This is a genomic window from Pseudolysinimonas kribbensis (assembly GCF_039531715.1).
Lineage (GTDB): Bacteria > Actinomycetota > Actinomycetes > Actinomycetales > Microbacteriaceae > Pseudolysinimonas > Pseudolysinimonas kribbensis.
The window spans coordinates 1-55,797 of the sequence record NZ_BAAAQO010000003.1; the positions used below are offsets into that span (position 1 = coordinate 1).

56 protein-coding genes, 2 tRNA genes, 1 pseudogene and 1 riboswitch (1 of these 60 only partly in view) are annotated in these 55,797 nt (G+C 71.2%); of the genes and pseudogenes, 42 read left to right on the top strand and 17 right to left on the bottom strand.

The window, feature by feature from the left end; translation table 11 throughout:
- Positions 1-63: 63 nt before the first annotated feature.
- A complete protein-coding gene (locus tag ABD285_RS06605) occupies positions 64-603 on the bottom strand; it encodes a PaaI family thioesterase (RefSeq protein ID WP_284253338.1) in 540 nt (179 codons plus the stop codon).
- A gap of 92 nt (positions 604-695) precedes the next feature.
- On the opposite strand from ABD285_RS06605, the gene ABD285_RS06610 reads away from it, so the two are divergent.
- From ABD285_RS06610 to ABD285_RS06645, 8 genes are all read left to right on the top strand, one after another.
- The gene (locus ABD285_RS06610) at positions 696-1,451 is read left to right on the top strand and encodes an HAD-IIB family hydrolase (protein ID WP_284255614.1); all 756 of its coding nucleotides are present in this window, start codon (positions 696-698) and stop codon (positions 1,449-1,451) included.
- 47 nt (positions 1,452-1,498) lie between these two features.
- On the top strand, positions 1,499-2,764 hold the full coding sequence (locus ABD285_RS06615; protein WP_344201317.1) for an aspartate kinase: 1,266 nt from the start codon (positions 1,499-1,501) through the stop codon (positions 2,762-2,764).
- 67 nt (positions 2,765-2,831) lie between these two features.
- A complete protein-coding gene (locus ABD285_RS06620) occupies positions 2,832-3,896 on the top strand; it encodes an aspartate-semialdehyde dehydrogenase (protein WP_284253337.1) in 1,065 nt (354 codons plus the stop codon).
- Between the two features lie 133 nt (positions 3,897-4,029).
- Positions 4,030-5,361 carry an ABC transporter substrate-binding protein gene (locus ABD285_RS06625; protein ID WP_284253336.1) on the top strand — a complete coding sequence of 444 codons (1,332 nt, stop codon included), beginning with the start codon at positions 4,030-4,032 and terminating at the stop codon, positions 5,359-5,361.
- Between the two features lie 3 nt (positions 5,362-5,364).
- Positions 5,365-6,732 (top strand): carbohydrate ABC transporter permease, encoded by a 1,368-nt coding sequence (locus tag ABD285_RS06630; protein WP_344201320.1) that lies wholly within the window; start codon positions 5,365-5,367, stop codon positions 6,730-6,732.
- Positions 6,729-7,610 carry a carbohydrate ABC transporter permease gene (locus tag ABD285_RS06635; protein ID WP_344201323.1) on the top strand — a complete coding sequence of 294 codons (882 nt, stop codon included), beginning with the start codon at positions 6,729-6,731 and terminating at the stop codon, positions 7,608-7,610. The genes ABD285_RS06630 and ABD285_RS06635 overlap by 4 nt, the downstream gene beginning before the upstream one ends.
- A 48-nt stretch (positions 7,611-7,658) precedes the next feature.
- On the top strand, positions 7,659-8,150 hold the full coding sequence (locus tag ABD285_RS06640) for a VanZ family protein (RefSeq protein ID WP_284253332.1): 492 nt from the start codon (positions 7,659-7,661) through the stop codon (positions 8,148-8,150).
- A 9-nt stretch (positions 8,151-8,159) separates the two neighbouring features.
- Positions 8,160-9,632 carry a malate:quinone oxidoreductase gene (locus ABD285_RS06645; protein WP_284253331.1) on the top strand — a complete coding sequence of 491 codons (1,473 nt, stop codon included), beginning with the start codon at positions 8,160-8,162 and terminating at the stop codon, positions 9,630-9,632.
- 23 nt (positions 9,633-9,655) lie between these two features.
- On the opposite strand, the gene ABD285_RS06650 is transcribed toward ABD285_RS06645, so the two are convergent.
- The gene (locus tag ABD285_RS06650; RefSeq protein WP_284253330.1) at positions 9,656-9,994 is read right to left on the bottom strand and encodes a histone-like nucleoid-structuring protein Lsr2; all 339 of its coding nucleotides are present in this window, start codon (positions 9,992-9,994) and stop codon (positions 9,656-9,658) included.
- A gap of 113 nt (positions 9,995-10,107) precedes the next feature.
- Between ABD285_RS06650 and ABD285_RS06655 the strand changes: the two genes are divergently transcribed.
- Genes ABD285_RS06655 through ABD285_RS06670 form a run of 4 tightly spaced genes read left to right on the top strand, consistent with a single transcriptional unit; the run spans position 10,108 to position 13,937 of the window.
- A complete protein-coding gene (locus ABD285_RS06655) occupies positions 10,108-11,223 on the top strand; it encodes an Rv2578c family radical SAM protein (RefSeq protein WP_344201328.1) in 1,116 nt (371 codons plus the stop codon).
- Between the two features lie 26 nt (positions 11,224-11,249).
- Positions 11,250-11,927 (top strand): response regulator transcription factor, encoded by a 678-nt coding sequence (locus ABD285_RS06660; RefSeq protein WP_344201330.1) that lies wholly within the window; start codon positions 11,250-11,252, stop codon positions 11,925-11,927.
- The gene (locus tag ABD285_RS06665; RefSeq protein ID WP_284253329.1) at positions 11,927-12,592 is read left to right on the top strand and encodes a thymidine kinase; all 666 of its coding nucleotides are present in this window, start codon (positions 11,927-11,929) and stop codon (positions 12,590-12,592) included. Before ABD285_RS06660 ends, ABD285_RS06665 begins: the two co-directional genes overlap by 1 nt.
- Before the next feature lie 52 nt (positions 12,593-12,644).
- Positions 12,645-13,937, top strand: coding sequence for an LCP family protein (locus tag ABD285_RS06670; RefSeq protein WP_344201335.1), 1,293 nt, complete (start codon positions 12,645-12,647; stop codon positions 13,935-13,937).
- A gap of 74 nt (positions 13,938-14,011) precedes the next feature.
- On the opposite strand, the gene ABD285_RS06675 is transcribed toward ABD285_RS06670, so the two are convergent.
- The 3 genes from ABD285_RS06675 to ABD285_RS06685 all read right to left on the bottom strand — a co-directional run bounded on the left by ABD285_RS06675 (position 14,012) and on the right by ABD285_RS06685 (position 17,730).
- Positions 14,012-14,085, bottom strand: a tRNA-Pro gene (locus ABD285_RS06675).
- Between the two features lie 55 nt (positions 14,086-14,140).
- Positions 14,141-15,094 (bottom strand): metallophosphoesterase, encoded by a 954-nt coding sequence (locus tag ABD285_RS06680; protein ID WP_284253326.1) that lies wholly within the window; start codon positions 15,092-15,094, stop codon positions 14,141-14,143.
- Positions 15,094-17,730 carry a transglycosylase domain-containing protein gene (locus ABD285_RS06685; protein ID WP_344201340.1) on the bottom strand — a complete coding sequence of 879 codons (2,637 nt, stop codon included), beginning with the start codon at positions 17,728-17,730 and terminating at the stop codon, positions 15,094-15,096. The genes ABD285_RS06680 and ABD285_RS06685 overlap by 1 nt, the downstream gene beginning before the upstream one ends.
- A gap of 53 nt (positions 17,731-17,783) precedes the next feature.
- On the opposite strand from ABD285_RS06685, the pseudogene sp36 reads away from it, so the two are divergent.
- A pseudogene (gene sp36, locus ABD285_RS06690) lies at positions 17,784-17,927 on the top strand (Sp36 family protein); the annotation flags it as partial.
- An 11-nt stretch (positions 17,928-17,938) separates the two neighbouring features.
- The gene (locus ABD285_RS06695; protein WP_284253322.1) at positions 17,939-18,397 is read left to right on the top strand and encodes a RidA family protein; all 459 of its coding nucleotides are present in this window, start codon (positions 17,939-17,941) and stop codon (positions 18,395-18,397) included.
- Positions 18,398-18,462: 65 nt separating this feature from the next.
- Here ABD285_RS06695 and acs read toward each other — a convergent pair whose 3' ends face one another.
- Complete coding sequence (gene acs, locus ABD285_RS06700; RefSeq protein WP_344201343.1) at positions 18,463-20,430, bottom strand: acetate--CoA ligase; 1,968 nt, start codon at positions 20,428-20,430, stop codon at positions 18,463-18,465.
- Between the two features lie 528 nt (positions 20,431-20,958).
- On the opposite strand from acs, the gene ABD285_RS06705 reads away from it, so the two are divergent.
- The 21 genes from ABD285_RS06705 to ABD285_RS06805 all read left to right on the top strand — a co-directional run bounded on the left by ABD285_RS06705 (position 20,959) and on the right by ABD285_RS06805 (position 40,040).
- Positions 20,959-21,933 (top strand): TadA family conjugal transfer-associated ATPase, encoded by a 975-nt coding sequence (locus ABD285_RS06705; RefSeq protein ID WP_425564968.1) that lies wholly within the window; start codon positions 20,959-20,961, stop codon positions 21,931-21,933.
- Entirely contained in the window at positions 21,930-22,853 is a 924-nt protein-coding gene (locus ABD285_RS06710; protein WP_284253321.1) for a type II secretion system F family protein, read from the top strand. The genes ABD285_RS06705 and ABD285_RS06710 overlap by 4 nt, the downstream gene beginning before the upstream one ends.
- A gap of 92 nt (positions 22,854-22,945) precedes the next feature.
- Positions 22,946-23,158, top strand: coding sequence for a DUF4244 domain-containing protein (locus tag ABD285_RS06715; protein ID WP_425564969.1), 213 nt, complete (start codon positions 22,946-22,948; stop codon positions 23,156-23,158).
- The gene (locus ABD285_RS06720; RefSeq protein ID WP_344201347.1) at positions 23,136-23,522 is read left to right on the top strand and encodes a TadE family type IV pilus minor pilin; all 387 of its coding nucleotides are present in this window, start codon (positions 23,136-23,138) and stop codon (positions 23,520-23,522) included. Before ABD285_RS06715 ends, ABD285_RS06720 begins: the two co-directional genes overlap by 23 nt.
- The gene (locus ABD285_RS06725) at positions 23,519-23,851 is read left to right on the top strand and encodes an Rv3654c family TadE-like protein (protein ID WP_284253318.1); all 333 of its coding nucleotides are present in this window, start codon (positions 23,519-23,521) and stop codon (positions 23,849-23,851) included. Before ABD285_RS06720 ends, ABD285_RS06725 begins: the two co-directional genes overlap by 4 nt.
- A gap of 69 nt (positions 23,852-23,920) precedes the next feature.
- Complete coding sequence (gene topA, locus ABD285_RS06730) at positions 23,921-26,656, top strand: type I DNA topoisomerase (protein ID WP_344201351.1); 2,736 nt, start codon at positions 23,921-23,923, stop codon at positions 26,654-26,656.
- Between the two features lie 7 nt (positions 26,657-26,663).
- Positions 26,664-27,311 carry a dTMP kinase gene (tmk, locus tag ABD285_RS06735; RefSeq protein ID WP_284253317.1) on the top strand — a complete coding sequence of 216 codons (648 nt, stop codon included), beginning with the start codon at positions 26,664-26,666 and terminating at the stop codon, positions 27,309-27,311.
- Between the two features lie 44 nt (positions 27,312-27,355).
- Entirely contained in the window at positions 27,356-28,501 is a 1,146-nt protein-coding gene (locus ABD285_RS06740) for a DNA polymerase III subunit delta' (protein ID WP_344201355.1), read from the top strand.
- A 108-nt stretch (positions 28,502-28,609) separates the two neighbouring features.
- Complete coding sequence (locus ABD285_RS06745; protein ID WP_344202455.1) at positions 28,610-30,154, top strand: alpha/beta hydrolase; 1,545 nt, start codon at positions 28,610-28,612, stop codon at positions 30,152-30,154.
- A 116-nt stretch (positions 30,155-30,270) separates the two neighbouring features.
- The gene (locus tag ABD285_RS06750) at positions 30,271-30,906 is read left to right on the top strand and encodes a TetR family transcriptional regulator (RefSeq protein WP_284253316.1); all 636 of its coding nucleotides are present in this window, start codon (positions 30,271-30,273) and stop codon (positions 30,904-30,906) included.
- 62 nt (positions 30,907-30,968) lie between these two features.
- Positions 30,969-31,044 (top strand) — tRNA-Thr (locus ABD285_RS06755).
- 81 nt (positions 31,045-31,125) lie between these two features.
- Positions 31,126-32,049, top strand: coding sequence for an RNA polymerase sigma factor SigJ (gene sigJ / locus ABD285_RS06760; protein ID WP_344201359.1), 924 nt, complete (start codon positions 31,126-31,128; stop codon positions 32,047-32,049).
- 76 nt (positions 32,050-32,125) lie between these two features.
- Positions 32,126-32,605: a VOC family protein gene (locus tag ABD285_RS06765; RefSeq protein ID WP_344201362.1), complete on the top strand. Its 480-nt coding sequence runs from the start codon at positions 32,126-32,128 to the stop codon at positions 32,603-32,605.
- Complete coding sequence (locus ABD285_RS06770) at positions 32,602-33,231, top strand: LUD domain-containing protein (protein WP_344201365.1); 630 nt, start codon at positions 32,602-32,604, stop codon at positions 33,229-33,231. The genes ABD285_RS06765 and ABD285_RS06770 overlap by 4 nt, the downstream gene beginning before the upstream one ends.
- A 74-nt stretch (positions 33,232-33,305) precedes the next feature.
- Positions 33,306-33,764, top strand: coding sequence for a YybH family protein (locus tag ABD285_RS06775; protein WP_344201368.1), 459 nt, complete (start codon positions 33,306-33,308; stop codon positions 33,762-33,764).
- Positions 33,765-33,797: 33 nt separating this feature from the next.
- On the top strand, positions 33,798-35,144 hold the full coding sequence (locus ABD285_RS06780) for an FAD-binding oxidoreductase (protein WP_344201371.1): 1,347 nt from the start codon (positions 33,798-33,800) through the stop codon (positions 35,142-35,144).
- A gap of 159 nt (positions 35,145-35,303) precedes the next feature.
- Entirely contained in the window at positions 35,304-36,164 is an 861-nt protein-coding gene (locus ABD285_RS06785) for a hypothetical protein (protein ID WP_344201374.1), read from the top strand.
- Between the two features lie 115 nt (positions 36,165-36,279).
- Complete coding sequence (locus tag ABD285_RS06790; protein ID WP_344201377.1) at positions 36,280-37,263, top strand: Gfo/Idh/MocA family protein; 984 nt, start codon at positions 36,280-36,282, stop codon at positions 37,261-37,263.
- 26 nt (positions 37,264-37,289) lie between these two features.
- Positions 37,290-38,741 (top strand): D-alanyl-D-alanine carboxypeptidase, encoded by a 1,452-nt coding sequence (locus ABD285_RS06795; RefSeq protein ID WP_284253310.1) that lies wholly within the window; start codon positions 37,290-37,292, stop codon positions 38,739-38,741.
- A gap of 28 nt (positions 38,742-38,769) precedes the next feature.
- A complete protein-coding gene (locus tag ABD285_RS06800) occupies positions 38,770-39,369 on the top strand; it encodes an isochorismatase family protein (protein WP_284253309.1) in 600 nt (199 codons plus the stop codon).
- A gap of 98 nt (positions 39,370-39,467) precedes the next feature.
- Positions 39,468-40,040 carry a dihydrofolate reductase family protein gene (locus tag ABD285_RS06805; RefSeq protein ID WP_284253308.1) on the top strand — a complete coding sequence of 191 codons (573 nt, stop codon included), beginning with the start codon at positions 39,468-39,470 and terminating at the stop codon, positions 40,038-40,040.
- Here ABD285_RS06805 and ABD285_RS06810 read toward each other — a convergent pair.
- The 4 genes from ABD285_RS06810 to ABD285_RS06825 form a co-directional block, all read right to left on the bottom strand.
- Positions 40,037-40,975, bottom strand: a complete 939-nt coding sequence (locus ABD285_RS06810; RefSeq protein WP_284253307.1) for an RNA polymerase sigma-70 factor — start codon at positions 40,973-40,975, stop codon at positions 40,037-40,039. The genes ABD285_RS06805 and ABD285_RS06810 overlap by 4 nt on opposite strands.
- A complete protein-coding gene (locus ABD285_RS06815) occupies positions 40,972-41,904 on the bottom strand; it encodes an NAD-dependent epimerase/dehydratase family protein (protein ID WP_344201383.1) in 933 nt (310 codons plus the stop codon). Before ABD285_RS06815 ends, ABD285_RS06810 begins: the two co-directional genes overlap by 4 nt.
- Before the next feature lie 124 nt (positions 41,905-42,028).
- The gene (locus ABD285_RS06820) at positions 42,029-43,837 is read right to left on the bottom strand and encodes an ABC transporter ATP-binding protein (RefSeq protein ID WP_425564970.1); all 1,809 of its coding nucleotides are present in this window, start codon (positions 43,835-43,837) and stop codon (positions 42,029-42,031) included.
- Positions 43,834-44,049 carry a hypothetical protein gene (locus ABD285_RS06825; protein ID WP_284253304.1) on the bottom strand — a complete coding sequence of 72 codons (216 nt, stop codon included), beginning with the start codon at positions 44,047-44,049 and terminating at the stop codon, positions 43,834-43,836. Before ABD285_RS06825 ends, ABD285_RS06820 begins: the two co-directional genes overlap by 4 nt.
- A 205-nt stretch (positions 44,050-44,254) precedes the next feature.
- On the opposite strand from ABD285_RS06825, the gene ABD285_RS06830 reads away from it, so the two are divergent.
- Genes ABD285_RS06830 through ABD285_RS06845 form a run of 4 tightly spaced genes read left to right on the top strand, consistent with a single transcriptional unit; the run spans position 44,255 to position 47,245 of the window.
- Complete coding sequence (locus ABD285_RS06830; RefSeq protein ID WP_284253303.1) at positions 44,255-45,181, top strand: ABC transporter ATP-binding protein; 927 nt, start codon at positions 44,255-44,257, stop codon at positions 45,179-45,181.
- Positions 45,178-46,008: an ABC transporter permease gene (locus ABD285_RS06835; RefSeq protein ID WP_344201391.1), complete on the top strand. Its 831-nt coding sequence runs from the start codon at positions 45,178-45,180 to the stop codon at positions 46,006-46,008. The genes ABD285_RS06830 and ABD285_RS06835 overlap by 4 nt, the downstream gene beginning before the upstream one ends.
- Complete coding sequence (locus tag ABD285_RS06840; RefSeq protein WP_284253301.1) at positions 46,005-46,835, top strand: ABC transporter permease; 831 nt, start codon at positions 46,005-46,007, stop codon at positions 46,833-46,835. The genes ABD285_RS06835 and ABD285_RS06840 overlap by 4 nt, the downstream gene beginning before the upstream one ends.
- Before the next feature lie 32 nt (positions 46,836-46,867).
- Positions 46,868-47,245, top strand: a complete 378-nt coding sequence (locus ABD285_RS06845) for a DUF2200 domain-containing protein (RefSeq protein ID WP_344201394.1) — start codon at positions 46,868-46,870, stop codon at positions 47,243-47,245.
- Here the strand turns inward: ABD285_RS06845 and ABD285_RS06850 are convergent.
- From ABD285_RS06850 to ribD, 5 genes are read right to left on the bottom strand one after another with little or no spacing between them, the layout of a single operon-like run.
- Complete coding sequence (locus ABD285_RS06850; protein ID WP_284253300.1) at positions 47,242-47,679, bottom strand: RbsD/FucU family protein; 438 nt, start codon at positions 47,677-47,679, stop codon at positions 47,242-47,244. The two genes, ABD285_RS06845 and ABD285_RS06850, sit on opposite strands and share 4 nt — an antisense overlap.
- Positions 47,680-47,684: 5 nt before the next feature.
- Positions 47,685-48,167: a 6,7-dimethyl-8-ribityllumazine synthase gene (gene ribH, locus ABD285_RS06855; RefSeq protein ID WP_284255610.1), complete on the bottom strand. Its 483-nt coding sequence runs from the start codon at positions 48,165-48,167 to the stop codon at positions 47,685-47,687.
- Entirely contained in the window at positions 48,164-49,492 is a 1,329-nt protein-coding gene (ribB, locus tag ABD285_RS06860; protein ID WP_284253299.1) for a 3,4-dihydroxy-2-butanone-4-phosphate synthase, read from the bottom strand. The genes ribH and ribB overlap by 4 nt, the downstream gene beginning before the upstream one ends.
- Entirely contained in the window at positions 49,489-50,112 is a 624-nt protein-coding gene (locus tag ABD285_RS06865) for a riboflavin synthase (protein WP_344201399.1), read from the bottom strand. Before ABD285_RS06865 ends, ribB begins: the two co-directional genes overlap by 4 nt.
- Positions 50,112-51,152 carry a bifunctional diaminohydroxyphosphoribosylaminopyrimidine deaminase/5-amino-6-(5-phosphoribosylamino)uracil reductase RibD gene (ribD, locus tag ABD285_RS06870; protein WP_344201402.1) on the bottom strand — a complete coding sequence of 347 codons (1,041 nt, stop codon included), beginning with the start codon at positions 51,150-51,152 and terminating at the stop codon, positions 50,112-50,114. The genes ABD285_RS06865 and ribD overlap by 1 nt, the downstream gene beginning before the upstream one ends.
- Before the next feature lie 64 nt (positions 51,153-51,216).
- Positions 51,217-51,362, bottom strand: a riboswitch (FMN riboswitch).
- Between the two features lie 56 nt (positions 51,363-51,418).
- Between ribD and ABD285_RS06875 the strand changes: the two genes are divergently transcribed.
- The 3 genes from ABD285_RS06875 (at position 51,419) to ABD285_RS06885 (ending at position 54,560) form a co-directional block, all read left to right on the top strand.
- Positions 51,419-52,417 (top strand): asparaginase, encoded by a 999-nt coding sequence (locus ABD285_RS06875; protein WP_344201405.1) that lies wholly within the window; start codon positions 51,419-51,421, stop codon positions 52,415-52,417.
- Between the two features lie 10 nt (positions 52,418-52,427).
- The gene (locus tag ABD285_RS06880) at positions 52,428-53,312 is read left to right on the top strand and encodes an EamA family transporter (protein WP_344201408.1); all 885 of its coding nucleotides are present in this window, start codon (positions 52,428-52,430) and stop codon (positions 53,310-53,312) included.
- Between the two features lie 717 nt (positions 53,313-54,029).
- Complete coding sequence (locus ABD285_RS06885) at positions 54,030-54,560, top strand: endonuclease domain-containing protein (protein ID WP_344201411.1); 531 nt, start codon at positions 54,030-54,032, stop codon at positions 54,558-54,560.
- 81 nt (positions 54,561-54,641) lie between these two features.
- Here the strand turns inward: ABD285_RS06885 and ABD285_RS06890 are convergent, their stop codons facing one another.
- Together ABD285_RS06890 and trpS are read right to left on the bottom strand one after the other, a co-directional pair.
- A complete protein-coding gene (locus ABD285_RS06890) occupies positions 54,642-55,193 on the bottom strand; it encodes a GNAT family N-acetyltransferase (RefSeq protein ID WP_284253294.1) in 552 nt (183 codons plus the stop codon).
- Positions 55,190-55,797 carry the 3' portion of a tryptophan--tRNA ligase gene (trpS, locus tag ABD285_RS06895; RefSeq protein ID WP_344201414.1) on the bottom strand. Its footprint extends 397 nt past the window's final position, so 608 of the gene's 1,005 nt are visible here — the last part of the coding sequence; its start codon lies off the right edge, out of view; its stop codon occupies positions 55,190-55,192. Before trpS ends, ABD285_RS06890 begins: the two co-directional genes overlap by 4 nt.

Genomic DNA, 55,797 nt, shown 5'->3' on the forward strand with positions numbered 1-55,797 from the left:
AAGCCCGGAGGTCCTCCCGTTTCACAAGACCCGCAACGGCACCAAAGTCATGGCCCGGTACATCTAGCCGCGCTCCGGTGCCATCACGAGCAGCGAGCTCGTCGCGGTCGCGATCTCGCGACCCTCGGCATCCACCGCGACGGCCTCGGCGAAGGCGACGCGCCTGCCGGGCTTGGTCACCCGGCCCGTGACCCGCAGCTGCCCCGTCGCCAGGGTGAACGGACGCAGGTAGCTGACGTTGAGGTCGATGGACGTGTAGAACCACCCGAGTTCGAGGGTCGTGTGGACGGCACAGCCGACGACCGTGTCGAGCACCGTGCAGGCGACGCCCCCGTGCACGACGCCGAGCGGGTTGTACTGGCTCTCGTGCGGATCGACCGTGAAGACCACCTCGCCCCTCGCGACCGTCTCGATGCTCATCCCGAGCAGCTGCGCGATCGGCGGAGGCGGGTAGATCCCGTCGCGCAGGCCCTCCATGTAGGAGAGCCCGGTCATCGTGCGCGCGACGCCCAGCACGGGGGCCGGGTCGTTCCAGCGCACGGTGAGGCTGCGCTCCTCACCCCAGCCCGGCCTCGCGTCGGTCGTCGTGTCGGCGTCGCTCATGGGCTCACGGTAGCCACCCGCGTTCCGGTCGCCGGGCCGCTTTGTCGGCGTCGGCCAAAGGATCCCGGTCACGTGCCCTGGGATACTGGACGATCGTGACCGTCCACCTCGTCGCCTTCGACCTCGATGACACGCTCGCCCCCTCGAAGTCGCCCATCGATCCCCGGATGGCGACGCTGCTCGGCGAGCTGCTCGCCGTCACGGAGGTCTGCATCATCTCGGGCGGCCGGTTCGAGCAGTTCCGCGACCAGGTGCTCACCCACCTGCCGGCGGGCGATGCGCTCCATCGGCTCCATCTCATGCCGACCTGCGGAACGCAGTACTTCCGCTGGGACGGCGCCGCCTGGGCACAGCAGTACGCCGAGAACCTCACCGACGTCGAGAAGGCGGCGGCGCTGCAGGCCCTCGAGGAGGAGGCCCGACGCCTCGGCGTCTGGGAGTCCGAGACGTGGGGCCCGATCCTGGAGGACCGTGGTTCGCAGATCACGTTCTCGGCGCTGGGGCAGGCCGCACCGGTCGAGGCGAAGAAGGCCTGGGACCCGAGCGGCACGAAGAAGAACACCCTCCGCGCGGCGGTGCAGGCCCGCCTGCCGGAGCTCGAGGTGCGCTCCGGGGGCTCGACGAGCGTCGACATCACCCGCCGCGGGATCGACAAGGCGTACGGGATGGCCAGGCTCGCCGAGCTCACCGGCATCCCGTTCACCGGCATGCTCTTCATCGGCGACCGACTCGACCCGGACGGCAACGATTTCCCGGTCGTCGCGCTCGGCATCCCGACGCGGTCGGTCGCGGCGTGGCAGCAGACGGCCGAGCTGATCGAGGACATCGTGGCATCGGCGCGCCGGTAAGCTGGCACTCCGTTCCCGCGCTCCGCGCACGCCTTCCCGGAGACCAGATGAGCCTCATCGTGCAGAAGTTCGGCGGATCTTCGGTCGCCGATGCCGAGAGCATCAAGCGCGTCGCCAAGCGCATCGTCGAAACCCGCAAGGCGGGCAACTCGGTGGTCGTCGCCGTCAGCGCGATGGGCGACACGACCGACGAGCTGGTCGATCTGGCGCATGAGGTCACCCCGTTCCCGGATCCACGCGAGCTCGACATGCTGCTCACGACCGGCGAGCGCATCTCGATGGCGCTGCTCGCGATGGCCATCAAGTCGATGGGCGTCGATGCGCGCTCCTACACGGGCAGTCAGGCGGGCATGATCACCGATGCGCAGCACGGGGCCGCCCGGATCGTCGACGTCACCCCGGTGCGCCTGCGCGAGGCGCTCGACGAGGGCGCGATCGCGATCGTCGCGGGCTTCCAGGGGTTCAACCGCGACAGCCGTGACATCACGACACTCGGCCGGGGCGGCTCCGACACGACGGCGGTGGCGCTCGCCGCCGCGCTCGGCGCCGACGTGTGCGAGATCTACACCGACGTCGACGGCGTCTTCACGGCCGACCCGCGCGTGGTGCCCCGGGCCCACAAGCTCGACGTCGTCACCAGCGAGGAGATGCTGGAGCTCGCGGCGTCCGGGGCGAAGGTGCTGCACATCCGGGCCGTGGAGTACGCGCGCCGGCACGGCGTGACGATGCACGTGCGGTCGTCGTTCAACAACCACGAGGGCACGTGGGTCGTGAACTCGAAGGAGGGAGACTCCGTGGAGGAGCCCATCATCACCGGCGTCGCCGGAGACCTGAGCGAGGCCAAGATCACGGTCGCGGGCGTTCCCGACGTGCCGGGCAAGGCGGCGGAGATCTTCACGATCGTCGCCAAGACGGGCGCGAACATCGACATGATCGTGCAGAACATCTCGGCCGCCTCGACGGGGCTGACCGACATCTCGTTCACGCTGCCCAAGGTCGAGGGCGAGAAGGTGCTGGCATCGCTGCGCGCCGAGCAGAACGCCGTCGGCTTCGACGCGCTGCTGTTCGACGATCAGATCGGCAAGCTCTCGGTCGTCGGGGCGGGCATGCGCTCGAGCGCGGGTGTCTCGGCGCAGCTCTTCCGCGCGCTCTCGGATGCCGGCATCAACATCGAGATGATCTCCACGAGCGAGATCCGCATCTCGGTGGTCACCCGGGCCGACACTCTCCAGCAGGCGATGCGCGTGGTCCACGCGGCGTTCGAGCTCGACGGCGAGGCCGAGGCCGTCGTGTACGCCGGCACCGGCCGCTGAACCCCGAGGTGCGGCGCCGGTCCCTGCGGCGACGGCGGCAACCGGATGGCGCCGGTACGATCGTTCCATGAGCACAGACGGAGTCCGCCTCGGCGTCGTCGGCGCCACCGGCCAGGTCGGCGCGGTCGTGCGCCGCCTCCTCGAGGAGCGCGATTTCCCGATCCGTGAGCTGCGGTTCTTCGCGAGCTCCCGCAGTGCCGGCAGCACCCTCGACTTCCGCGGCGAGCCGATCGTCGTCGAGGACGCCTCCACGGCCGACCCGACCGGCCTCGACATCGCGATCTTCAGCGCCGGCGCCACCATGAGCCGCGTGCAGGCCCCGCGCTTCGCCGCAGCGGGCGTTCTGGTCATCGACAACTCCAGCGCCTGGCGCATGGACCCCGACGTGCCGCTCGTCGTGAGCGAGGTCAACCCGCACGCGATGGACGAGGCGCGCAAGGGCATCATCGCCAACCCGAACTGCACGACCATGGCCGCGATGCCGGTGCTCAGGCCCCTGCACGAGGAGGCCGGCCTCACCCGTCTCATCGTCAGCACCTACCAGGCGGTGAGCGGCGCGGGCCTCGTGGGCGGTGCCGAGCTGCTCGAGCAGGCGACGGCGGCGCTGGGTCAGGATGCCATCGGCCTCGTGCGGGACGGCTCGGCGGTCGAGTTCCCCGAGCACCACGCCTTCCCCGAGACGATCGCATTCAACGTCGTGCCCTTCGCCGGCGACCTGGTCGATGACGGTGACAACGAGACGGTGGAGGAGCACAAGCTCCGCAACGAGAGCCGCAAGATCCTCGAGATCCCGGGGCTGCCGGTGAGCGTCACGTGCGTGCGCGTGCCGGTCTTCACCGGTCACTCGCTGAGCATCAACGCCGAGTTCGCGCGGCCGCTGAGCCCCGAGCGCGCGCGCGAGCTGCTCGAGGGCGCGCCGGGAGTGCGCTTCGAGGAGGTGCCCACCCCGCTCCACGCCGCCGGCGCCGACCCCAGTCTCGTCGGCCGGCTGCGTCGTGATGAGGGTGCGCCCGGTGGTCGCGGTCTCGCGTTCTTCATCTCCAACGACAACCTGCGCAAGGGCGCGGCCCTCAACGCGGTGCAGCTCGCGGAGCTCGCGGCCGCGCGTCTGGCGCAGAGCACGGTCGCCTGACGAGCCGCGCACCTCGTTACCTCCGCGCTTCCTGAGAGCCCTCTCTCACGTCGCAGAAAACCGACGTAGTGTCGAAACGCACCTCCGCGTCCGCGATCCGGGCGTTGGAGCGCAATGAGGCAGGGAGGCCCGAATGACATCGAAGACATTCCGCCGGATCATCGCCGCGACCGCCGCGATCGCGAGCGCGACGCTGCTGGCCGCATGCGCGGGTGGCGGCAGCAGCGGAGGCGGGGGCGGCGGCACGAGCGGGAACGACCTCGGCCTCCCGAACCTGAAGGGCCAGACGCTCAACGTCTCGGCCGACTGGAGCGGCGCGGAGCAGAAGGACTTCGAGGCCGTGCTGAAGGTCTTCGAGAAGGCGACCGGCGCCACGGTCGACTACAAGAGCCTCGGCAACAACGTCGCGACCGTGCTGGGCACGCAGATCACCGGTGGCAACCCGCCGAACGTGTCGCTCATCCCGCAGCCGGGCCTGCTCAAGCAGCTCGCCGCGGACGGCTCGCTCAAGACGCTGCCGAGCAGCGTGACGAAGACCGTCGACGCCAACTACTCGCAGACCTGGCAGGACCTCGGCAAAGTCGACGGCAAGCCCTACGGCGTCTGGTTCAAGGGCTCCAACAAGTCGACGGTCTGGTACAACACGCAGCTGTACAAGAACGCCGGCATCGACGAGCCGAAGACCTGGGACCAGTTCACCAAGGACATGCAGACGCTGCAGGACTCGGGCGTCTCGGGCCTGTCGATCGGCGCCGATGTCGGGTGGCCGCTCACGGACTGGTTCGAGAACGTGTACCTGCGCACCGCCGGCGGTGACATGTACGACAAGCTCGCCAACCACGAGATCCCGTGGACCGACCCGTCGGTGACCAAGGCCCTGGACATCCTCAAGGACCTGTGGAGCGCCGACTACATCGAGCCGGGCGGTGCGCAACGCAGCTTCGGCGACGCGGTGACGGAGGTCTTCGGCGCCAACCCGAAGGCCGCGACGACCTACGAGGGCGACTTCGTGGCGACCAACATCGCGAGCGACACCAAGACCAAGGTCGGCACGGGGGCGAAGTTCTACGACTTCCCGTCGATCGACGACTCGCCCGCGTCGGTGGTGGGCGGCGGCAATGTCGCCGTGGCGTTCAAGGACGACAAGGCGACGATGGCGCTCATGAAGTTCCTCGCGATGCCGGAGGCGGCCAACGCGTGGATCCCGCTCGGCGGCTTCACCTCGCCGAACCAGAAGGCCGACACCGGCAAGTACCCGGATGCCACGAGCAAGCAGATCGCGCAGGCGCTGCTCAGCGCGAAGGTGCTGAAGTTCGACATGTCCGACCTGGCGCCGAGCGCGTTCGGCGGCACCGAGGGTCAGGGCGAGTGGCAGATCCTGCTCGGCTTCTACGCGAACCCGACCGACGTCGCGGGCGTCCAGCAGAAGCTCGAGGCCGCCGCGGCCGCCGCGTACAAGAGCTGACCCATGGCCGACACGGTCCCGGCCGCGGTCGCCGCGAAGGCGCCGCGGCCGCGGGCCCCCCATCCCGTGCGGAGGCGGGGGTCGAGCAGCAACAGCGCGGGTAAGTTCGCGATGGCGTTCCTCGCTCCGGCGATCGTGCTGCTCGGCGCGCTCGTCGTCTATCCGATCTTCTACACCGCCATCCGGTCGCTGTTCGACGCGCGCGGCAGTTTCAACGCGGGCGCGAACTACGTGGACATGTTCACGCAGGCCGACACCCTGGGCGCGATCCTGCACAACATCATCTGGGTGCTCGTCGCCCCGATCGTGTGCACGGTGCTCGGCCTCGTGTTCGCGGTGCTGAGCGAGCGGGTCAAGTGGAAGACCGCGTTCAAGCTCATCGTCTTCATGCCGATGGCGATCTCGATGCTCGCGGCCGGCGTCATCTTCCGCTCGGTGTTCCAGGAGAACCCGAAGGTCGGTGTCGCGAACGCCATCGCGGTGACGGTGCACGACGCGTTCGCGCCGTCGAGCTCGTACCCCGGCGCGCAGCCGCGACCGAACGCCGACATCGTCAAGACCGATGGCGCGGTGCGGTCGAAGAGCGCGGTGCAGGCGGGCGAGACGGTGGACTTCCCACTGGTGGCGATCCAGGCGGGCACCTTCGAGAAGGGCGACCCGGTCGCGACGAAGGCGCCTGCTGCGAAGGCGACCCAGATCACCGGCACCGTGTGGTCGGACTTCGTGCTCGGCGGCGGCGGAACGCCCAACCAGCTGGGCGACGGCAAGAACTCGCTCATCAGGGTGACGGTCGAGGCGCTCCCGGCCGGCTCGACGAAGGCGGCGGCGACGGCGCTCACCGACGACCACGGCCGGTTCACGCTCAGCGGCCTCGATCCGGGCACGAGCTACACGGTCGAACTGCCCAGCTCCAACTTCCGGGAGCCGTTCAACGGGGTGCCGTGGCTCGGGCCGCAGCTCATCAACGTCGTCGTGATCCTGTCCTACGTCTGGATCTGGGCCGGATTCTGCATGGTGATGGTCGGCTCCGGCCTGACCGCGATCGACCGCTCGCTGCTGGAGGCGGCCCGCACCGACGGCGCGAACGAGTGGCAGGTCTTCAGTCGCATCACGGTGCCGCAACTCGCCCCCGTGCTGGTGGTGATCCTCGTGACGCTCATCATCAACGTGCTGAAGATCTTCGACCTGGTCTATGTGATCCCGCCCGGCACGTCGAAACCGGCGGCCAACGTGATCGCGGTCCAGATGTGGAACGTCTCGTTCGGCGGCGGCAACGACCAGGGCCTCGGCAGCGCGCTGTCGATCTTCCTGCTCGTGCTCGTGCTGCCGGCGATCATCCTCAACGTCCGACGATTCCGGAGCCAGCGATGACGATCGACACGGGTTCGGTCAAGGCGCCGCGCACGCTCGCGCAGCGCATCCTCGGCTTCCTCGGGCACGGCGTCGTGCACGTCGTGCTCATCATCGTGGCGGTCATCTGGCTCGTGCCGACGGTCGGTCTGCTCGTCTCGTCGTTCCGCACCTCGACCGACTCGGCGGGCTCCGGATGGTGGACCGCGTTCCTGAAGCCGGCGCAGCTGACCTTCGAGAACTACGCGAGCCTCGTGAGCGACACGGCCGCCCTAGGTGCGCTCGGCAACTCGCTGCTGATCACCCTGCCCACGACGATCCTGGTCGTGGTCATCGGCTCACTGGCGGGGTACGCCCTCAGCTGGATCGAGTTCCGCGGACGCGACTGGGTGCTGATCGGCATCATCGTGCTGCTCGCCGTGCCGCTGCAGGTCGCGTTCATCCCGGTCGCCGGGCTATTCCGCTCGCTCGGCATCTTCGGCTCGGTCATCGGCGTCGTGCTGTTCCACACCGCCTTCGGACTGCCGTTCGCGGTGTTCCTCATGCGCAACTTCTTCGGTCAGGTGCCGGCGGAGCTGCTCGAGGCGTCGCGCCTGGACGGGGCGAGCGAGTGGCGCATCTTCACGCGCGTGGTGCTGCCGCTCGGCCTGCCGGCCGTGGCATCCCTCGCGATCTTCCAGTTCCTCTGGACCTGGAACGACATGCTCGTCGCGCTGATCTTCTCGAGTTCGCAATCCCAGCCCCTGACGGTCTACCTGCAATCGCAGTTGAGACAGTTCGGGGCGAACATCGACATCCTGTCGTCGGGCGCGTTCGCGTCGATGCTCATCCCGCTCATCGTCTTCTTCGCGTTCCAGCGCTACTTCGAGAGCGCGTTGCTGGCGGGCTCGACGAAGTAGTCGGTCGGCCGGCGCGGAGCGGCGGCCGAGCGCCGATAGCCTGTCGGGATGCCGAAGCCGGGGCGCCGCCATGGGGTGCTCCTCGCGATCCTCGTCGTCTACCTCGCGGCACTGGCGCTGATCGCCTTCTGGCCGGTTCCGGTCGACAGCGGCGCCCGCGGGTCGTTGGGGACGCTCCTCGCGCTGCTGCGCGCGCGCGGCTGGGGGTGGATCGACTACTCCGTGGTGGAGGCGTCGGCCAACGTCATCCTGTTCGTGCCGTTCGGCTTCCTGCTGGGGGTGCTCGGCGGGCGGGGTGCGGGCCGCCGGCTGCTCATGCTCGCGGTGTGCGTCGCCAGCTCGGTGGCGATCGAGGTCGGACAGGCGGCGCTGCTCCCGGCGCGGTATGCGAGCGTCGGCGACATCGCCGCGAACTCGCTCGGCGCCGTCGTGGGCGCACTGCTCGCGCTCGCGTTCGGCGCGATCACGCATCGGCGGGCGCCTCGAGGGTCGCTCGCGGGCGACGCCCCGAAGCCGGACGGCTCGGCCGGCCCCGCCTAGAATCGAGGTGTGCCCGAAGCGTTCGACGTCGTCCTGATCGGGGGCGGCGTGATGAGCGCCACCCTGGGTTCGCTCCTGCAGCGCCTGCAGCCGGATTGGCGCATCGCGATCCTGGAGCGGCTCGGCGACGTGGCGCTCGAGAGCTCCAATCCCTGGAACAACGCCGGCACCGGTCACTCCGCTCTCTGCGAGCTGAATTACACGCCGGAGCTGCCCGACGGCTCGATCGACATCACCAACGCGGTCAAGGTGAACGAGCAGTTCCAGGTGAGCCGTCAGTTCTGGTCGGCCCTGGTCGAGGACGGCACGCTGCCGGAGCCGCACCGCTTCATCAACACGGTGCCGCACATGACCTTCGTCTGGGGCGAGGACAACGTCGCGTACCTGCGCAAGCGCTTCGACGCCCTCAAGGACCACCCGCTCTTCGCGGGGATGGAGTACAGCGAGGACGCGGCGCAGATCCGGCGCTGGGCGCCGCTGCTCATCCCGGGCCGGGCCAAGAGCCAGCCGATCGCCGCCACGTACATGAAGGTCGGCACCGACGTCGACTTCGGATCGCTCACCCGGCTGCTCATCGACGGTCTCGTCGCGAAGGGGGCCGAGCTGCGGTACGAGCACCGGGTCACCGGCCTGCGCAAGCGCCGCGACGGGGTGTGGCAGGTCACCGGCCGGCGCGAGGTCGGCGGCGCGCCCTTCTCGCTCGAGGGCCGCTTCGTCTTCGTCGGCGCCGGCGGCGGGGCCCTGAACCTGTTGCAGCGCTCCGGCATCAAGGAGATCCGGGGGTACGGAGGCTTCCCGATCAGCGGAGAGTTCTTCCGCACCGACGACCCCGAGATCGTCGCGAAGCACTCGACCAAGGTCTACGGCAAGGCGGCCGTCGGCAGCCCGCCGATGTCGGTGCCGCACCTCGACACCCGCTACGTCGACGGCACGCCGAGCCTGCTGTTCGGCCCGTACGCCGGCTTCAGCCCGAAGTTCCTGAAGGCGGGCTCGTGGCTCGACCTGTTCGCGTCGATCCGGCCGCACAACCTCGGCACGATGATCGGCGCGGGCCTCAAGAACCTCGACCTCGTGCTCTACCTCGTGCGCGAGCTGCTCGCGAGCCGGGCGCACAAGGTCGAGTCGCTGCGCGACTTCTTCCCGAAGGCGGACGGAGACGACTGGCGGCTCATCACCGCCGGGCAGCGCGTCCAGGTCATGAAGCGCGGCGCCGACGGCAAGGCCGTGATCCAGTTCGGCACCGAGGTGGTCGCGTCCGCCGACGGCTCGATCGCCGGGCTGCTGGGCGCCTCGCCCGGCGCCTCGACCGCCGTGCCGATCATGCTCGACGTGCTCGCGCGGTGCTTCGGCGACCGCCTCCCCGGTTGGGAGCCGGAGCTACGCACGCTGATCCCGACCTACGGAACCCGGCTCTCCGACGACCCGGCCAGGGCGACGAAGGTCATGCGCGAGACGGCGGCCGAGCTCGGCATCCCCGCCTGAGCCCCCGCGCCCGACCGGTCAGGTCAGTGCGCCGCGCGGTACGCCTCGACCACGTCGGATCCCACGCGACCGCGCTCGGAGACCTTCATGCCGCGGGAGCGCGCCCACTCGCGCATGGCGGTCGCCTCGCTCGCCGGCGCCGACGACCCGGATCCGCGCCCGGTGCTGCGACGTCCGCCGACCCGGCGACCCGCCTTGACGTACGGGGCGAGCGCGTCGCGCAGGCGCTCCGCGTTGCGATCGGCGAGGTCGATCTCGTAGCTCGCGCCGTCGAGACCGAAACTGATCGTGCTGCCGGAGCCGGCCTCGATGGGAGTGCCGTCGATATCGTCGACGAGCTGGACCACGACTTTCTGGGCCACGGGAATTCTCCTGTCAAAATGCGCTGGGACGGATTCAGGATATCGGACCCATTTCGGATATCCGAATACCGAATCGGCTTGACGGTCATTCGAAGGTATGTTCGAATGAGTGGATGCGGTGGAGCGGGCAGCAGATCGGCGTCGTGGACGGCGACGCCCTGCCCGGTATGGGCCGGCTCGACAATCTCGTGCGCAGCGTGCAGACCCCCGAGTTCGCCGGCATCACCTTCCATGAGGTGCTCGCGAAGAGCGCCCTGAACCACGTTCCCGGCGAGTCGAAGGCGCTCCCGTTCGGGTGGACGATCAATCCGTACCGGGGATGCAGCCATCAGTGCGTTTTCTGCTTCGCGAGAAATACGCACACGTTCCTCGATTTCGATGCCGGCCGCGATTTCGACACCCAGATCGTCGTCAAGATCAACATCGCCGAGGTTCTGCAGAGGGAACTCGGCCGCCCGAGCTGGCAGCGTCCCCACGTCGCGCTCGGCACCAACACCGACCCCTATCAACGGGCGGAGGGTCGCTACCGGCTCATGCCGGGCATCGTCGCCGCACTCGCCGCATCGCGAACGCCGTTCAGCGTCCTCACCAAGGGCACGCTGCTGCGGCGCGACCTGCCGTTGTTGCAGGAGGCCGCGCAGCACGTGCCGGTGCAGCTCGCGATGACGATCGACGTCGCCGATCCGCAACTGCGGGCGAGCCTCGAGCCGGGCACCCCCACGACCGAGGCACGCCTGGCGACCGTGCGCGCCGCCACCGACGCCGGGTTCGACGTCTCGGTGCTCGTCATGCCGGTTCTGCCCTACCTCACCGACTCGATCGCGCACCTCGATCGGTTGCTCGGGATGATCGAGGAGGCCGGGGCGACCCGGGTCGCCTACACCGCGCTGCACCTGCGCCCCGGGGCGCGCGAATGGTACCTGGGCTGGCTCGGTCGCGAGCATCCGGAGCTGCTGCCGCGCTACCGCGAGATGTACGGCGGCGGCTCGTATCCGCCGAGGGAGTACCGCGCCTGGCTCGCCCGACGCATCACGCCGCTGCTGTGCGCGCACGGGCTCGATCGACGGCCGACGATGGATCCCGCGACCGGCACGCCGACCACCGACGGGTCATCCCCGCGGTTCGCAGCCGAGGAGTACGCCACCGGCCACGAGATGCCGAGTGCCGGGCTCATCGCCGCCGAGCTGTCGCCCGCGATGGCCGCCGCGCTGCAACCCACCCTGTTCTGAACGAGGTCACCATCTAGGCTGGTGTCGTGCTGACGGCGACCGGGGTGGAGCGCGACGCGTCCGCACGCCATCCGGAGGTGCGCGTGCGGGTGGCGATCGTCGACGACCACGAGGTGCTCCTCGACAGCCTCGGATCCTGGATCACCGAAAACGCCCCCGAGTTCGAGGTCGCCGTGCTCGCGACGACCTGGCTCGAGCTCGTGCACGACGTGAACTTCCCGACCGATCTCGTGCTGCTCGACTTCCAGCTGCGTGAGCCGGTGTCGATCGAGGCGCGGGTGCGCACCTGCCGGGCGGCCGGCGCGAAGGTGATCGTGCTGTCCGGGGTCGAGACGGCAGAGGCCCGCGAGCGGGCGCTCGCCGCCGGCGCCGACGACTTCATCTCCAAGGCGGTGCCCATGCGCGCCGTCATGGACGTCGCCCGCGCCGTCGTCGGCCTGACACCGGATGCCGCGGTCGTCCATCATCGGCAGCTCACGCTCGTCGTCGAGCGGCCCAAGCTCAGCCCGAGTGAGCAGGAGGCGCTCCTGCTGTACGTCTCGGGCCTCAGCACGGGGGAGGTCGCGGCCCAGATGGGTGTGCAGTACGAGACGGCGAAGACCTACCTGCGGCGCGTGCGCGAGAAATACGCGCGCGCCGGCCGGCCGGCGAGCAAGAAGGCCGAGCTGGTGCGGCGGGCCGCCGAGGACGGATTGCTCCAGTAGTGGCCAAGCTGTACTTCCGCTACGGCGCGATGAACAGCGGCAAGAGCACCGCGCTGCTACAGGCCGCCTACAACTACGAGGAGCGCGGGCACCAGGTGCTGCTCGCGAAGCCGGCGATCGACTCCAAGGGCGAGGCGTCGATCATCTCGCGGCTCGGCGTGACCCGCGCGGTCGACTTCACGATCGCCCCCGATGAGGTCGTCACCGAGGCCTTCATGCGCGAGCGCACCCGCGTGATCGCCGCGACGGGCTCCGACGTGAGCTGCCTGCTCATCGACGAGGCGCAGTTCCTCAGCGAGGAGCAGGTCGACGACCTGCTGCGCATCGCGATCGAGGAGGACGTGCCGGTCCTGGCGTACGGCATCCGGACCGACTTCCAGACCATCGCCTTCCCCGGCAGCCGCCGGCTGCTCGAGATCGCCCACTCCCTCGAGGAGCTGAAGACCATCTGCCGGTGCGGCCGCAAGGCGATCTTCAACGCGCGCAAGGTCGACGGCCGCTTCGTCTTCGACGGCGATCAGGTGGCGATCGAGCAGGGCGAGGTCGTCTACGAGTCGCTGTGCGGTCAGTGCTACCTGGAGGAGAGCGGCGGTGCCTTCAACCGCGGCTGGCGTCCCCGGCTGGACTTCAGCTACGGCTCGGGCCCCGATTCGGACTTCAGCTGATGACCGGCACGTTCCCACCGCGCTCGCGGCTGTCGTCTGTGACCATGGTCGGATGAGCGAGCGCCGGGCGATGCGGTCGCGGTCCGGACCGCTGGCGCGATCCGGTCCGTCGGCGCGCCATGGTCGTCAGCGGCGTCCGAGCCTCGTCCGCACGATCATCGGTCTCGTGGCCTCGGCGCTCGCCGTCGTGCTGGTCGCCGTCGTCTCGGTCAGTGCGATCGCGGTCAGCCGGCTCGCCAGCGACGTCGGGAGCAACACCGTCCACCTCGCGCATCTCAACGGTGCGACCGCGCCGCCGAGCGTCGGGGCGATCAAGGGCGGCCTGAACCTCCTGCTCGTCGGCACCGACACCCGCAGCGGGCAGTCGGGCTACCAGGACCGGGCCGATCTCGCCGGGTCGTCGGGTGCCGGCAACAACGACGTCACGATCCTCGTGCACGTCGCGCAGGATCATCAGTCGGCGCTCGTGGTCAGCTTCCCGCGCGACCTGATGATCCCGGTGCCGGCGTGCCCGAACCCCAAGAACGGCGGCACGTATGGCTCATCGAGCATCGCCATGCTCAACTCGACGCTCTCGCGCGGGGGGCTGGCGTGTCCGGTGCTGACCATCGAGAAGCTCATGGGGATCACGATCCCGTACGCGGCATCCATCACCTTCAACGGGGTCGCCTCGATGGCGGACGCCGTCGGGGGCGTGACCGTGTGCGTCGCGAGCCCCATCAAGGACCCGTTCGTCGGGCTCGATCTCCCCGCCGGAAGCCACACCATCTCGGGCACCACGGCCCTCGCGTTCCTGCGCAGCCGGCACGGGGTCGGCGACGGCAGCGACCTCGGCCGGATCAGCAACCAGCAGGTCTATCTGTCGGCCCTCGTGCGCACGGTGCGCAGCGGCGGCGTGCTGACGGATCCGGTCAAGCTGTACGGACTCGCGGAGGCGGCGGCGAAGAACATGCAGCTCTCCGACTCGCTGAGCCCCGTCGTCACGATGGTGTCGATCGCGCTGGCGCTGAAGACGATCCCGCTGCAGAACATCGCGATGATCCAGTACCCCGTCGGGTCGAGCCCGCTGTACCCGAACCGCGTCGTGCCGTCGTCGTACGCCGACCAGCAGGTCGCGACGGCCCTCCAGCAGGATCTGCGGGTGCAGCTGACCGGCAAGACCGGACGCGGCGCGGAGCTCGCGCCCGGGGCGACCGCGCCCGCGACGCCGGCCCCGGGATCGACGGTCACCGCCACGCCCACGCCCACGTCGTCGAGCGGCCCCGCCTCGATCGCCCTGCCGAGCACGGTGCAGGGGCAGAGCGCCGACCAGCAGACCTGCTCGAAGGGCGTCGTCGTCCGGTAACCACCCGGCGATCCTGAACCGATACGGAGCACACGAGAAGAGGGCCGCCCGAAGGCGACCCTCTTCTCGCTGCGTCGGGGTAACAGGATTTGAACCTGCGGCCTCGTCGTCCCGAACGACGCGCGCTACCAAACTGCGCCATACCCCGCTGCCGTTGCCGGCAACCTGTCAAGGATAGCCGATGCGGGGGCGGCCCCGAGCCGTCAGTCCCGGGCGACGAGAGTCAGCACGACCGCCTCCGGCGGGCAGGCGAATCGCACGGGCGCGTAGATCGATGTGCCGAGCCCCGCGGAGACCTCGAGGTAGGCGATCCGGTCACCGTGCACCCACTGCGAGAGACCGCTCGCCTGATCGCGGGGCAGATCGCAGTTGGCGGTGAGGGCCGGCAACCCCGGGATGCGCACCTGTCCGCCGTGGGTGTGCCCGGCCACCAGCAGCTCGGCCCCCGAGTCGACGAGCGCATCGAGGATGCGACGGTAGGGCGCGTGCGTCACGCCGAGGCGCACGGTCTCGGCGTCCGTGTCCTCCGACCAGCGCACCTCGCGACCCAGCCGCGCGACCTCGCTCGCCATGCGCCGCACATCGTCGCGGCGGTAGTGCGCGTCCCCGGTGCCGAACAGCTCGAGCCGGATGCCGCGCAGCTCGAGCGCGTGCGCCCGGTTGGCGAGGTCGAGCCAGCCCAGTTCGTCGCCGAGGAACGCGTCGAGCCGGGCGGTGTCGAGCCGCGCCCCGCGGTTGTGACGCCGATCGGTCGACCGGATCAGGTAGGCCAGCGGGTTCTTGAGCATGGGCCCGACGTAGTCGTTCGAGCCGTGCGTGAAGACGCCCGGGATGCCGGCGAACGGCGCATACGCCCGCACGATGCCCTCGATCCCGTCGACGTGCCCCAGGTCGTCGCCGGTGTCGATCACGAGATCCGGTTCGTAGCGCACGAGGGAGCGGACGAACTCCTGCTTGCCCTCCTGCCACGGCGCCATGTGCAGATCGCTCAGATGCAGCACGGTGAGCGGGCGGCTGCCGCGCGGCAGCACCGGCACGGTCTCCTCGCGCACGGTCCAGCGGATGCGCTCGACGAGCACGCCCCACGCGAGCGCGGCCGCCCCCGCGGCCACGAGGGCGCCGGCGGCGACCCCCGCGGTGCGGGCGCCGCGGGGCATCAGCAGGTCGACTTCGCGATCGTGAGCGTCACCGGTTTCGACGGGTTCGCCGACGAGCCGCCCGCGGGGTTCTGCGCGGTCACCTTGTTCTCCGTCGGATCGCCGGGCGGAACCACCTGACAGGCGGGCGGCGTGATGTTGTTGAAGCCCGCCGCATGCAGGTCGTTGACCGCGTTGCCTTGACTCTCACCGACGACGTTCGGCACGGGTGTCGCCTGCCCGTTGCTCGTATACACGGTCACGAAGGCGCCCTGGACGACCGAGGCGCCCTCGCCCGGGTCGAGATTGGCGACCACGCCGGCGGGGAGGTCCGAGTCGATCGGCCCGCCATCCTGATAGGTGAGGCCCGCCGCGTCGAGGGCCGCCTGCGCCTGCTGCACGGAGCCCCCGATCAGGCCGCTCGGCACGGTCGCCTTGGCACCGTCGAGCAGGTTCTGTGCCGGCGGCGCGAACTCGCCTCCCGCGAGGCCGGGGTAGGCGTCGACCGCGCGGGCGGTCGCCTTGAAGATGTAGTTGCGGAGCACGGCCGCTTGAATCCGCCCGGCGCCGGTCGCGATACGGATGCTCCGCAGCGCCTGTGTGCCCACGATGTTGCCGACCCAGAGAGCGGTCGACGCGTGCGGTGATGAACCCACCGTCCAGGTGTGCCACGAGGAGTCGGTGGTGCCCGTCTTGCCGATGTACGGAGTGCCGTCCTTCGGCGCGGCATCCTTCGCCGTTCCGTTGCCGGCGAAGACCGCGGCCATCGCGTAGGCGGCGGTGTCGGCGACGTCCGGTGTGATCAGCGGATCCTGCCCGCAGGTGCGCTTCTCGCCACCGAGGTCATCCCCCTGCGCGTCCGTGATGTCATCGATCAGTGTCGGCGTGCAGAAGACGCCGTGGTTCGCGATCGCCGCGTAGGCGGCCGCCTGCATGAGCGGCGTCACGTTGTTGCTGCAGCCCCCGATGATGCAGGAGGGGAGGGTCGAGAGGGTCGTCGTGTTGTAGTACGGGCTGTTCTTGTCCGAGCTGTTCATCGCGTTGTGCACGCCGAGCGACTCCGCGATCTTCTGGGTGTCGCACTGGTCGACCTTCTGACCCATCTGCATGAACACGGTGTTCACCGAGCGCGCGGTACCGCGCACCACGGTGTACCCGCCGCCCTCGCCCTCGTCGTTGCGCACGTTGAAGGAGGGACCGCCACCGGCATCCGGGCAGGTGTCCGGGAACTCCGAGTACTTGAAGGTGTGCTTGCTGGCGTTGAAGGTCTCGTTCACGCCGTGACCCTGCGCGAGGAAGTTGAGGAGGGTGTACGGCTTGTAACTCGATCCCGGCTGGTATCCGCCGCCGCCGTTGCGGTACGTGGCGCGGTCGACGTTGAAGTCGATGGCGCTGTAGGGCTGCATGGCGAGCTGGAGCTGCGAAAAGCCCTTCGTCGCCGGGTCGGTGATGTTGTTGAACGGCTTGTTCTGCGCCATCAGCAGAATGCGTCCGGTGCCGACCTGCACCGTGGTCTCGGCCGCGCCGAGGGCGAACCCCGGAGTGCCCGGCGGCGCATAGTTGGCCAGGACGGCGTTGGCCTCCGTCTGCAGTGTGGGCGTGACCGAGACGGTGACCTTGTACCCGCCCTGCGCCCACGCCTCCTCCTGCTGGGTCGGCGACTGGCCGAGCGACGTCACCTGGCCGGCGTGGATCTTGTCCTGGACCAGCTGGCAGACGAACTGGAACCCGGCGGTCGCGTTGTAGCAGCCCTGTTTCGGTGCGGAGGGCTTGATATAGCTCTTGACCGGGGTCTTGATCGCCTCGTCGGCCTGGGCCGGGGTGATGTATCCCTCCGAGCGCATGAAGCCGAGGATGACGTTGCGGCGGGCCTCGTTCGCCGCGTAGTTCTTGTCGGAGAACAGGCCGTTGGCCGACGGGTTCTGCACGATCGCGACGAGGCTCGCCGCCTGCGCGATCGTCAGGTTCGCCGCCGTCGTGCTGTAGTACTGCTCCGACGCCGCCTCGACGCCGTAGGTGTTGCCGCCCATGCCGACGATGTTGAGGTAGGCGGCGAGGATCTCCTGCTTGGAGTACTTCTTCTCCAGGCCGATCGCGAGCTTCATCTCCTGGACCTTGCGGCCGAGGTCGGGGAACACCGCCGCCTTGATGTCGGCATCGCGCTGCTTGCCCGGCGGCTCGGCCGAGGCCTCCTGGAACCGGATGTTGCGCACGAGCTGCATGGTGATGGTCGAGGCGCCGCCGGATGCCGAATCGCCCTGCGCCTGACCGATCGCCGCGCGCGCCACCGACGGGATGTCGATGCCGCCGTGCTGGTAGAACCGGCGATCCTCGCCGGCGATCGCCGCCTGCTTGAGGTAGTCGCTCATCTGGTCGAGGGCGACGGACTGCCGGTTCTGGTCGAAGACGTACGCGATGTGGAAGTCGGAGCCGTCCGGGTTCTTGGCGACGATCTCGTTCGCCTCGCGCTGCTGGCTCAGGGTGATGTAGTCGGGCAGGGAGTCGAAGATGCCCACCGTGTTGTTCGCGGTGATCCCGCCGACGGCGATCGCGGGAGCGACCATGACGGCGGCCAGGACGCCGGCGAGGGCGCTGAACCCGAGGATCCCCAGGACGCCTGAGAGCAGACCGGTGGCCGTCGTTTTCTGGGCGGGCATAGGCTAGAGGGTACGCCATGGCCCTTTCGGCCTAGCTGAACGGAAGCCAGAAGATGCCCACGTGGGAGTACATGACGACCCCGCTCATCATCCACAACACGACGGCGATCCTGAACAACTGGGGCGCCCAGGGGTGGGAGCTCGTGCAGGTCGTGACCGGACCCGAGGGCGGCCTCGTCGCCTACCTCAAGCGACCGAGGGACGAGGCATGAACGTCGAGGAGACGCTGAACGGGCTCGGCCTCGCGCTGCCGGCGGTCGCGGCCCCGGCCGGTGCGTACGTTCCGGCCGTCGTGTCGGGCAACCTGGTCTTCACCGCGGGACAGCTCCCGTTCGTCGAGGGGGCGCTCCCGGCGACCGGCAAGGTGGGCGGTGAGGTGGATGCCGACGAGGCGGCCGCGTTCGCGCGGATCGCGGCGCTCAACGCGCTCGCCGCGGCGGCGTCCGCGATCGGATCGCTGGACCGCGTGACGCGCGTCGTCAAGGTCGTCGTGTTCGTGGCATCCGACCCGTCGTTCACGGCGCAGCCGAGCGTCGCGAACGGTGCATCGGAACTTCTCGGCCAGGTCTTCGGCGACGAGGGCCGGCACGCGCGCAGCGCGGTGGGCGTCGCGGTGCTGCCGCTGGACTCGCCCGTCGAGGTGGAGCTGACGCTCGAATTCGCCTGACCTCGGCCGCGCCTGCTCTCCGTCGCCCTCTTCTTCTTTCGCGAAACGAAAGGGACCGGAGGACCTCAGTCCTCCGTCTTCGGTGCCGCCTGCAGGGTATCCGAGATCGAGCGCATGACATCGCTGTCGGCGAGCGTCGTGGTGTCGCCGATCGTGCGGTGCTCGGCGACGTCGCGCAGCAGGCGCCGCATGATCTTGCCCGAGCGGGTCTTGGGCAGCTCCGCGACGATGAACACCTGCCGCGGCCGGGCGATCGCACCGATCGAGGTCGCGACGTGCTGCCGCAGCAGCTCGGCGGCCTCCTCCGGGGTCTGCCCGGCGGCGTGCTCCGCACGCAGGATCACGAAGGCGACGACGGCCTGACCGGTCGTCTCGTCGGCCGCGCCGACCACCGCGGACTCCGCGACGATCCGATGGGCGACCAGCGACGACTCGATCTCCGCCGTCGAGAGCCGGTGACCCGACACGTTCATGACGTCGTCGACGCGACCGAGCAGCCAGATGTCGCCGTCCTCGTCCTTGCGAGCACCGTCGCCGGCGAAGTAGTAGCCCTGGTCGGCGAACTTCGCCCAGTAGGTCTCCACGAACCGGTCGTCGTCGCCCCAGATCGTGCGCGCCATCGACGGCCACGGCTCGGTGATCACGAGCAGGCCGCCCTGGCCGTCCGGCACGGCGTTCCCGTCGTCATCGACCACGTCGATCGAGACGCCCGGCAGCGGCACCTGTGCACTGCCCGGCTTCGCCGCGGTGATCCCCGGCAGCGGGCTCACCATGATCGCGCCCGTCTCGGTCTGCCACCACGTGTCGACGACCGGCGTCTTCCCGCCGCCGATGACGTCGCGGTACCACATCCACGCCTCGGGGTTGATGGGCTCACCCACGCTGCCGAGCACGCGCAGGCTCGAGAGGTCGAACCCGTCGGGGATCTGCCGCCCCGCCTTCATGAACGACCGGATCGCCGTGGGCGCCGCATAGAAGAGGCTCACGCCGTACTTCTGGATCAGCTCCCACCACCGTCCCGGGTGCGGCGTGTCGGGGGTGCCCTCGTAGATGACACCGGTGGCGGCGTTCGCGAGCGGGCCGTAGACGACATAGCTGTGGCCGGTGATCCAGCCGACGTCGGCCGTGCACCAGAAGACGTCGGACTCCGGGTGGAGGTCGAACACGTTGCGGTGCGTGTAGGCGACGCCCGTCAGGTAGCCGGCGCTCGAGTGCACGATGCCCTTCGGACGCCCGGTCGTGCCCGAGGTGTAGAGGATGAAGAGCGGGTGCTCGGCTTCGAACGCTTCGGCCTCGTGCTCCGGGTCGGCGGCCTCGATGCGCTCGTGCCACCACAGGTCGAGCTCGTCGTTCCAGTCGATGTCGTTGCCGCCGCGCTTGACGACGAGCACGTGCTCGACGCTCTCGGCACCGTCGACCGCCTGGTCGACGGTGGGCTTCAGCGGGAAGACCTTGCCCTTGCGGTTGCCGCCGTCGGCCGTGATGACGAGCTTGGCCTGGGCGTCGTCGATGCGCGAGCGCAACGAGTCGGCGCTGAAGCCGCCGAAGACGACCGAGTGGATGGCGCCGAGCCGTGCGCACGCGAGCATCGCGACCACGGCCTCCGGGATCAGCGGCAGGTAGATCGCGACGCGATCGCCCTTGCCGATGCCGAGGTCCTTCAGCGCGTTCGCCGCCCGCTTCACGTCGGCGGTGAGCTCGGCGTACGTGATGGTGCGCGTGTCGCCCGGCTCGCCCTCGAAGTGGTACGCGACCCGGTCGCCGAGGCCCGCCTCCACGTGACGATCGAGGCAGTTGTAGGCGACGTTGAGCCTGCCGTCGCCGAACCATCGCGCGAACGGCTTGTCCGACCAGTCGAGCGTCTGGGTGAACGGCTCGTGCCAGTGCAGCTCACGGGCCTGGTCGGCCCAGAACCCCAGCCGGTCCTCGGCGGCGGCTTCGTAGAGCTCGGGCTTCGCGATCGCGCCGGCCGCGAACGCGGGGTCCGGCGCGAAGCGCCGGGACTCGTGGAGGAGGTTGTCGATCGATGCCATGGACGGACGTCTTTCTCGTCGATCCGCGTTCGAGCCTGGTTTCGCGCGGCGATGGGCTGTTGTCGATCCGATCCTAGAGCCGCTCCGGGGCGGCCCCCGTCCGGGGTGCACCCGCCCTTGTGCAGATCTTGAGGAAATCCTGCGGAAAATGAAAGATGACCCCCGTTGCGGTGTCCTCTTTTCGGAGTACAGTGAGGGCATCCGAGCGCAAATCTCGGTCTTGCAGCGCGAAGATTCCCCCCAATCGAGCGTTGCCGTGGCGGCGCCTGTTCCCCCCAATGGGCGCCGCCCCTCTCTTTTTAATCGGTCGTTCCGTCGGCCGCGATGCGTGCCGGGTCGTGCCGGGATTCGCCGCCGCGGGCGGCGGTCCTGGCGGCGATCGTCGGGATCGCGGAGGCCCGTACCGAGCGGGTCGAGTAGCGCGCGGTGGCCGTGTATCGAGACCTCCCCACGCGACGCCGGTGTTCGTTCTCCACCGGGCGTCGCCGGCGTCGTCTCGCGTGCGGGTGATCGTCGCATCCTCGTCGGGTGGTCTTCGTCGCGCGCGCTCCGGATGCCGCTGCCGTCGGGAGCGGGCCGCGCGACGTCGCGTTGTTCGGCGTGCTGGCGGAGGTCGTCGCCCGCGTCGGCGTGACCGACGTGTTCGTCAATCCCGACGGATCGGTCTGGTGCGATGCCGGGCAGGGCGCGGCCGCCGTCGACGGGATGCGGCTGCCGCCCGACGAGGCGCGTGAGCTCGCGGTGCGTCTCGTCTCGCTCGGGGGCAGGCACGTCGACGAGGCGACCCCGGCCATGGACGTGCGACTCGGCGACGGAGTGCGCGTGCACGCGGTGCTGCCGCCGGTGTCGCCGGGCGGCGCCGCCCTGTCGATCCGCCTCCAGCGCACGCGGCCGTTGAGCGCGCGGGAGCTGGCCGAGGGCGGGATGTTCGCCGACGTGCCGCTGGACGGCATCCGGGACCTGGTGCGCGGCCGCGCCAACCTCCTCGTGACGGGCGCCGGCGGCAGCGGCAAGACGACGCTGCTCGGCGCACTGCTCGGGCTCGCGCCGCCGCACGAGCGCATCGTGCTGATCGAGGACGTCGCGGAGCTGCGGGTGCGGCATCCGCACGTCGTGGCGCTCGAGGCGCGTCAGCCGAATCTCGACGGCGCCGGCGCGATCGGGCTCGAGCGGCTCGTGCGGGAGGCCCTGCGGATGCGTCCGGACCGGCTCGTGGTCGGCGAGGTGCGGGGCGCGGAGCTGCGCGAGCTGCTGGGCGCGCTCAACACCGGGCACGACGGAGGCGCGGGCACGCTGCACGCGAACTCGCTCGCCGACGTGCCGGCGCGGCTCGAGGCGCTCGGGGCGCTCGCCGGACTCGGTGCCGAGGCGCTCGCGCGCCAGGCCGTCAGTGCGATCGACGCGGTGCTGCACCTCGAGCGCACCGGGTCGGGTCGCCGGCTGACGGCGCGGGGAACGCTCCGGCTCGACCGGCGCGGACGGCTGGCGGTGTCGACGGGATGACGCGGTCGCGCTCGAGGGGCCGCCCCGATTTCGCCGCGGCGGCGTCCGATGTCGAGCGGCTCGCGGTGCTGCTCGATGCGGGCGTGACGCCGTCCTCCGCCTGGACGCACGTCGCCGCGGGCGGTGGGGCGGTCGCGCGATCGGTCGCCGCCGGAGCCCCGGCCGGGCATGAGCTCGCGATGCGGATCGGCGCGGCCGCGACCGCCGTCCAGGGCAGCGAGCGCGTCGGGTGGCAGGCGGTCGCCGCCGCGTGGCGGGTGGCCGCCGACGCCGGCGCGCCGCTGGCGCCCACCCTGCGCGACCTGGCGGCGACGCTGCGCGGTCTGGCGCAGGCGGCACGCGAGGTGGAGGTCGCGCTGGCGGGGCCGGTGGCCACCGCGCGGGTCGTGCTCCTCCTGCCGCTCGTCGGCATCGGCCTCGCGGCGCTGCTGGGGGTGAACGCCCTGGGCGCCCTGGTCACGACAGTGCCGGGGTGGGTCTGTCTCGCCGGCGGCGGCGGGCTGATCGTGCTCGGCATCCGGTGGATCGGCGGCATGGTGCGCGGGGCGTCCCGGCTCGACCCGACACCGGGCCTGCCGCTGGACCTGCTCGCGATCGCTCTGCGCGGCGGTGCGAGCGCGGATCGCGCGACCGCCCTCGTCGCCGAGTCGGTGACGGATGCCGGGTTGCCGGCGCCGGGCGAGGCGGGCGCCGAGGTGCTGGCGTTCAGTCGCGCGGCCGGTGTCCCGGCGGGCGCCCTGCTGCGGGCGGAGGCGGAGGAGCTGCGCCGCCGCGAGCGTGCGGCGGCCGCGATGCGCGCCGCGCGGCTGGAGACGCGGCTGCTCGCTCCGCTGGGCCTGTGCGTGCTGCCGGCCTTCGTGCTGCTCGGCGTCGCACCGGTCCTGCTCGCGCTCCTCTCGTCCACCGCGGCGGCACTGTGAGGCGCGTCCCCCGATCGCCGGGCCGGCGTGCCGTGGACCGGGCGACGGCGTCAGGCTCGACCCGTTCGTGCCCCGAACGAAAGCAGGAGCGCATGCCCCGAATCTCCCTCCGTTCCTTTCCCTCCATGCCGGCCGCGCGCGTCCGGCGACTCGGTCGGGACGCGGGCGCCGCGACCGCCGAGTACGCCGTCGTGATCATGGCCGCTGTCGGCTTCGCCGGTCTGCTCGTCGTGATCCTCAAGTCCGGTGCCGTGCAGGGCATGCTGACGGATCTCGTGCACCGTGCGCTCACGGTCGCGGGCTGATCTCGATCGCGGGCATCGGGCCGATCGGCAGAGCGGTGCCGTCGCGGCCGAGTTCGCGGTGGCCCTTCCGGCCGTCATCCTCGTGCTCGTCGCGGCGTTGGCGGGCACGGGCGTCGCGGCCCTCCAGGTGCGCGCCGAGGACGCGGCCGCCGACGCGGCGCGGATCCTCGGCCGCGGGGAGCCTGCCGGTGCCGTCAGCCGGCATCTGCGCGAACAGCTGCCCGGCGCCGCCTGGTCGAGCTCGCCGCACGACGGGATGGTGTGCGTGCGAGTGCGCGTGACGGGAGCCGGGCCGGCGGCGATGTTCGGGGCGGTGGGGGCGACGAGTTGCGCCCTGGACGATCGACCGGGGGCCGCGGGGTGAGTCGGGATGACGGGGCGGGGGCCGTACTGGCCGTCGCGATCGTCGCCGCACTCGCCCTCGTCGCGAGCGCGGTCGTCGGTCTCGGCGCCGGTCTCGCGGCTCGCCAGCGGGTTCTCGCCGCCGCGGATGCCGCCGCCCTCGCGGCCGCGGACGTCGCGGCCGGAGCCGCTCCCGGCGACCCGTGCCCGGTCGCTGCGCGGGTCGCGGCGGCTGACGGGGCGCGGCTGCAGAGCTGCCTCGCGGACGGCCTCGTGCTCACGGTGCAGGTCGCCGGCGCCGTGGGCGGCATCCCGCTCACCGCCCGCGCGACGGCCGGTCCGCCACGATGACCCGTCGACCGCACGTCAGCGACCCCCGCGAACGACTGTGTATGGTGTCGCACGAATGGAAGGTGGACCGTGCCCGACAGCAAGAAGCTGGTGATCGTCGAGTCACCGGCGAAGGCCAAGACCATCGCCCAGTACCTGGGCGACGGCTACGAGGTGCAGGCCTCGGTCGGTCACATCCGCGACCTCATCGAACCGAAGAACCTGCCGCCGGAGCTCAAGAAGGGGCTCATGGGCAGGTTCTCGATCGACGTCGAGAACGGCTTCGTTCCTTATTACGTCGTCAGCGACGAGAAGAAGAGGACGGTCTCCGAGCTCAAGAAGGCCCTCAAGGACGCCGACGAGCTCTACCTCGCAACGGATGAGGACCGCGAGGGCGAGGCCATCGCGTGGCATCTGCTCGAGGTGCTGAACCCCAAGGTGCCCGTCAAGCGCATGGTGTTCCACGAGATCACCAAGGAGGCCATCCAGCGCGCCGAGCAGAACACGCGCGAGATCGACATGGACCTCGTGAACGCCCAGGAGACGCGCCGGGCGCTCGACCGCATCTACGGCTACGAGGTCTCGCCCGTGCTCTGGCGCAAGGTCGGGCCTGGCCTGTCCGCGGGGCGCGTGCAGTCCGCGGCGACCCGCCTGGTCGTGGACCGGGAGCGCGAGCGGCTCGCCTTCGTGTCGGCCGGATACTGGGATCTCGTGGCCCGGCTCGCCGCCACGGGCGGGGGGCCGTCGTTCCAGGCCAAGCTCGTCCGCCTCGACGCGCGCCGGATCGCCACCGGTCGCGACTTCGACGACCGCGGCGTCCTGAAGAACGACGCGGTCGCCCTCGACGAGGCCTCCGCCGAGCGCCTCGCCGCGGCGCTGCGTGCGGATACCGCCCGCTGGAGTGTCGCGTCCGTCGAGTCCAAGCCGTACACGCGGCGCCCCGCGGCGCCGTTCACGACCTCCACGCTGCAGCAGGAGGCCGCCCGCAAGCTCCGGTTCTCGGCGCGACAGACGATGAGCGTGGCGCAGGGGCTGTACGAGAACGGCCACATCACCTACATGCGCACCGACTCGCCGAACCTGTCGCAGCAGGCGATCAATGCCGCGCGCAGCCAGGCGGCGAAGCTCTACGGCGCCGAGACGGTGCCCGAGAAGCCGCGCATGTACTCCGGCAAGTCGAAGAACGCGCAGGAGGCGCACGAGGCGATCCGGCCGGCCGGCGACGTGTTCAAGACGCCCTCGGAGCTCGCCGGCGTGCTGCGGGGCAACGACTTCAAGCTCTACGACCTGATCTGGAAGCGCACCGTCGCATCGCAGATGGCGGACGCGCGCGGGTCGACCGCGACCGTGACGATCGACGGTGCGACCGCGGATGCCGGCACCGCCGAGTTCACGGCATCCGGCACCGTCATCACATTCCGCGGGTTCCTCTCCGCGTACGAGGAGGGCACCGACGCCACGCGGGAGGACGCCGAGACGCGCGGCGACGCGGCCGCGGACGCCGAGGGCGACGACCTGCCGCCGCTGACCGAGGGCCAGGAGCTCGACGACCAGGAGGTCGAGGCGAAGGGCCACGAGACCAGCCCGCCGCCGCGCTACACCGAGGCGAGCCTCGTGAAGACGCTCGAGGAGCTCGGCATCGGCCGCCCCTCGACGTTCGCGAGCATCATCTCCACGATCATCGACCGCGGTTACGTCACGCCGCGCGGCACCGCGCTCGTGCCGAACTGGATCGCGTTCAGCGTCGTCCGCTTGCTGGAGGACCACTTCGCCGACCTCGTCGCCTACGACTTCACCGCGGAGATGGAGGAGGACCTCGACCGGATCGCCGACGGCGAGGCCGAGCGGGTCGGCTGGCTGACCGAGTTCTACTTCGGCAGCGACAAGCACCGGGGCCTGCGCAACGTCGTCGAGAACCTCGGCGAGATCGACGCCCGCGACATCAACTCGGTGCGCATCGCCGACGACATCACCCTCCGCATCGGGCGCTACGGTCCCTACCTCGAGGTGCCCGTCGAGGGATCGGACACCCCGCGCCGGGTGAACGTGCCCGACGAGATGGCGCCCGACGAGCTGACCGAGGCGCGGGCGCGCGAGCTCATCGAGGCGCCTGAGGTCGGCGACCGTGTGCTCGGCGAGAACCCCGAGAACGGCCGCACCATCGTCGCGAAGGACGGCCGCTACGGCCCGTACGTGACCGAGCTGCTCCCGGAGGAGCCCACCGACGGCGGCGAGACCGTCGATGCGGCCACGGGCGAGGTGAAGCCGAAGCCGAAGAAGAAGCCCGCCAAGAAGGACGCGCCGAAGCCGCGCACGGCATCCCTGTTGAAGTCGATGGACCCGGCGACCGTCGATCTCGACACGGCGCTCATGCTGCTGAGCCTGCCGCGTGTCGTCGGCGCCGACCCCGAGTCGGGCGAGGAGATCACGGCGCAGAACGGCCGGTTCGGGCCCTACCTCAAGAAGGGCACCGACAGCCGATCGCTCGAGTCGGAGCAGCAGATCTTCGAGATCGACCTTCCCGGTGCGCTCGCGGTGTTCGCCCAACCCAAGTACGGCGCTCGGCGGCCGTCGAGCGCGCTCAAGGAGTTCGACGCCGATCCCGTCAGCGGCAAGCCCATCCGCATCCGCGACGGGCGCTTCGGACCGTATGTGACCGACGGCGAGACGAACGCCACGATCCCGCGGGGCGAAGACGTGGAGTCCGTCGACTTCGAACGCGCCGTGCAGCTGCTCGCCGACAAGCGGGCGAAGGGCCCGGCCAAGCCGAAGACCGGCGCCCGGCGCACGGGCGGCACGGCCCGGCGCACCGTCGCGAAGAAGTAGGTCCCCGATGGCGCAGGGCCGCACTCGGCCGGGCGGCGGCGGTCTGTTCGTCACGTTCGAGGGCGGCGACGGCGCGGGCAAGTCGACCCAGGCCGCACTGCTCGAAACCTGGCTCACCGAGGCGGGTCGCACCGTCGTGCGCACGCGCGAGCCGGGCGGCACGGAGCTCGGCGACGAGCTGCGCGAGATCGTGCTGCACCGGCGCGGCCACATCGCGCCCCGCGCCGAGGCGCTCATCTACGCCGCCGATCGTGCCCACCACGTGGCCACGCTCGTGCGGCCGGCGCTCGCGCGGGGCGAGGTCGTCATCCAGGACCGCTACCTCGACTCGTCGGTCGCCTACCAGGGCGCGGGACGCGAGATCGACGGCGGCGAGATCCGCAACGTGTCGCTCTGGGCGACCGAGGGCCTGCTGCCCGACCTGACCGTGCTGCTCGACCTGGACCCCGCGATCGGACGCACGCGCCTCGACGCCGCGCGCACCCGGTACGACCGGCTCGAGGCGGAGGCCGCCGAGTTCCACGGCCGGGTGCGCGACGCGTACCTCGCGCTCGCCGCCGCCGAGCCGGAGCGCTTCCTCGTGCTCGACGCGACGCTCCCGGTGGAGGAGCTCGCCGCTGCGATCCGCGCCCGCGTCGCCGAGCTGGTCGGCTGAGCCGGACGCGACCCGCTCCCGGTGGTGGCCGGTAGCCTCGAGCCGTGGCGCTGTGGGATGAGCTGACCGGTCAGGCCGCGGCGATCGCGACCATGCGCACCGCGGCGGCGGCCCCCGCCGGCGACACCAAGGACACCCTCGCGCACAGCTGGCTCATCACGGGCCCCCCGGGATCGGGCCGATCGACGCTGGCGTACGCCTTCGCCGCCGCACTGCTCTCGCGCGGGGGCGGCGACGCGGTCACGGATGCCCAGGTGGAGGCGCACACGCATCCCGACCTCGGCGTGCTGAGCACCGAGCGCGTCGTCATCTCGATCGAGGAGGTGCGCCGACTGGTGTCGACGAGTCAGTTCTCGCCGAGCGTCGGCCGCTACCGGGTCATGATCATCGAGGATGCCGATCGCATGACCGAGCGCACCTCGAACGTGCTGCTGAAGGCGCTCGAGGAGCCGCCGCCGCGCACGGTCTGGATCCTGTGCGCCCCGAGCGAGGCCGACCTGCTGCCGACGATCCGGTCGCGCGTGCGCACCGTGCGGCTGCGGGTGCCGAGCGTCGCCGAGGTCGCCGACCTCATCGAGCGCCGGGATGCCGTGCCGCGCCCCGACGCGGAGCGCGCCGCGCGTGAGGCGCAGTCGCACATCGGCATGGCGCACCGGCTCGCGACGAGCGACGAGGCCCGGGCGCGGCGGGCGCGCACCCTCCAGCTCGCCCTCGGCATCCGGAGCGTCTCCGGCGCGGTGCTGGCGGCCGCGGAGCTGCTCGAGGTCGCCGACGCCGACGCGAAGGCCATCACCGCCGAACGCGACGAGGAGGAGCGCGCCGCCGCGCTGCGCTCGCTCGGCGTCGAGCCCGGCGGCACGGTTCCGCCCGGGTTGCGCGCCCAGCTCAAGGCGCTCGAGGAGGACCAGAAGCGCCGCGCGACGCGGAGCCTGCGCGACGGGCTCGATCGCATCCTGGTCGACCTGCTGTCGCTGTACCGCGACATCCTGCTGCGGCAGCTCGACGTCGACTCGGAACCGGTCAACCTCGCGATCTTCGGCGAGCTCGAGTCGGCCGCCCGGGCATCGACGCCCGAGCGCACGCTCGCCACGCTCGATGCGATCGCCGCGGCGCGCGAGCGCATCCAGGGCAACGTCGCGCCCGCCCTCGCCCTGGAGGCGGTGCTGGTCGCCGCCGTGCGGCGACCCTAGGGGCGCAGTGCCGCCGTGCGGCGACCTGAGGGCAGAGTGCCGCCGTGCGGCGACCCTGAGCGACGGCTCAGCCGGATCGCACGCCCGCCCTGGCAGGATGTGCCCGTGATGACTTCCCGCCGCGGCACCCGGATCCGTGTCGCGGCCCTCGCCGCCGTCTGCGCAGCGGCCCTTTTGCTGAGCGGATGCTCGACGCTGTTCCCACCCGCGCGCCCGCACTCGACGACCTCGAAGCCGACGGGGGAGAAGGTCGAACCCGCGCTGCAGCCCTTCTACTCGCAGGTTCTGCACTGGCAGGCGTGCGCCGGCGGATTCCAGTGCGCCGACGCGCGCGCGCCGATGGATTGGAAGGACCCCGGCAAGGCGTCGATCAAGCTCGCGCTCATCCGGCACGTCGCATCGGGCACGCCGATCGGCTCGCTCCTCGTGAACCCGGGGGGTCCGGGCGCATCGGGGGTCGACTTCGTGAAGCAGAGCCTGAGCTATGCGGTCGACTCGACCCTCGAGCAGCACTTCGACATCGTCGGGTTCGATCCCCGCGGCGTCGGGGCGTCGTCCGCCGTCGACTGCGGCGGCTCGCGCGAGCTGGACGACTTCATCTACGGGATCGTGCCCGGCACGCCCGGGTCCGATGCGTGGATCGCCCAGGTCGAGAAGGAGAACGGCCAGTTCGGCCAGGCCTGCCTGAAGAACACCGGGGCGCTGCTCCAGTACGTCGACACCGACAGTGCGGCGCGCGACATCGACCTGCTGCGCGCGGTGCTGGGCGACAAGAAGCTGAACTACCTCGGCTACTCCTACGGCACGCTGCTCGGTGCGACCTACGCGCAGCTCTACCCGAGGAAGACCGGCCGGCTCGTGCTCGACGGGGCGCTGGATCCGGCCACGAGCGACTTCGACGTCACGCTCACCCAGGCCAAGGGCTTCGAGAGCGCCTTCCGCGCCTACCTCGGCGACTGCCTGAGTCGTAAGGGATGTCCGTTCCACGGCACGGTGAACGGCGCGGTGACGCAGGTGCACCAGCTCCTCGAGCAGCTGCAGCAGCATCCGGTCGCGGGGGAGGACGGCCGCATGCTCGGCGCGAACACCATGTTCACCGCGATCATCCTGCCGCTGTACGACCAGAGCAACTGGAAGTACCTCGACCAGCTCTTCGACGACGTGCGCCAGGGCGGCACCTCGATCGCGTTCCAGCTCGCGGACTCCTACAACGACCGGGACTCGAGCGGGGCGTACTCGTCGAACGAGACCGAGGCGTTCCAGGCGATCAACTGCCTGGACTACAAGACCGACTCCGACCCGGCCGACATGCGCCGCCAGGCCGCCCAGCTCGACGCGCAGGCGCCCCTGTTCGGCCCGGTCATGTCGTGGGGCGGCACGTCGTGCGCGACGTGGCCGTTCCCCGGCTCGCGCGATCGCGTCGCCATCCACGCCGCCGGGTCGGCGCCGATCATCGTGGTCGGCACGACCGACGACCCGGCGACGCCGTACGTCTGGGCGAAGAACCTCGCGAAGGAGCTGCAGAACGGTCATCTCGTCACCCGCACGGGCGAGGGGCACACCGGCTACAACAAGGGCAACCGCTGCGTGGATTCGGCGGTCGACGATTTCTTCGTGAGCGACAAGGTGCCGAGCCGCGACCCGCACTGTTGACCGAGGCCCGAGACGGGCCTCGGCGCTGGCGTCGCGGCGAAGGCCAGAAATGGCCTTCGCTCTGAGCTCCAGCGCGCCAGCGGGCGCAAAAATGCACTGGATGCAAGAATAGGACCATGTCCGAGACGGCGGTCGAACCCGGCCTGCGCGAGCGCAAGCGCCTCGCGACCCGTCGCGCCATCCTGCTCGCCGCGCTCCAGCTCGTGGGGGAGCGCGGCCTCGAGGCCACGACCGTCGACGAGATCAGCCGGATCGCCGACGTCTCGCCGCGCACGTTCTTCAACTACTTCCCGTCCAAGGAGGCCGCCCTCGCCGGGGAGGGCCCGCAGATGCCGGACGACGAGACGATCGAGCGGTTCGTCGCCTCGCGCGGTCCCCTGCTCGCCGACCTCGGCCACCTCTTCGACGCGGCCGCCGAGCACGCCTTCCACGACGCCGAGCTCATGGCGGCGCGCAAGGAGGTCTTCCACCGCTACCCGCACATCTCGGCGATCCGCATGGAGCGGTTCCGGCATTTCGAGGGCGAGCTCACCGATGTCGTGGACCGTCGCCTGGCCATGGAGCAGCCTGAGCTGACCCCCGAGGCCCGCTCCAGCCGTGCGCGGCTCGTCGTTCTCGTGTGCATCGCCACCATGCGTCACGCGTGGATGTGCTTCGCCGCGGAACGCGACTCCTCCGAGGGCATCGCGGATCGCATCCACGAGTCGTTCGCCGAGCTCGCCGAGCTGCTGCCGACCCTCCTCGATCGGTGAGCCGGGCTCGGTGAGACGGTCCGCCCGGCTCGGCTACACTCGTCAGGGCCCCTCAGGGGCGCGCCACCTTAGCTCAGTCGGCAGAGCGATTCACTCGTAATGAATAGGTCAAGGGTTCGATTCCCTTAGGTGGCTCCACGATGAGAGTCCGCGCCGCGTGCGATGCCGGGCCGCTGATGTCACATTCCGGCCCCTTGCTTCGTCGAAGAAGCGGAGGGCATGGTGGACGACACAGCAGGCGGTAGGCACGAGGACGTATCCGGGGGGCCGCTCCTCGGCCACGAGCGGGCGCTGCTCAATCTCGCCTACCGGCTCCTGGGCTCCCTCGCCGACGCCCAGGATGCCGTCCAGGAGGCATACACCCGCTGGTATGCCCTCGCCGCAGAACAGCGGAACGCCATCGATTCGCCGGGGGCCTGGCTGAACACGGTCGTGAGCCGGGTGTGCCTCGACTTGCTCGGCTCCGCACGCGTGCGCCGCGAGGGGTACGTCGGCGAGTGGCTCCCCGAACCGCTGCCCGATTCTGTGCAGTGGCGAAGCGGAGGCGCCGAGATGGCCGCCGACCCGGCGGACCGGATCACGCTGGACGAGTCGGTCGACATGGCCCTTCTCGTGATCCTCGACTCCTTGACCCCCGCCGAACGCGTGGCGTTTCTCCTCCACGACGTCTTCCGCTACCCGTTCACCGAGATCGCGGAGATCGTGGGGCGCACGCCGGCCGCGTGCCGCCAACTGGCATCCTCGGCCCGCCGTCGGATCAAGGACGCGAGACCGGTCACGGCGTCCATCGGCGAACGTGCTGCCGTGGTGCGGAGCTTCAAGAGGGCCTGGGAGGCGAAGGACATCGGCGCCCTGGTCGCGATCCTCGACCCCTCCGCGACGGCCGTGGCCGACGGTGGCGGTCGCGTCAGGGCGTCCGTGATCCCCATCGAGGGCGGCGATCGGATCGCCGAGTTCCTGGTAGGCCTGGCCACCCGTGCGGGCGTCCTGACCCTGCTCGAACGGACCGTCAACGGGCAGCCCGGCCTTGTCGCCCTCGATCACGGGACGACAGCCGCGGTGTACGCGTTCGATGTCGCCGACCACCGCATCCAGCGCCTCTGGGTCATCCGCAATCCGGAGAAGCTCGGCAGCTGGAGGTGATCCTCCCCGGGCCTCACATTCCCGGGCGCCGTGTCGTCGAAGTAGCGAGTCATCCGAACAGGCAGAGGAGCACCCGATGGAACAGGCGATCAGCACCACACCGGCGTTCGCCCTGCATCTGATCGTCGACGACGTGGATCGCGGCATCCGCTGGTACGAGCAGGCTCTGGGCGCCAGGGTGACCCGGATCCTCCGGCTTCCCGACCGGACCATCGCGACCGCCGAGCTGGACCTGCACGGTCTGCAGATCGCGCTGGCCGCGCCCGTTCCGGGCACCGAACTGGCCAGCCCCGCGACCAGCGGCACATCGGCCGCGGCCTACCGCCTGCGCGTGGAGGACACCGACGCGGCGATGCAACGTGCCCTGGCCGCCGGAGCGACGCCAAGCCGCAACGTCGAGGACGCCTTCTGGGGGGTGCGAACCGGGGAGGTCCTCGACCCGTCCGGACATCGATGGGCGTTCGACCAGCCGCTGCGCGCTGTGCCGGTGGAGGAGATCGAGAGCCGTCTGGCGGGGCTCCGGGCTCACGGCGCCCCGACGGCAGAACGATCATGACCGGTCGGGCGCACCCCGCGGCCTTCGCCCGGCCCGCGCCGGCCGACCGGGTGGAGCGCGTGGCCGATGCTCTGCAGGCCCGCGGCTTCTCGCCGGAGATCCTCGACGGTGCTGACGCGGCACGAGCCCGCGTCCGCGATCTGATCCCCGAACGTGCCAGCGTGTTCACCGCCGCGAGTGAGACCCTCCGCCTCTCGGGGATCGAGGAGGACGTCACGGCCGGCGGCCGCTACCGCGCGCTCAAGCCGCTCGCACTGAGGATGGACCGAGCCACGCAGGGCGACGACATCCGGCGCATGCTCGCCACCCCCGATGTCGTTCTCGGAAGTGTTGCGGCGGTCACCGAGGAGGGCTCGCTGGTGATCGCGTCCGCCAGCGGAAGTCAGCTGCCCTCGTACTCCGGAGGCGCCGCACGCCGGATCTGGGTCGTGGGTGCGCAGAAGATCGTGACGGACCTGAGTGCCGCGCTGCGGCGACTGGAGGAGCACTGCCTGCCGCTGGAGAACGCGCGCGCGCAAGCCGCCTACGGCTTTCCCAGCGCGATCAATCATCTCCTCGTCCTCAACGCCGAACCGCAGCCCGGGCGCAGCACCGTTCTGCTGCTGCGGGCAGCCGCCGGCTTCTGAACCGCGCGCGCGAACCCGCCCGAGGGGTCGAGATCGGAATCGACACGATGCACCACGAAGAAGGGATGGACCGGATGGCCACGGAACACGACATGGATGCGACCAGGATCCGACAGCAGGTCGACGCCCTGGCCGACTTCCTGCACGCCAAGGATGCCGAGGGGCTGAGAGGCCTGTACGCGACGGACGTCGTGTCGTTCGACATCGACCCGCCCCTGCAGCATCTCGGGGTGGAGGCGAAGATGAAGAACTGGGCGAATGCCTTCGCGTTCTTCGACGACCTCGCGTACGAGATTCGGGACTTCCACCTGACAGTCGGGGGCGATGTGGCGTTCGGTCACGGCTTCGGACGTCTGAGCGGCACGCTGAAGAACGGCTCGGCGACAGCGGGGATGTGGGTCAGAGCCACATTCGGCTTTCGGAAGGTCGACGGCACCTGGGTGATCGCACACGACCAGGTATCGGTCCCCTTCGACGTGACGACCGGCGACGCCGTCACCGACCTCGAGCCGGCGGCCCCGGCCGGTGCCTGATCGTCGACCTGCGAACGGACACGGAGGATCCCCATGAATTCACATCTCGACACCCTCGCCGGTGACTTCCTCGGCGAGATCATCGAACCGGATGCGCCGGCGTACGAATCCGCGCGCCGGACCGTTCTGACGTCGGGGAGCCCCGCGTATGTCCTGCGCCCGGCGAACGTCGCCGATGTGCAGGCGGCGGTGCGTTTCGCGACCCAGGCCGCGCTGCCGCTGTCCGTCCGCGGTGGTGGCCACTCGTTCGCCGGCTTCGGCACCAACGAGGGCGGCGTGGTGATCGAGCTGGGCGGGCTGGCCGAGGTGCGGCTGCTCGACCGGGAGCGCAACATCGTGCGCATCGGCGGCGGCGCCACGTGGGGGCAGGTCGCGGCGCACCTGGCTCCGCTCGGTCTGGCGATCTCGTCCGGAGACACGAAGAGCGTCGGTGTGGGCGGGCTGACCCTGTCGGGCGGAATCGGCTGGAAGGTGCGCAGATACGGTCTCGCCCTGGACAGCGTGATCGCCGCCGAGGTGGTGGTCGCGGACGGCGGACTCGTGCGAGCGAGCGCCGATGAGAACCCCGACCTGTTCTGGGCGATCCGCGGTGGTGGCGGCAACTTCGGCATCGTCGTGGCCTTCGACTTCGTCGCGCACAGGACGACCGACGTCTTCTCGGGTGCGATCTCCTTTCCCGCCGTGGAGGCTCCGCGGGTGCTTCGGGGGTGGGCGGAGTATCTGCGCGACGCCCCTGACGAACTCACCTCGGCCGCCGAGCTGGCCAACCCCTTCGCCGGCGGGCCGGATGCCCCGGTCGTCATCCGCGTCGTGTTCGACGGTGATGATCCGGAACGCGCCGCCACCGCGCTCGCGCCGATCCGCGCTCTCGGCACGGTGATCGCCGACGACGTCGCGCTCACGCCGTACCCCGAGGTCCTCGCCGACGGCGCCACGGCGCCCCTCGGCATCCGGCTGGTCACTCGGAGCGCCTTCGTCGACCCCGAATCGGTGCAGGAGGTGCTCGACACGCTGGTGGAGACCGCCTCGTCGGCAGGAGGACCATTCGTCGGCGTCCGGAGTCTCGGCGGTGCCGTCGCGCGCGTCCCCGCTGACGCGACCGCCTATGCGCATCGCGCCGCCGAGCTCTTGGTGATCACGACCCTCGCGGGCCCCCCGCCGGTTGTCGAGGCCGCTCGTGGCGCACTGGACGCGACCTGGGCGAGACTCGGCCCGCTCGTGGTGGGCGCCTACGGGAACTTCCTGTCGACGGCCACCGACGAGGATGTCGCCGCGATCTATCCCCCGGCCGCGCTGCGCCGGCTGGCGACGATCAAACGCCGCTACGACCCGGACGACGTGTTCGCCGGCAACCACAACATCCGGCCCGACCCGGCGTAGGCCGGCGAACCCCGGGGCTCCGAAGCGGTCCCACGAGCCGTCGCGACCCCCGCATCGGGGGTTGCCACCACCCGCAGGCGGGCGTAGCGTCCGACACAGACATCGGAATCATCTCCGGGGGGAGAGCCGGTGTTCAGCTGAGCTTGGTCTGGGGGGACCATGAAGAAGACCCTGATTCTGGGCACCGTTTTCTCTCTCGTACTCATTCTCGTGATGCCGTTCGCCGGCGGCGCGGGTCCATCGCTGTTCGAGCCGGCGTACGCGGCCGAGTCGGCGGCGATCGCGCCGGTCGCGGCGAGCGATCCGGCTGCCGCGGCACCGGTGACCGACGCGGCCGACGCCGCGAGCGCGGTCACGGTGCAGACGGCGAGCGTGCTGGCCTCCGCGCGCAGCATCCCGGACACCGAGCACCTGGCGCAGAAGCCGGTGCCGAAGCCCGTGGTGATCACGCCGCAGGCGGCCGCGAGCCGCGACGGGGGCGCGTCGGTGCGCCGCGCCGCGCGCGCGGCGGCCGGTCAGTCGTGCCCGAGCGGCGGCGGCGGGGGCGGCAGCGCGCCCGGGCGGGCCGACCCGCTCGGACAGGGGATGATCACCGGCACGACGACCGCTGACATCCAGTCGTTCTCGGCCACCTACAACTCGATCCGCGTGCAGAACTGCCTCACGCCGATCCCCTCGGGCAACTTCCGGTACGACTCCTGCATGGAGGACCGGCTGTTCTGGATCGCCGAGGACCCGAGCACCGACCCGAACAGCGCGTGGGGCCACAGCGGCACGCCGCGCAGCGACGGGGTGCCGGCACGCGGCTGCGACGGCAACCTCGCCGGCGGCTCCGGCAACTCGGGCGCGACGGTCGCGTCGAAGTGGTGGATCTCGATCGACCACCGGCTCTCCCTGTACCGCCCGAGCTACACGGGCAGCACGGCGCACGTGTGCATCTACTTCGCCATGTCGCACGGCGGTATCCCGAACGAGCCGTCGAGCTTCACGCGAGCCGCGGCACGCTGGGTCAGCTGCTAGCCGCCCCCCACAGCTCCGGGGAGGACGTGGGGTTCTCAGCCCCCGCGTCCTCCCCGGTCATCTGCCGGCCACGCCCCCTCCGCGATGCCCGGCCGGGCGCCGGTAGCCTGGCGGGATGACGGAACACCTGCGCTGGGGCATCCTCGCCACCGGCGGTATCGCCCAGTCGTTCGTGAAGGACCTGCAGCTGATCGGCGCCCCGGTCGCGGCGGTCGGATCGCGGGATCTCGGCAAGGCGCGGGCATTCGCCGATCGCAACGGCATCCCGAACGCGCACGGCAGCTATGAGGAGCTCGTCGCCGACCCCGACGTCGACGTGATCTACGTCGCGACCCCGCACTCGGCGCACGCGTCGGCGGCGCTGCTCGCGCTCGCGGCGGGCAAGCACGTGCTCCTCGAGAAGCCGTACACGATCAATGCGGCCGAGGCGCAGCAGGTCGTCGACCTCGCCGAGTCGAGGGGCCTCATCGTGCTCGAGGCGATGTGGACGCGCTGGATGCCGCACATGATCCGCATCCGCGAGATCATCGGCGCCGGCACGCTCGGCGAGCTGCGCAGCCTCATCGCCGACCACGACCAGAAGGCCTCCGCCGACCCCGCCGGCCGCATGCAGAACCCGGACCTCGGCGGCGGCGCCCTGCTCGACCTCGGCATCTACCCGGTGTCGTTCGCGTGGGACGTGCTGGGCGCCCCGGATCGCGTGCTGGCGATGTCCGACCCCACCGCGACCGGCGTCGACCAGCAGACGGCCATCGTCCTGGGCTATCCGGATGCGCGCATGGCGGTGCTGCACACCGAGCTCGACGCACGCGGTCCGAACCGCGCGGTGATCATCGGCACCGAGGCGCGGATCGAGATCGACCCGGTCTGGTACACGCCGACGTCGTTCCGCGTGATCGGGTCCGACGGCGCGGTGCTGGAGAGCTACGAGTCGAAGGTCGAGGGCCGCGGGATGCAGTTCCAGGCCGTCGAACTCGAGCGGCTCGTCGCGCACGGGCACGCCGCCGGCGACCTGCTGCCGCCCGCGGAGTCGGTCGCGATCATGGAGACGATGGACGAAATCCGGCGTCAGATCGGCCTGCGCTACCCCGGGGAGTGATCACGCCGGCTGGGTAGGGTGTCGGCGTGAGCGACGACCGGCAGGCTCGAGGGGGCGGGATCGCGGCGGCGTTCCGGCGCCATCCGGCCGCCTGGATCGTGGGCGCCGCCGCGCTCGCGTTCGTGCTGCTCGGCACCGGTGCCGTGTTCGCCGGGATGGCGTACGGTCGCACGCTCGCCGTCGCCGAGCCGTCTCCGACGCCTCGGGTGTCGACCCCGCCGCCGCGCCCCACGCCGTCGGCGACCGCGACCGCGAGCCGGCTCCGTACGTGCTCGATCGCCGGTCCGGCGGCGGATCCGCGCCTCATGACGCTCGAGGCCCAGGTGGCGCGAGCCGACTCCGGCGAGGTGCTGTTCGATCGCAACGCCGCGACACCCACCGCGACCGCGAGCCTGCTCAAGGTGCTCGTCGCGGCCGCCGCCGTCGACGTCCTCGGCCCCGACTACCGGATCCCGACCGATGTCGTCGATGGCGGGGCGCCGGGGACGGTCGTGCTCGTCGGGCACGGTGACGCGACCCTCAGCGCCACGCCGGCGGGTGCGCAGAGCGTCTACGCCGGCGCGCCGAAGCTCTCCACCCTCGCGGCCCAGGCGCTGACCGCCTACGCGGCCGCGCATCCGGGTGTTCCGATCACGACGGTCGTGCTCGATTCGAGCTACTGGACCGACACGGCGTGGGACCCCGACGTCAAGATGAGCGAGCGCACGCAGGGCTACCAGTCCTACACCACCGCGCTGCAGGTCGACGGCGACCGCCAGACCCCGGCGTACGAGACGAGCCCGCGCAGCACGGACCCGGTGGCCCGGGCCGGGGCCGCCTTCGTGCAGGCCCTGCACGCCGCCGACCCCGGCGGCGTCGTCGCGCCCTCGGTCGCCGCCGGCACGGGCACGGCGCCGGCCGGTGCGTCCCGCCTCGCGCAGGTGGTGTCGCAGCCGCTGCGCACCCTGCTGCCGCAACTGCTGCTGCCGAGCGACAACACGCTCGGTGAGATGCTCGCGCGGATCGTGTCGAAGAAGCAGGGGCTCGACGGATCGGCGGCATCGCTCCAGCAGGCCATCCCGGCGGCGCTCGCGCCGTACGGCATCCCGAGCACCGGGCTCACGATCCGCGACGGGTCGGGCGAGAGCCCGCGCAATGCCGTGCCGGCGAGCACCCTGACACAGCTCATGCGCATCGTGCAGGCCGGAACCCAGGGGCTCGACGTCGTGCGGGCGGCGCTGCCCGTGGCGGGGCGCTCCGGCGGACTGCAGGCGCGGTTCACCGGCCCGAACGCGATCGCCCGCGGGCACGTCACCGCGAAGACCGGCTGGATCGACATCGAGTACAGCCTCTCCGGGTTCATCGACGCCTCGGACGGCACGCGGCTCGTGTTCACCTTCTATGCCATGGGCCCGGGCATCAGCGCGGCGGCCAAGAGCGCCCTCGACACGCTCGCCACGGCCGTCTACCGCTGCGGCGACAACCTGTCGAACACCTGACCGACGCCGGCTGCGGTTGGATGGAGGGGTGACCAGGGCGCTGTTCATCATCGACGTGCAGAACGACTTCACCGAGGGCGGGGCGCTCGGGGTCGACGGCGGCGACGCCGTCGCGGCGGGGATCTCCGCGTACCTGCGAGCGCATCCCGAGCGATACGACGTCGTCATCGCCTCCCGCGACTGGCACGACGGCGACGGCACGAACGGCGGCCACTTCGCCTCGGACGCCCCGCCGGACTATGTCGAGACCTGGCCGGAGCACTGCGTCGCCGGCACACCCGGCGCCGAGTACGACCCCGGGCTCGACGCGACGCTCGTCGACGTGCACGTGCGCAAGGGCCAGGGCCGCCCCGCGTACTCGATCTTCGAGGGCACCGACGACGACGGCATCGGCTTCCCGGCCGTGCTCGACCGGCTCGGGGTGGACGACGTCGACGTCGCCGGGATCGCTACCGACTACTGCGTGCGCGCCTCCGCCCTCGACGCCCTCCGCTCCGGCCGCCGGGTGCGGGTGCTGACCGACCTCGTCGCGGGCGTCGCCGCCGAATCGAGTGCCGCGGCGCTCGAGGAGCTGCGGGGCGCCGGGGTGGTGGTGGCGGCATCCGGCACCGATCGGGGGCAGGATTGACTCATGGCCGCTCGGATCGTCCTCATCGCCTCCGTCGTGGTGGCCGTCGCGCTGTTCGTGGGCTTCGTGCTCACGGTCGTGATGGAGCACCAGAGCTAGTGGAGCTGTCGCCCCAGACCGCGGCGGGCAAGGTGCTCATGCACTTCTGCATCTCGCTCGACGGCTACGTCGCAGGTCCGGGGCACGACATGGCGTTCATGGAGGGCGCGACGACTCGCGAGGGACTGCATCGCGAGTACATCGAGACCACCGGCGCCGTGCTCGCCGGACGCTCCGGATTCGACAGCGCCATCGGCGACTCCCGCCCCTACGGAGGGGCCTGGCAGGGGCCGATCTTCGTGCTCACGCATCATCCCGACGACGCGGAGCCGATCGACGACATCACGGTGCTCTCCTGCCCGGTCGACGAGGCGGTCCGCATTGCGCTCGACGCCGCCGGCGGGAAGAACGTCGAGGTCTTCTCCCCGTCCATCTGCGCGCAACTGCTCGACCTCGGCTTGATCGACGAGATCGACATCCACATCGCGCCGGTGCTGCTGGGAGACGGTGTGCGCCTCTACGAGGCCCTCGGCGGTCGCATCCGGCATCTCCTGCTCGATGGGCCGGTGCCCAGCCGCACCGTCGACCTCCGCTACCGCCCGGCTCCGGCGGTCGCGGGCGACGCCCGCTAACTGCCGGGCCGGCGCCCCTCGTTCACCTGGCGCACGATCGCCCAGTTGTCGGCGACCGGCCCGATGTGCCCGAGCTTCTCGGGGTTGGTGACCGCGCGGATCGTCTGGATGCGGCCCTCGGCGATGTCGAGGCTCCAGGTCGTGATGACGAGCCCGCCGCGATCGCGGAAGATCGCGCCCGGCTGACCGTTGACCTCGTGCGGCTCGACGACGCCACCGATCCGCAGGAAGTCCGGCATGAGCGCGGACAGCAGCTTGACCACGTTGCGCCCGCCGAACATCCCGGTGCCCCACTGCGGCGCCTTGCCCCCGCTGTCGGCGACCAGGTGCACGTCGTCGGCGAGCAGCGTGCGCAGGCTCTCGACATCGCCGTCGTGCAGCGCCGTGAAGAAGCGCTCCGCGAGTCGCTCCCGCTCTCGTCGGTCGGCGTCGAACCGCGGCCGGCCCTCCTCCATGTGCCGGCGGGCGCGGGATGCCAGCTGGCGGCACGCCGCCTCGGACGACCCGACCGTCGCTGCGATCTCATCGAATGGGAAGCCGAAGACCTCGCGCAGCACGAACACGGCGCGCTCCAGCGGGCTGAGCCGCTCGAGCAGCAGCAGGGCGGCCATCGAGAGGGTGTCGGCCAGTTCGGTCGCGTGCTCCGGGTCCTGGTACGGCTCCTCGAGCAGCGGCTCGGGGAACCAGGTGCCGACATACTGCTCCCGCCGCATCCGCGCCGAGCGCAGCAGATCGATCGAAATGCGCGTCACGACCGCGGAGAGGAACGCCTTGGGGGATGCCGGATCCTCCTCGACGGCGTCGTACCGCAGCCAGGCCTCCTGCACCGCATCCTCGGCCTCCGCCGCGCTGCCGAGCAGCCGATAGGAGATCGAGAACAGCAGCGGGCGCAGCGCCTGGAACTCCTCGGCGCGTCCCTGCGCGGTCCGGCTCATGCCAATCCCTCCCGGAATCCCTGCCGCCACGACGGAAAGCGCAGCGTCCAGCCGAGCTCGCGCTTCGCCTTCGCGTTCGAGAAGCCGCGGCCCTGCGTCATCATGATGACGGCCACCTCGCCCGCGAGCATCCGGGCCAGCCACACCGGCACGCGCATGGGCGGCTTGCCGCCGGCCGCCTGGGCGAGGGCGGGTAGCCACTCGTTCGCGGCCGCGGGCTCGTCGTCGCCGACGTCGAACACCCCGCGGGCGCGCTGCTCGAGGGCGAGCACCGTCGCGCTCGCCGCGTCGTCCAGGTGCAGCCACGAGCTGCGGCCCTCGCCGTTGCCGACGAGCGGGTACTGCCGCCGGCGCACCAGCTCCACCTGATCGTCGCTGGCGCCGGGGCCGTAGAGCGCGCCGTAGCGCAGCACCGCGCCGTCCACGGCGAGCACCGCCTTCTCGAGGTGCGCGATGGCGAGCGAGTTGGCGTGCGCCGCGGTGCCCTCGTGCAGGTCGAGCGGGTCGTCCTCGGTCTTGACCCAGCCGCCCTCGCGGAGGCCGTTCCACGACCCATAGCTCTGGGCGACGACGTGCGCCACGCCCGTCGCGGCGGCCGCGGCGAGCAGATGGTCGGTGCCCTCGGTGCGCAGCCGGTTGGTGGGGCCGAACCAGCGGTCGATGTGCTTCAGGTCGGGCTTGCCCGCGTGCTTCTCGGAGATGCCGGTCATCTGATGCACGATCGCGTCGGGCTCGGCGGCCGCGACGGCCTCGCCGACGGATGCCGCATCCAGCCCGTCCATGACCACGCCTCGCGCCCCCAGCGCTTCGATCCCGGCGACCTTGGCCGGGTTCGTCGTCGTCGCCGTCACCTCGTGGCCGCGCGCGACCAGCTGCGGCACCAGCCGCCGCCCGACCACTCCCGTGCCACCTGCCACGAACACCTTCATCGCATCCTCCTCCGTTGCGTCGTCACGCACGAGACGAGGCAGCGCACCCGGATGTGACATCCCGCCCCCCCACTGGCCAAAAACGCATAGTGCGGGACCCCCCGCACTATGCGTTTTCGGCCAGTCAGACGAGGAGTTGGTGCTTCGCGAGGTCGCGGTAGAGGGGGGTGGATGCCACGAGCTCCGAGTGGGTGCCGACGCCGACGACGCGGCCGTGGTCGAGCACGACGATGCGGTCCGAGTCGACGACGGTGGAGAGCCGGTGGGCGATGACGAGCAGGGTGCGATCCTGCGCAACGGCGTCGATGGCATCCCGCAGCAGCTGCTCGTTGAGCCCGTCGAGCGAGGCGGTCGCCTCATCGAGCAGCAGGATCGGCGTCTGTTGCAAGAGCGCCCGAGCGATCGCCAGGCGCTGACGCTCGCCGCCGGAGAGCATGACGCCGTCCTCGCCGACGGGCGCGTCGAGCCCCTTCGGATCGCGGGCGAGCACCTCGTCGAGATTGACATCGTGCAGCACCCGGCGGCAGTCGTCGTCGGTCGCGTCGGGGGAGCCCAGCAGCAGGTTGTCGCGGATGCTGCCGGCCAGCACCGGGGCATCCTGCTCGACGTACCCGATCCGCGAGCGCAGCTCGAGCCGGTCGATTCCCCGTACGTCGGCGCCGCCGACCCGCACGACGCCCGAGGTCGGGTCGTAGAAGCGCTCGATGAGCGCGAGGATCGTGCTCTTGCCCGCGCCGGAGGGTCCGACGAGGGCGACGCGCTGTCCGCGCGGCACCTCGAAGCTGACCCCGTGCAGCACCTCTGTGCCGTCCTCGTCCTCGGGCACCTGATACCCGAACCGCACGTCGTCGAAGGCGATCGCCGCGTCCGACGACCCGGGGGCGGCCGGCTCGAGCGCCGCGTCGCCCTCGTCCTCACTCGGCGTCGTGATGATCTCCTGGATGCGGCCGAGCGCACCGAGCGCCTGGTTGACGGAGTTGAGCGCGCCGAACGCCTGCCCCAGCGGCATGATCATCATGAACAGGAACAGGATGAACGCGACCAGGTTCGCGATCGTGATCGCCCCGCTCGCCACCCGGTAGCCGCCCACGCCGAGCACGACGAGGAACGAGACCTGCAGCGCGATCCCCGCGACCGGCACGACGAGCGCGGAGATCTTCGCGACCCGGATGCCGGCCCGGTACGCCCCGCGCGCGTCCTCCTCGACCGCGACGGTCTCCCGTTCGGTGGCGTTCGCCGCCCGCACGGTGCGGATCGCGCTGATCGCGCGCTCCACCGCCGCCGCGAGGTCGCCGACCTTTTCCTGCTGCTGCCGGCTCGCGACCCGCACGCGGGAGGAGAGCGCGACGACGCCGACGATCGACACCGCGATCACCAGCACGGTCAGCCCGAGCAGCACCGGGTCGATGACGAGCATCGCGATGAGCGCGCCGACGAACACGACGGCGCCGCCGATCGCATCCACGAGTCCCTGCGTGATGACGGCGTAGAGCAGCGTCGTGTCGGATCCCACGCGCGAGACGAGGTCGCCGGTGCGGCGGCGGTCGAACTCCGAGATCGGCAGGCGCAGCATCCGGCGCACCAGCTGGCGGCGCGCCGACAGCACGACGCTCGTGCCCGCGCGCTGCAGCAGGTAGTGCTGGATGCCGCTGATGAGCGCCGAGACGACGACGAGCGCGACGAGCGCCCACACCAGCCACCCGAGCGCGCCGCCCTTCTGCACGATGCCGATCACTTGGCTGACGAGCAGCGGCTGCACGAGCGAGGTGGCCGCGCCGACCAGGCTGAGCGCGACGACGACCGCCAGGATGCCGCGATGCTCGGTGAGGTAGGGCAGCAGCTGGCGGAAGCTCGCCCTCGGCCCGTCGTCCTTCGGCCTCCCGAACATCGACCGTCCCGGTCGTCGGTCATCAGAATGAGTGGTCTCGGTCATGCCCGTCCGTACTTCTTGTGCACCGCTTGCCGGCTCACGCCGAGGCACAGTGCGATGAGTTGCCAGGATGCGTTCGCGTTGCGCGCCCGGCGCACCGTGACCGCCTCGATCCGGTCGAGCTCGCGCTGCAGCTGGGCCACCGCGCGGAGCGCCACGATCGGATCGTCGGATCCGGCGTCGCCGGCGAGCGTGTGAATCGTGCCGACGTCCATGTTGTCAACGTTAGTTGACGTTCGCCGAATGTCAACTCAGGTTGACAGTGTCGCCGCCGCCCGCCGCTGATGGACGACAACCGATCACCCCTTTGCCATCCGATGCCGTTCGCGCGGTGGCCATCGGATGGCAAAGGGGCGAGGGGATCGAGGGGCCGCGGTTCGGGGTTGGGATGTCGGAGGCGGGTGCCTAGGCTGGAGGGTCATGTCCGCCGCCGTCATCGCCGCCGTCGACCTCACGAAGAAGTACGGCGACACCGCCGCCGTCGATGCGATCTCGTTCGAGGTCGCGCCCGGCGAGGCGTTCGGCCTGCTCGGACCCAACGGGGCCGGCAAGTCGACCACGATGCGGATGGTCGGCGCCGTCAGCGCGCGCACGAGCGGCACGCTGGAGGTGCTGGGGCTCGACCCCGACGAGGGCGGCCCCGACATCCGGGCGCAACTGGGCGTCGTGCCGCAGCAGGACAACCTCGACACCGACCTGAGGGTGCGCGAGAACCTCCTCGTCTACGGCCGCTACTTCGGCCTGAGCCACGCGCAGGTCGCGAAGCGCGCCGACGAGCTGCTCGCCTTCGCGCAGCTGGAGGACCGCGCCAGGGCGAAGGTCGACGACCTCTCCGGCGGCATGAAGCGCCGGCTCACGATCGCGCGCGCCCTCATCAACGACCCCCGCATCCTGCTGCTCGACGAGCCGACGACCGGGCTCGACCCGCAGGCCCGGCACATCCTGTGGGATCGCCTCTACCGGCTGCGCGAGCAGGGCACGACGCTCGTGCTCACGACGCACTACATGGACGAGGCCGAGCAGCTGTGCGAGCGGCTCGTCGTCGTCGACAAGGGCCGCATCATGGCCGAGGGATCGCCGGCGGCCCTGATCCGCGAGTACTCGACGCGCGAGGTGCTCGAGCTGCGCTTCGGCACCGACCGCAGCGCGGAGGCGGCGCGGACGCTGCACGACCTCGGTGACCGGCAGGAGGTGCTGCCCGACCGGCTGCTCGTCTACGCCCACGACGGCGAGGCGGCCCTGCAGGAGGTGCAGCGCCGCGGACTGCAGCCGCTCACGAGTCTCGTGCGCCGCTCGAGCCTCGAGGACGTCTTCCTGCGGCTCACCGGAAGGTCGCTCATCGAATGACGGCCGTCGCGGAGGGTCACGCGATCACGGCGCCGCGTGCCACCTCGCCCCGCCGGTTCGGCTGGTGGTATGTGGCCGAGCACGAGCTGCGGCGGCTGCCGAGCTTCTGGGTCGCGTGGATCGCGACGGCCATCGGGTCGCCGCTGCTGTACCTGCTCGCGTTCGGCGTGGGCCTCGCCACCCTCGTCGGCGGGGGGAGCGGGCGGATCGAGGGCGTGTCGTACGCCCAGTACGTCATCCCGGCGTTCCTGTGTGCGAGCGCTGTCGGCGTCGCCGCCGAGGAGTACATGTTCGGCGTGCTGCTCGGCTTCATGTGGAACCGGGTCTACGAGGGCATGTACGCCAGCCCCGTCTCGCCCCGGCAGATCATGCTCGGCCATCTCGTCTCCACGACCATCCGCATCGCCGTCACGGCCGCGATCTACCTGGTCATCGCGATGATCTTCGGCGCGATCCAGCCGGGCTGGGGCTTCGCCGTGCTGCCGGTCGCGATTCTGACCGCGCTCGCGTTCGGGCTGCCGATCGGCGCCTACGCCTCGTCGATCACCGAGGACCGCGGCCAGTTCAACATCGTCAACCGGGTCATCATCCTGCCGCTGACCCTGTTCAGCGGCACCGTCTTCCCGCTGACCAGCATGCCGGTCTTCCTGCAGTGGATCGGCTGGCTGTCGCCGCTGTGGCACGGCACCCAGCTCTCCCGCGACCTGTCGTACGGGCAACAGGAGCCGGCCTGGCTGATCCTCGTGCACGTCGTGTACCTCGTCGCGATCGTGGTCGTCGCGGGGCTGCTCGTCATGCGGATCACGGATCGGAGGCTGCGCAAGTGACCTCGACATCCACCCGCCCGGCGATCGCGCCGACCCGCCGTCGCGGCGGGGTGGGCGCCCTCTATTCGGGCAACGCCCGTGCGGTCGTCTACCGCGGTCTGCGCGCCACCGGCAGCACGAACTACATCGTGGTCGCGACCGGCTTCGTCGAGCCGGTGTTCTACCTGCTCGCGCTCGGCGTCGGCCTCGGATCGTTCGTCGGCCCGGTCTCCTACGGCGGCATCCACATCCCGTACGCGGCCTACATCGCCCCGGCCCTGCTCGGCGTCTCGGCGATGAACGGTGCGATCTACGACTCGACGTGGAACGTCTTCTTCAAGATGCACTTCGCTCGGCTCTATCACGGCATGCTCGCGACCAGCCTCGGCCCGCTCGACGTCGCGCTCGGCGAGATCCTGCTCGCGCTGCTGCGCGGCGGCGCGTACGCGGTCGCCTTCCTGATCGTCATGAGCGCGCTGGGTCTCTCGCTGTCGTGGACGGTGCTGCTCGCGCTGCCCGCGGTGCTGCTCATCGCGTTCGGCTTCGCGAGCCTCGGGATGGGCATCACGAGCTACCTGAAGACGTTCCAGCAGATGGACTGGATCAACTTCGCGCTGCTGCCGATGTTCCTGCTCTCGGCGACGTTCTACCCGTTGTCGGTCTACCCGGTGCCGCTGCAGTGGGTCATCGAGGTCTTCCCGCTCTGGCACGCGGTGGAGCTGCTCCGCGGCCTCACGACCGGGATCCTGAGCCCGGCCGTGTTCATCCACGTCGGATACTTCCTCGTCATGATCGCCGTCGGGCTCACCTTCACGACCCGTCGGCTGCGCGCGCTCTTCCTCGACTAGCGATCGCGCGCGGACCACCCAGGAGAGGACTCATGGCAGGTCACCGGATCTTCCAGTTCAGCTTCGCCACCATCTACCCGCTCTACGTCGCCAAGGTCGAGCGGAAGGGCCGCAGCCGCGCCGAGGTGGATCAGGTCATCTGCTGGCTCACGGGCTACGACGAGAGCGGGCTGCGCCGAGCCGTCTCCGACGGGGTCGACATGGAGGGGTTCTTCGCCGCCGCTCCCGCGATGAACCCGAACGCCTCCCTCATCACCGGCATGATCTGCGGCTACCGGGTGGAGGACATCGAGGACCCGCTGATGCAGAAGATCCGCTACCTGGACAAGCTGGTCGACGAGGTGGCGCGGGGCAAGAAGATGACGTCGATCCTCCGCGGCGACGGGTCCGCTTCGCCGGCGACCCGCTAGACGACGCCCTTGGTCAACACGAAGTCGCAGTAGGGCGCCGTCTCGCGGGTGAGCACGATGAGGTGCGCCTGCTTCGCGCGCTCGTAGAACGCCATCCGCGGGATGTCACGGAAGGTCAGCGAGCGCTGTTCGGCCGCGGCCGCGACGGCGATCACCTCGGCCGGCACCGTCCACGGGAATCCGGGCTCGGCGCCGGTGCCGTCCTCCGGCACCATCCGCTCGAGCGGCTGCTCGACGAACGTGTCGAGCGGGAAGACGGACAGGATCGCGCGCATGGCGTCGACGACGCCCGCATCGATCCGGACGACCGGCGCGCCCTGCGTGTGCGCCGGGAAGTTGCGATCGGCGACGACCACGAGATCGCCGTGGCCGAGCTCGTCGAGCGCCTGCAGCAGCTCGCCGCTGAGGAGGGGGTCGATGCCCTTGAGCGTCACGCTGCTCAGCCTAGGGAGCGCTGCAGCTTCCGGATGCCGAGCACGGTGGTGATCGCGGCCTCCGCAGCCCGGCCCCCGACGTCCTCCTTCGAGTCGGGCAGACCCGCCCGATCGAGACCCTGCCGCTCGGTGTCGACGGTCAGCACGCCGAACCCCACCGGCTTGCCGGTGTCGAGTGCGACGCGGGTGAGGCCGTCGGTCGCGGCCGATGCCACGAAATCGAAGTGCGGGGTCTCGCCGCGCACGATGACGCCGAGGGCGACGACGGCATCCGCCCCCGCATCGAGCGCCGCCTTCGCGACGACGGGCAGCTCGAAGCTCCCCGGCACCGGCACCTCGGTGACGTCGGCGCCGGAGGCGGCGAGCACCCGCCGCGCGCCCTGCAGCAGACCGTCGGCGATCGTGTTGTGCCACAGGCCCGACACGATCACGATCCTCAGTCCCGAGCCGTCCAGCGGCTCGAGCTCCGGGCGTCCCTCCCCGCTCATGAGTTCCCCTCCTGCAGGCTCTGCAGCTCCGCGTCCTGCAACGCCGCATCCGCCAGCGTCTGGTCCAGCACCTCGTGCGTCGGCAGCGCGTGCCCCATGCGGTCGCGCTTGGCGTCGAGATAGCCCTCGTTGAACTCGCCGACGCCCACCACGAGCGGCACGAGCTCGGTCACGGTCACGCCGCGCTCCTCGAGCTGACGCGCCTTCTCCGGGTTGTTGCTGAGCAGCTTGACGGTGCCGATGCCGAGATCCTTCAGGATGCCGACGGCCGCCCCGTAGTCCCGGGCGTCGGCGGGCAGGCCCAGCGCCAGGTTGGCGTCGAGCGTGTCGTAGCCCTCCTCCTGCAGCCGGTACGCGCGCAGCTTGTTGATGAGGCCGATCCCGCGGCCCTCGTGCCCGCGCAGGTAGACGACGACGCCGCCCTCCGCGCGGATGGTGTCGAGCGCGGACTGCAGCTGCGGCCCGCACTCGCACTTGAGCGAGCCGAACGCCTCGCCGGTCAGGCACTCGGAGTGCACCCGGATGAGGGCCCCGTCGGACGGCGCCTCGCCGTTCGGGCCGGGCGCGATCCACGCGACGTGGTCGGCGCCGGTCGAGCGATCGCGGTAGGCGCGCACCCGGAACGCCCCGTGCTCGGTGGGCACGGTCGTCTCCACCTCGAAGCTCACGCGGCTCGACTCCGGCACCTCGATGACCGCGGACGGGTCGGCCTCGCAGTCCTGCTCCGCCATGAAGCGCAGCAGCGACTCGATCGTGATGACCGGGATGTCGTGCTCCTCCCCGAGCTTGATGAGGCCCGGCAGGCGCATCATCTCGCCCTCGTCCTCGACGATCTCGCCGATGACGCCGACCGGGGTGAGTCCGGCCAGCTTGAGCAGGTCGACCGTCGCCTCGGTGTGGCCGTCGCGCTCGCGCACGCCGCCGTCGACGGCGCGCAACGGGAGGATATGGCCCGGCCGGATGAGGCTCGCGGGAGTCGACGCGGGATCGGCCAGCACGCGCAGGGTGTGCGCGCGGTCGCTCGCGCTGATGCCGGTCGACAGGCGATCGGCGGCGTCGACGCTCACGGTGTAGGCGGTGCCGCGCCAATCCTGGCTCTTCGCGACCATCGGCGGCAGGTCGAGCCGGTCCGCGATGTCGTTCGGCATGGGGGCGCACAGGTAGCCGGACGAATGCCGGACGGCCCAGGCGATCCACTCCTGGCTCGCGAACTGGGCGGCCATGACGACGTCGCCCTCGTTCTCGCGGGCCTCGTCGTCGGCCACGATGACCGGTCGGCCCGCCTGCAGGGCGTGCAGGGCGGTGGGGATGTCGGCGAGGCTCATGCGAGCGCTCCCTTCCTGTGCTGCTCTGAATCGGCGAATTCCCGGAGCCGCGCCACGTGGCGCGCCAGGATGTCGGTCTCGATGTTGACCCGATCGCCCGGCCGCAGTGCGCCGAGCGTGGTGGCGGTGAGGGTCTCGGGGATCAGCGACACCTCGAACCAGTCGTCCGCGACGTCGCTCACGGTGAGGCTCACGCCGTCGACCGCGATGGAGCCCTTGCGGGCGACGAGAGGCGCGTGCTCGGGGTCGAGCGTGAACCGCACGACCTGCCACGCGTCGCCGGGCGTGACGGCGAGCACCGTGGCGGTTCCGTCGATGTGGCCCTGCACGATGTGCCCGCCGAGCCGGTCGGTCACGAGCGCGGCGCGCTCCAGGTCGACGCGGTCACCGGGGCGGCGCTCGCCGAGGGTCGACATCCGGATCGACTCGGCCATGACGTCGGCGGTGAACCGGTCCGGTCCGCGGTCGACGACGGTGAGGCAGACGCCCGACACCGAGATCGACGCCCCGTGCGTCGCATCGGAGGCGGTGAGCGGAGCGCGCACCGTGATGCGCGCCGAATCGCCGACCGGTTCCCAGGCCAGCACCTCGCCGACCTCCTCGATGAGTCCCGTGAACATCAGCTGGTCCCTTCGGTTGCGTCGCGTGCGGTCAGGTGCAGGTCGTCGCCCAGCCGCTCGACGCCGTCGATGCGGAGCCGGCGGATGGCGTCCATGCTCGGGATGCCGAGGTCGCCGATCGCGAGCCGGCCGCCGCCGAGCAGGGCGGGGGCGAGATAGAGGGAGTACGCGTCGGCGAGACCCGCCGCGATGATCGCACTGGCGATCGTGGGGCCCCCCTCGACGTAGACGCGGCGCAGGCCGCGCGCGTTCAGGTCGGCGAGCACCGCCGCGAGATCGCGGCTGCCGGTCTCGATGAGGCCCCCCGGATGCCGGCGCAATGCCGCGTCATCCGGGATCGGGCGCCGCCCGACCACCACGGGCACGGGCTGATGCGACAGCAGTTCGCCCGCGTCGCCGCGCGCCGTGAGGCTCGGGTCGTCGGCGAGCACCGTGCCGGTCCCCACCAGGATGGCGTCGTTCGACGCGCGCTCCTCGTGCACGCGCTGCCGGGCGGCGGTGCCGGTGATCCATCGGCTCGTGCCGTCGGCCGCCGCCGCGCGGCCGTCGAGGGTCGAGGCCCACTTGACCGTCACCCACGGCCGCCCGCGGCGTTCGGATGCCAGCCAGCACTCGAGGAGCTCCTCGACCTCCGCGGCGCGCACACCGCCGACGACCTCGACGCCGGCCTCGCGCAGGCGTGCGCCGCCGCCGGCCGAGTGCGAGCCCGGGTCGGTGACGCCGTAGACGACGCGGGAGATGCCCGCGCCGATGAGGGCGATGCTGCACGGCCCGGTGCGGCCCCAGTGGTTGCACGGCTCGAGCGTGACGACGGCCGTGAGCCCGCGGGCGTCGCCGCCGACCTTCGCGAGTGCGTCGATCTCGGCGTGCGGGGTGCCCGCACCGCGGTGCCACCCCTCGGCGACGGTGCGGCCGTCGGCATCCAGCAGCACGCACCCGACGCGCGGATTGCCACCGGTCAGCGGGCCGAGCTCGGCGAGCTCGAGGGCGCGACGCATCGCGGCGAGCTCGTGCTCATTCGCTGTCGCCTGGCTGCTCATCCCGGTCTCCGTCACTTCAGAGGACGGTCCGGGATGCCGCGACAACCGGAAAACGGCTGCCGCCGCCATGCTCCTCTCATCCGGACTCTGACCGTCGGTCCCGGAATTCCACCGGATCGGCCCCGCGTCCTCCGGACCTCTCGGCCCAGCGACGCCGGGTTCGCGGACTTTCACCGCCGGTGCGGAATTCCACCGCCCCCGGAGCACGTGCTCTGCATCCGAGTGTAACGGCGCGCGCGCAGCGGTATTCCCGGCACGATGGAGCCATGACACGGATCGTCATGCTGGCCACGGGTGGCACGATCGCGTCGCGTGCGGCGGCCGGTGCCGAGGCATCCGCCGGAGCCGTCGCGCGGGACGCCGCGGCCGACCTGCTCGCCGACCTCGCGCCCGCGGGTGTGGAGGTCGAGGCGGTCGACGTGCTGCGCCGCAACTCGTTCGCGATCACGCCGGCCGACCAGCGGACGATCGCGGAGGCCGTCCGCGCCCAGCTCGACCGCCCGGAGGTCGACGGCATCGTCGTCACCCACGGCACGGACACGCTCGAGGAGACGGCGTTCCTGCTCGACATCGCCCACGACGACCCACGGCCGGTCGTGTTCACGGGCGCCCAGCGCGCTGCCGATCATCCCGATGCCGACGGCCCCGCGAACCTGGCCGGCGCCCTGGCGGTGGCGGCCGCGCCGACCGCGCGCGGCCGCGGCGTGCTCGTGGCCTTCGGCGGTGCCGTGCTCGCCGGGCGGGGAGTGCGCAAGGTGCATACGCTCGCTCCCCAGCCCTTCGCCGATCCGGAGGCCGGGCCGATCGGCACCGTGACCTCCGGCACCGTCGACCTCTGGGGCCGGCGCGACCGGCCGCTGCTCGGCCCGCCCGACGAGCGCTACGACGCGACGGTCGTCGAGATCGTGAGCGCGTTCCCCGGCGCGGGCGACGGCCAGCTGCGGTCCGCGGTCGATCGGGGCGCGCACGCGATCGTCATCGCCGGCTTCGGCGCCGGCAACCCGACCCCGGGCATGACCGGGGCGATCGCCGAGCTGTTCGAGGCCGGCGTGCTCGTCGCGCTCGGCACCCGGGTCGCCGCCGGTCCGGTCGCCGCGATCTACGGCGGAGGGGGAGCGGTCGACGCGGTCGCGGCCGGTGCCGTTCCGCTCGGCACCCTGGGCCTGTCGCAGGGTCGGGTGGCGGCGGCGCTGCTGCGGTCGCGGCATCCGGCGCCGGAGGCCGCCCGGCGGCTCGCGGCGTTCGTCGCCGGCGGCGCTTCCTAGGCTGGAGGTCGTGCCGCCCGACGTCTCCGCCCGCGCGCGGATCGGCGCGGGCATGCTGGTGCTCGGTGAGCTGATCGTGCAGGACGGCGGCGCGGCCATCGCCGTGCGGATCTTCCCGTCGGTGGGCGTCTTCGGCGTCATCGCGTTGCGCGTCGCGTTCTCCGCTCTCGTCCTGCTGCTGGTCGCCCGCCCGCGCCCGCCGCGACGGCTCGCGGAGTGGGGCGTGATCGCGGGATTCGGGCTCGTCATCGCGGTGATGAACACGTCGTTCTACCTGGCGGCCGCGCGCATCCCGCTCGCGACGACGGTCACGATCGAGGTGCTCGGGCCGCTCGTGCTGTCGGTGGTCATGGCCCGTCGGCCGATCGCCTGGCTCTGGGCGGGGCTCGGCGTCGCCGGGGTCGTGCTGCTCTGGGGGCTCGACCTGCACCGGCTGGACCCCCTCGGCGTCGCGTTCGCGGCGGTGTCGGCGCTCTCGTGGGCGGCGTACATCCTCGCGTCCGCGGAGTCCGGGCGGCGCTTCCCCCGTCCGCTCGACGGCCTCGCCTGGGCGATGGCGATCGCCGCGGTGCTGACCCTGCCGGCCGGGATCGCGACGGCGGGTGCGCGGATCGTGCTCCCCGTGAACCTGGGGCTCGGCCTCCTCGTCGCGGTGCTGTCATCGGCGATCCCGTACGGCGTCGAACAGGTCGCGCTCCGCCGGCTGCATCCGTCGCCGTTCGGCGTGCTCATGAGCATGTCGCCGGGCATCGCGGCGGGGGTCGGCTTCGTCATCCTGGCGCAAGCGCTGACGATCGCCGACGCCATCGCGATCGTGCTCGTCGTGGCCGCCTCGGTCGGCGCGGTGCTCACCGCTCCGCGCCGGCGCCCCGCGATCGCCGAGCCCGTCGCCTGACGCCCGCGGCCCCTCCTGCCCCCGCCGCCCCACGTCGCGCCGCCGCCCGCGTCACCCCGCCGCCCCGCGTCGCCCCGTCCGCACCGCGGCATGTCGAAACTCCAGGAGCTCGTCGCGGGTCCCGTCGGATCTGGCCATGACGCGCGGTTGGGTTCCTGCTCTTTTGACGGGCAGCGGGCCTCGGGCGGGCGGGAGCGCCCTCCTGCCAGGCCGACCGCGACCCCCGGATGCCGTGGCGTCCCCCGAGGGTCCGTGTCGCGCGTCCCGCGTTGGCCCCGCGACTCCTCCACTGCCGCGTCGGCAGCGTCGACACCACCGATGCACCCGCCACGGAGGCATGGCCGCGGTGCTGGCGGCAGCGTCATCGGGATGGATGAGCGATTGGCCCGTCGTTTCTCACGGGATGTCGTGGTGACTCGCGCTGAGATCGTCGCGTTCGGTGGAAGCGACCGATGGATCCGGAGCGCGGTCCGCGTCGGGGAGATCGTTCGCCTTCGTTACGGCGTCTTCTGCCTCCCCGGCCTGGATGCGCTGACGCGTCGGGCCGTTGCTGCCGGGGGACGGCTCGCCTGCGTCTCGGAACTGCGACGGCTGGGCGTGTGGGTGATCGAGAGGAACGTCGTTCACATCCAATTCGCTCCACACGGGTCGCGACGTGCTCCTTCGTCGGCCATCTGCCATTGGCGCACGCCGGATTCCTCCGCCACGCGCACGGCGGTGTCCCCGGCCGAGGCGATCACCCAGGCGGCGTCCTGCATCCCATTCGGCGAGCTCGTGGCGGCCATCGACAGTGCCCTCCGGCAGGATCTCGTCCAGGCGGGCCAGCTCGCCGGACGCTCGACGACGATCGACCGCGCGCTCGCCATGGCGGATGCCCGCGCGGAGTCGGGGCTCGAGTCGCTGATCCGGATGCTGTTGGTCGAGCTCGGGCTCGGATTCCGCCTCCAGGCGGTCATCACCGGAGTCGGCCGCGTCGACTTCCTCGTCGAGGAACGGGTCGTGGTCGAGGCGGACGGGGACGAGTTCCACGGCTCGGCGCCGGCACGCGCACGTGATCGCATCCGCGATGCGGCGGCTGTCGCCGCGGGATACTCGGCGCTCCGATTCGACTACGCGCAGATCGTCTTTCAGCGTGAACTCGTCGCCCGCGCGATCGTGAACGCCGTCCGCATTCATCGCGGCGTCAAAGGTGCAGGACGACGCACGCGATCCGGGCAGAAACGGATCGATGTGCGGCGATTCTCCTGAACTTTTGACCGGGGCCGGGCCGGGCACCGGGGGCGGGGCGGGGATGCCGGCACGTGGTGGGCCGGGGGAACGGCGCGCGGGTCAGATCGGCCAGCCGGGGCGCGGCATGCGGGGCGCGATGGGGGTGAGTTCCGCGTGCCAGGCCGGCGGGCGGGTGCCGTCACGAGCGATGACGTCGGCGGGCGCCTCGCCGGTGAAGCGGAAGCCCGCCGCGCGCGCGGTCGCGGCAGAGGCGGCGTTGCCGACGACGCATTCCCACCGGATGACGGGAACGTCGCGCGCGAACAGCCAGTCCGCGACCGTCCCCAGTGCCTCGCCCATGAACCCCTGCCGGCGATGCGGGGCGCCGAGCCAGAACCCCACGTCGCTGCGCGCGCTGCGCCAGCCGATCACGCCGAGCAGAGGACCGCCGTCCGAGCGGCGCAGCGCCCAGGTGTACTCGCGCTCGGTCTCCCAGCCGGAGGGCACGTACTCGCGCACGAACCGCTCCGCGTCGGTGCGGCGGTACGGCCAGGGCGTCGTCAGGTACAGCGCGAACACCCGCTCGCGGCAGTACCGCACGATGTCGTCGACGTCGGTCTCGACCGGCTGGTCGAGCACGAGCCGGGCCGAGCGCAGTTCGACGGGCTTCACGCGCGTGACAGGAATCCGACGCGGTCGTACACCCGTGCCAGGGTCGCGTCGGCCACCTCGTTGGCCCGGTCCGCGTTGACGCGCAGCACGCGGTCCAGCTCCGCGGGGTCGGCGAGCAGTTCGAGCGCGCGCTCCCGCACGGGGGAGAACGCCGCGACCACGGCATCCGCCGTCGCGCTCTTGAGGTCGCCGTAGCCGCGACCCGCGAACTCGTCGACGAGCGCCGGGATCGCCGTGCCGCCGAGCGAGGACAGCAGGGTGAGCAGGTTCGAGACGCCGGGCTTGCGCTCCGGGTCGTACGCGACGACGCCGTCGGTGTCGGTGACCGCCGACTTCACCTTCTTGGCGATCGCGCTCGGCTCGTCGAGCAGCCACAGGATGCCGCGGTCGTTCGGCCCCGACTTCGACATCTTGGCCTCGGGGTTCTGCAGGTCGTGGATCTTGGCCGTCTCGGGCAGGATCGACAGCTCCGGGATCACGAAGGTCTCGCCGAAGCGCTGGTTGAACCGCTGCGCGAGGTCGCGGGCGAGCTCGAGGTGCTGGCGCTGATCCTCGCCGACGGGCACGATCTCGGTGTCGTAGAGCAGCACGTCGGCGGCCATGA

Excerpts from the sequence above, each read along its gene's own strand:
- ABD285_RS06605 (WP_284253338.1), bottom strand. The coding sequence starts at position 603 with ATGAGCGACGCCGACACGACGACCGACGCGAGGCCGGGCTGGGGTGAG.
- ABD285_RS06615 (WP_344201317.1), top strand. The coding sequence starts at position 1,499 with ATGAGCCTCATCGTGCAGAAGTTCGGCGGATCTTCGGTCGCCGATGCC.
- ABD285_RS06620 (WP_284253337.1), top strand. The coding sequence starts at position 2,832 with ATGAGCACAGACGGAGTCCGCCTCGGCGTCGTCGGCGCCACCGGCCAG.
- ABD285_RS06625 (WP_284253336.1), top strand. The coding sequence starts at position 4,030 with ATGACATCGAAGACATTCCGCCGGATCATCGCCGCGACCGCCGCGATC.
- ABD285_RS06630 (WP_344201320.1), top strand. The coding sequence starts at position 5,365 with ATGGCCGACACGGTCCCGGCCGCGGTCGCCGCGAAGGCGCCGCGGCCG.
- ABD285_RS06635 (WP_344201323.1), top strand. The coding sequence starts at position 6,729 with ATGACGATCGACACGGGTTCGGTCAAGGCGCCGCGCACGCTCGCGCAG.
- ABD285_RS06640 (WP_284253332.1), top strand. The coding sequence starts at position 7,659 with ATGCCGAAGCCGGGGCGCCGCCATGGGGTGCTCCTCGCGATCCTCGTC.
- ABD285_RS06655 (WP_344201328.1), top strand. The coding sequence starts at position 10,108 with ATGCGGTGGAGCGGGCAGCAGATCGGCGTCGTGGACGGCGACGCCCTG.
- ABD285_RS06670 (WP_344201335.1), top strand. The coding sequence starts at position 12,645 with ATGAGCGAGCGCCGGGCGATGCGGTCGCGGTCCGGACCGCTGGCGCGA.
- ABD285_RS06680 (WP_284253326.1), bottom strand. The coding sequence starts at position 15,094 with ATGCCCCGCGGCGCCCGCACCGCGGGGGTCGCCGCCGGCGCCCTCGTG.
- ABD285_RS06685 (WP_344201340.1), bottom strand. The coding sequence starts at position 17,730 with ATGCCCGCCCAGAAAACGACGGCCACCGGTCTGCTCTCAGGCGTCCTG.
- ABD285_RS06695 (WP_284253322.1), top strand. The coding sequence starts at position 17,939 with ATGAACGTCGAGGAGACGCTGAACGGGCTCGGCCTCGCGCTGCCGGCG.
- acs (WP_344201343.1), bottom strand. The coding sequence starts at position 20,430 with ATGGCATCGATCGACAACCTCCTCCACGAGTCCCGGCGCTTCGCGCCG.
- ABD285_RS06710 (WP_284253321.1), top strand. The coding sequence starts at position 21,930 with ATGACGCGGTCGCGCTCGAGGGGCCGCCCCGATTTCGCCGCGGCGGCG.
- ABD285_RS06715 (WP_425564969.1), top strand. The coding sequence starts at position 22,946 with ATGCCCCGAATCTCCCTCCGTTCCTTTCCCTCCATGCCGGCCGCGCGC.
- tmk (WP_284253317.1), top strand. The coding sequence starts at position 26,664 with ATGGCGCAGGGCCGCACTCGGCCGGGCGGCGGCGGTCTGTTCGTCACG.
- ABD285_RS06745 (WP_344202455.1), top strand. The coding sequence starts at position 28,610 with ATGACTTCCCGCCGCGGCACCCGGATCCGTGTCGCGGCCCTCGCCGCC.
- ABD285_RS06750 (WP_284253316.1), top strand. The coding sequence starts at position 30,271 with ATGTCCGAGACGGCGGTCGAACCCGGCCTGCGCGAGCGCAAGCGCCTC.
- sigJ (WP_344201359.1), top strand. The coding sequence starts at position 31,126 with ATGGTGGACGACACAGCAGGCGGTAGGCACGAGGACGTATCCGGGGGG.
- ABD285_RS06765 (WP_344201362.1), top strand. The coding sequence starts at position 32,126 with ATGGAACAGGCGATCAGCACCACACCGGCGTTCGCCCTGCATCTGATC.
- ABD285_RS06770 (WP_344201365.1), top strand. The coding sequence starts at position 32,602 with ATGACCGGTCGGGCGCACCCCGCGGCCTTCGCCCGGCCCGCGCCGGCC.
- ABD285_RS06775 (WP_344201368.1), top strand. The coding sequence starts at position 33,306 with ATGGCCACGGAACACGACATGGATGCGACCAGGATCCGACAGCAGGTC.
- ABD285_RS06780 (WP_344201371.1), top strand. The coding sequence starts at position 33,798 with ATGAATTCACATCTCGACACCCTCGCCGGTGACTTCCTCGGCGAGATC.
- ABD285_RS06785 (WP_344201374.1), top strand. The coding sequence starts at position 35,304 with ATGAAGAAGACCCTGATTCTGGGCACCGTTTTCTCTCTCGTACTCATT.
- ABD285_RS06790 (WP_344201377.1), top strand. The coding sequence starts at position 36,280 with ATGACGGAACACCTGCGCTGGGGCATCCTCGCCACCGGCGGTATCGCC.
- ABD285_RS06810 (WP_284253307.1), bottom strand. The coding sequence starts at position 40,975 with ATGAGCCGGACCGCGCAGGGACGCGCCGAGGAGTTCCAGGCGCTGCGC.
- ABD285_RS06815 (WP_344201383.1), bottom strand. The coding sequence starts at position 41,904 with ATGAAGGTGTTCGTGGCAGGTGGCACGGGAGTGGTCGGGCGGCGGCTG.
- ABD285_RS06820 (WP_425564970.1), bottom strand. The coding sequence starts at position 43,837 with ATGACCGAGACCACTCATTCTGATGACCGACGACCGGGACGGTCGATG.
- ABD285_RS06825 (WP_284253304.1), bottom strand. The coding sequence starts at position 44,049 with ATGGACGTCGGCACGATTCACACGCTCGCCGGCGACGCCGGATCCGAC.
- ABD285_RS06830 (WP_284253303.1), top strand. The coding sequence starts at position 44,255 with ATGTCCGCCGCCGTCATCGCCGCCGTCGACCTCACGAAGAAGTACGGC.
- ABD285_RS06835 (WP_344201391.1), top strand. The coding sequence starts at position 45,178 with ATGACGGCCGTCGCGGAGGGTCACGCGATCACGGCGCCGCGTGCCACC.
- ABD285_RS06845 (WP_344201394.1), top strand. The coding sequence starts at position 46,868 with ATGGCAGGTCACCGGATCTTCCAGTTCAGCTTCGCCACCATCTACCCG.
- ribH (WP_284255610.1), bottom strand. The coding sequence starts at position 48,167 with ATGAGCGGGGAGGGACGCCCGGAGCTCGAGCCGCTGGACGGCTCGGGA.
- ribB (WP_284253299.1), bottom strand. The coding sequence starts at position 49,492 with ATGAGCCTCGCCGACATCCCCACCGCCCTGCACGCCCTGCAGGCGGGC.
- ABD285_RS06865 (WP_344201399.1), bottom strand. The coding sequence starts at position 50,112 with ATGTTCACGGGACTCATCGAGGAGGTCGGCGAGGTGCTGGCCTGGGAA.
- ribD (WP_344201402.1), bottom strand. The coding sequence starts at position 51,152 with ATGAGCAGCCAGGCGACAGCGAATGAGCACGAGCTCGCCGCGATGCGT.
- ABD285_RS06875 (WP_344201405.1), top strand. The coding sequence starts at position 51,419 with ATGACACGGATCGTCATGCTGGCCACGGGTGGCACGATCGCGTCGCGT.